Below are 57,671 nucleotides of genomic sequence, written 5' to 3'. Positions count from 1 at the left end.
GTCCGGTGTCACACGGTAAAAGGCTTTCTTCCTGATTTCATCAAGACCGCAACGGTCAAGGCACAAATCCTGATGTGCTTTATCATATAACTCTGAAGAAAGACATCCGTCCATCGTCAGTACGGCGAGAATCTGAACTTTACCCATAATCGTTTCCTTTCGTTAGGCAAGGGTAAAAAAGTAGCGTGCAATTCACACTACCTTCAAGCGATGGCTCTGGTAAAGCCTTTACGGAGAGTACGTGAATGCACGCTATGCGTAAGCATAGCATAAGCATCACGCAATCGTCTCCGTAGTTCCAATTTACCAGATTTTCGCTTGAAACGCCTTGCGGTCTTATCCTATATGTTGGCGGCGAAAAGCTCCTGCCAATCGCCGTTTTTCTCAAATGTTATGCAAAGATAGCCAAATTCAGTGAATTACGGGCTATGATTGCTTGAATTTATATTTAAGTCCATACTCTTCAAGTTTGCTGTATAGTGTTGTCCTGCCTATGCCGAGCAGTTCTGCGGCGACACTCCGGTTGCCGTTTGCCTGTTTCAACGCACGCAATATCCGCTCCTTATCCTCCGCGTCATTGCGCAAGGCGAAGCTGACAGTAGAGGTCGGTTTCGTCACGGCAAGTTCCAGATGCTCTTTCATGACAACACCTTCCTGCGCCTGCAATACAGCACCCATAACTTTCTGCCGAAGTTCCCGCACGTTGCCCGGCCATGCGTGTGTCAGCAACGCTTTACGTGCTTCGGAACTGAACCCGCTCACGCTACACTCCAGCTCTCTGTTTGCCATATCACGGAAGAACTCTGCCAGCGGCATAATGTCTTCTTGACAGTCACGCAACGGAGGAACGGTTATCCCGAAGTCGTGCAGGCGGTACAGAAGATCCTGCCGAAAACGCTTTTCATTCACCGATACCTCCAAATCTTCATTGGTAGCAGCGATGATGCGGACATTGAAATTCCGGTCTGCCTTGTCTCCGACCGGGCGATACCGCCTCTCCTGTATGGCACGGAGCAACATCTGTTGGGTTTCCAACGCGAGGTTTCCTACCTCGTCCAGAAACAACGTGCCGCCTTCCGCCTCATGGAAATATCCTTTCTTGGCATTGTCCGCACCTGTAAATGCACCTTTGACGTGTCCGAAGAAAGCCGACGGTGCAAGCTCTTTGGAGAGTGAACCGCAGTCCACCGCCACAAATGGCTTGCCTGCACGTTTGCTCTTGTCATGCAACAGGTGGGCAATATGCTCCTTGCCCGTGCCGTTCTCACCAAATATCATCACGCTCATATCGGTGGCGGCTACCAGCCTTATGCGGTGCATGATTTTCTGAAAGGCGGAACCTTCACGGGCGAATATAGGCATACGGCGTTGTCCTGCCTGACGTTCTTTCAGTATGGAACGGATCAGGGGGACAAGTTTATCCTCCACAAGCTGTTTGGGAATATAGTCTATCGAGCCGAGTTTCATGCTTTCCACGGCGGTATTAACTTCGGCGTAGTCGGTCATAATGATGAAGGGCTGCATCTTTCCCTCCTTTCGCATCCAGCACAAAAGGTCTATGCCACTGCCGTCAGGCAGACGCAGGTCGGCAACCACGATATCATTATCTGTTGCCTGTTGCAGATGTTTCTTCGCGGTTGAGAGGTGGTAAGCCTTCATATTGCGGTAGCCCTCCCGTGACAGCATATTGCAGACATATTCGCAATACACGATGTTGTCTTCCACCACAATTATTTTTGTCTTATTCATCTTCGTATTTTCTCCTTTCCTCTTCTGCCAACCGTATTATTTCCACTCCCTTATCCAGCACGGCAGTCACGGCATGGCTTAACGCTTCACCATCCGGGAGAGCATCGCCACGAAGCAATCCGTAAAGTACATTCAGCGGTTGGTCGGCACGGAGCACCTCCCACGAACTGCGCAGGTGGTGGATCAGGGAATCCAGCTTTTGCAGGTCTTTTTCTTTTGCTGCATCCCGTACCGCCTGCATTTCCTTTTCTGTTTCAGTTATCAACTTTTCCAGCATGACGGCTTCATTGCCATAGGACAATAAGGCGGAAAAGTCCGGTTTCCCGTCCGGTGTCGCTTTTATGGCACACCTGTCGGAAACCTCCATCAGTTCCGATATGGAGAACGGTTTGAACAGGCATCCGGCAAAGCCTTTTGCCAATAGTTCCCCTTTGTTACAACTGCCCGAAGCGGTTGCCACAACCACCGGGATTGTTGGTGAATTGCCCACGTTGGACGAACGCAACAGTTCCAGCAATTCGAAACCGTTTATATCGGGCATATTCAAGTCTGTCAGCAACAGGCTGTATTCTTTCTGGCGTATCATTTCCATCAGTGCCGCAGCATCGGTGCAAGTGTCGCAGTGTATTCCTTCTTGGGAATACATCTCTTTCAGCATCAGAAGTAATACCTCATCATTGTCAATGGCGACAACATCATGGAATTTATTGTTATGATAAACAGGTGTATTGCTTGTATATCCAAGCTGTTCTTCAGCTTCCTGCATAGAAATTTCAACTGTGAAACGACTGCCTTTCCCTTTCTTGCTGTCTAAACGGATTGTTCCGCCAAGCATCGACACAATATTACGCATTATGGCAAGCCCAAGCCCGAAACCCTCCTTTGCGGCGGCATTTGATAGACGTTCAAACGCACCGAACGCTTGTTTCTGTTCCTCTTCTGTCATGCCTGTACCTGTATCTTCAACGACCAGTGTCAGAACTCCATTATCATATTCAGTAATCAAAGAAACACCGCCTTCTTCTGTGAACTTGACAGCGTTTGACAGCAGGTTATTCCCGATTTGTATTATTCGCTCTTTGTCGGTCAATACAATGGCATCGTGTCCAGTCTTCACGGACAAGGACAGCCCTTTGTTCACGGCAACAGGCATGAACTCCGTTTCAAGTGTGTGCGTGATTGCTGAAATCCGGCAGGGTGACAGACGGGGCTGTTCCTTGCCGTTGTCCAGGCGGAAGAAGTCAAGCAAAGTGTTAAGCATATCCCGCATACGGTCGGAGGATTGCAGTATGTTTTGGATATACTGCCCGGACTTATCCTCACACTGTTCTTTCCGTATCAGTCCGGCATAGCCTGTTATTGCTGTCAGCGGTGTGCGCAGTTCATGGGTGATAGTATGTACCGCCTTCTTCCTTGACGTTATCAGTGCCTCGTTCCGTTGTACGGATTGTTCCAGTTGCCTTATCAAATCAGTTGTCTTGTGCTTGTATTGTTTAATGCTTTTTGCATCACGATGTATGATGATGTAGGAAATTAACAACAATAGAAGAACGAATCCCATTAAACCGCCTACTTGCATAAATGACTTTTCACGCATGGCAACTATTTCGTTTTCCCGGCTTTGCAGTTCGGTTTGTACCTTTTCTTCTATTTGGCAAATCAATTCTTGCAGTTGTCTGTTAAGTTCTGCATTACGAGCTGCAAGGCTGTCGGCTTGTTCCGACAATTGGCGATCCTGCACTTTCTGTTCGCTGATTACGTTTCTATTGACCGAATGAAGGATAGTGGTTGATACTGCTGGAGTTACTTCCTTTTTTTTGCCGAATATGCCTAAGAAACCTTTTCGTTTTGGCTTTTTGGACTGTTCCTGCACACTTTTCTGTACAATAACCGGAATTTGATTGGCTATCTTCTTGTTAATAGATTGTTGTTCATCCATTAACCGGACTATCTGGAACATCTGTCGTTCCTTATCCTCTAAAAGACTGCGCACACTATCGATGCGCTCTGCTGGATAGGTGGCCTTGAAACGGCAGAGCATACTGTCCATTGCCATACGCCGTGCATGGTAATGCTCGATATCTTTATCGTTCCATTCCAGTATTGTTTCACCCAATAGAGAAAATTTTATCATTTGAATATTGATATTGTTTATTTCTTTTCGGAGCTCGTCTATTTTTTTATTGCCAAGTTCTAATGCTTCTATCTCCTGCCATTCATAGAGCTATTATATGCCATACATCCGATAAGAATGGAGATAAGTATATATCCCAACCGTATTGCCTTATAGAAATTTCCTGACCGCTCCATTATTTTAATGACATTGATTTTTGGAACATGAATAAAAGTTTATCTTTTTCGTTCATGCGGATATTATCAGAATAACCGTCTTTTGTTATTTGATACCCACATGGCTTAACCATAAAAATGCCTAAGCCCTTAGTGTACGAACTTACTTCTGAGGCATAGTCTTTACTTGTATTTAATGGAACTTTCCCTTTAATATGACACCACTCATTATTACAACTGATGTCTTCAATCTCAGACATCAGTTTTTGCAAATCTGTAATAGCTTTGGAACTCGCTACTTGGGGTATCTGCAACTCAAAACAGAGCATCGGTTCGAGAATGTCCACACCTGACTGTTGCAAAGCCAGCCTGAAGACATAAGGGGTCAGCTGTCTGAAATCAGCAGGTGTACTTACCGGGCTATAATACTCGGCTTGAGTAAAAGTTACTTTCAGATCTGTCACTTCCCATCCATGTAAACCAGATTGGCAAGACATACGAATCCCTTCAAAAACGGCATTTTGAAAAGAATGGTTCAGATAACCATAGGAGATGTCACTTTCGATTTGCAACCCTGCCCCTAACGGTAAGGGTTCAAGAGTCAGCCCTATTGTGGCCCAGTAAGGGTTGGGTGGTACTTCGATCTGAATAATCTTATTGACCTTTTTTATAGGTCGTTCTTTGTAGATAGTCTTGATCTCATCAAAATGGACCTTTACGGAAAATCGTTCTTCCAGCAATGTCTGTATGATTTCCTTTTGGGTCAAACCATATAACGAGATTTCCAATTCATCACTATATGAGTTTATGGAAAAGGACAAAGACGGGTCTTCAATCCACAATGTATTCAGAGCGGATATCACCTTGCTTCTCTCTTCGGGCTTATTTGGCCGGACGGAGGATTTGAGAGCGGGATGCTGATGAGATAATCCTTGAATCAAACAAGGTTTAGCACCTAAATAATCTCCGATTCGAAAATCTTCTATATCTTCTACAATCGCGATATCATTGGCACCCACTTCATCAACATTTATCTCTCTGCCCTGATAAATAGTCTTTAGATTTTTAATCTTGATGAATTTTTCCGAATCGTTGATTCTTACAACGTCTCGAAGTCTCAGACTTCCGTCAATTATTTTAAGAAAACTTCTTTTATGCCCTTTGGGGTCATGCTCTATCTTATAGAGATAAGCTGAAAGTCTGTTTGAGACTGATGCCGGAGGAAGTATAAAAGAAGAAATGGCGTCCAACAACTCATTGATACCGATATTGAACATTGCTGATCCATGTAGCACCGGATAGACTTTGGCTTTTGCCACAAGAGCGATTATCGTATTCCAATAATCAGCCGGTGAAATTTCGCTATCCGCCAAATATCGTTCTAATATATCGTCGTCATGGTTGCATACAAATTCTTTGTATTCTTCCTTTATATATGTTTGGGAGCAAACCGGATAAACCGATCCATCGACAACAGTTTGCATAAACAGGACATCTTGCGACAGATTTGTTTTTATATCCATATACAAACGCTCCAAATTCACACCGGCACGGTCAATCTTATTGATAAATATAATTGTCGGGATTTGCAGCTTTTGTAAAGTACTGAACAGCAACTTTGTCTGCGCTTGTATGCCTTCCTTTGCGGATAAGATGAGGACTGCTCCATCAAGCATTTTGAATGTCCGCTCCACTTCCGCAATAAAATCCATGTGTCCCGGAGTGTCAATGATATTGCATTTCACTCCATTCCAGATAATAGATGTCGTAGAAGCCCGGACAGTAATTCCTCTACGTTTCTCTATATCCATAGAGTCCGTTATGGTGTCACCATTATCCACACGGCCGCACTTTTCCGTTGCTCCACTGGCAAACAGCAGATTCTCGGTTACGGAAGTTTTTCCTGCATCAATGTGAGCAAGAATTCCTAAATTTATAATATTCATTTGGATTAAGCAATAATATACTACAGTAGATGCATTGTCGAAACGCACCTTTTAATACCTCCTCGTAGCATATGAGAACTACAGGATTACTAACTCGTATTAATATGTATATTATTACTGCCGCATAACGATTACAAAATTACACAAAAAAATATATCTAACAAAAGTGGGAGGATTTTTTAACTTTTTACCATAGACATTTTATTAGGGAAGCGTAGGTTCAACTGGCAAGTACAAATAAGTAGAAATGTTTGAACAACACCGTTTTAGGAAGTTGAAAAATCAAGTTTCTCTCTCGGTATAGCGTTTATTTTGGCCAATATCTTCTTTAGTTTAGCATTTGTGTATTTCCCATTCGTGTTCTATTTAGCTCCTTATTATGAGTATGTAGCAAGTTACTTATCAAATTCAGCCTCTTTGAGGGTCAAATATGGTTTTGCAAATGGTGACTGACAAGACATAAACAAGGTCAGCAGGAATTTTTTACATAAATGGACATGAATGTATATAACCTAAAATAAGAATAAATTTTAATAAGGGCTGCCCAAAAAGAAAAAAATGCAGTTGCCATCCTATAGATACTTGCAGAAAGGATAAAATTTACTTTTAGACCTTTTGGGATAGCCCTTATTAATACTTCAGATAAAATTCCTTAGGTTATATTTTCAATCCTTTGGACCGGGTTTCCTCCTTGGCATACAGTCCCGGACGCCCGATTATGACATGGTTGGCAACGATACTATCCGCCGGACTGCGTATCTGCGGCGGTGCATTTTCGGGATATTGCGCCTGCCTGTTCCTCACATCTTCCGCTTCCGGCTTGAGCTGTTGCCCTTCATTCTCCTTTTCTGCGACTTCGGGCGTGGGTGGCGCAAGCTCCAGCTGAATTTTTCGGTCAAGGGCGGCAAGTTCGGACTTCAACTGCTTCAGCTCGTCCTCCTTCTTCCACACCTTACCCGCTATCTCCTGTAACTGCGGTATCTCCATCTCCAGCACCTCGTTCTTCGCCTTGTACTGGTCGATGATGGAGGGTATCCTCTCCATCGCGTTGAGGAAGTTGCGGGCGGCGGCCAACGGGTCAGCCATCGCCAGATGCCCGTTGTTGTAGGTGTACTTGTAGTTCCCCTCGACCACGAAGCGGTTGTCGGTGAACTCCAATCCCTCTTTGAGTATCCTTTCGCTCACCACCTTTATCGGAAAACCGTAAAGTTCACCGACCTGCGTGTACAACCCTCCGGTCGTGGCATTCTTGGCTATCTCCTGCAAACGCTTTCCGATGACCTTCTCATCGGCGGAATCCACTCCGTCCACCTTTATTATATTAAGGCGGTTGCCCTCCTTGTCGGTCTGCACCACCGACAGGAAGCGGTTCCAGTCCTCCGTCATGGCATCTATGAAAGCCGTGTTGTTGCGCAACTCGCCGGTCTTTGACTCCAGCTTGAACTCCGAATCACGCTTGCCCTTGTTGAACGACTTGCGTTCCCCTTCGAGCGATGCGATCCGCTTTTCCAGTTTCGCCTTGTCCAACAGGTCGGTATTGCCGGAGAGCAACGCCATGTATTCCGAGAAATTCATGCCCGATTTTTCGTCCATTGCCCCCTCGTCGATGGTACGCGCACCCATCGCACCGCTTTTGAGCTGGCTTATGAAAGTCTGCTTGCAGTGCAGGAGGTTGAACTTGTAGCTGTCCAGTGACTTCTCCACCGCGTAGATGATTACATCCACGTTGTTCCCGGCGAAATGTTTGGCAATCTCATTACCTGCCCTAACTCCGCGTCCGTCACGCTGTTGCAAGTCGGACGGTCGCCACGGCGTATCGAGATGATGGATAGCCACACACCGTTTCTGGGCGTTCACACCCGTTCCGAGCATAGAGGTAGAGCCGAACAGCACACGCACCGTCCGGCGTTCATGGCGTCTATCACCGCCTTCCGCGCCTTGTCGGTCTTGCACTCCTGAATGAAGCGCACCTCGCTTGGCGGTATACCGTAGTCCTCCGTCAGTTTGCGCTTGATTTCCGAATAGACGTTCCACCCGTCGCCCGGCTGGTATGTCCCCAAATCAGAGAAAACGAACTGCGTGCCTTTCTGGGCGTCGTATTTTTGATAATACTCCGCGATCATCTTGGCACAGTGACTCGCTTTGTTGTCGGGATGATCTTCGTAATTCGGGTCTATCATGCGCATGTCGAGTGCCATTTTCCGGGCATAGTCCGTGGCGATGAGCATCTTCGCCTTTTCTTCCGTTTCCGAAAGCGGCAGCCTGCCCAACAAGGTGGCATCGCCCGTCTTGGCGAACTGCATCAGTTTCTGTATGAAGTCCTCCTGTTCCGGCGTGGGCGGTATATGGTGCAGTATCTCGTTCTTGGCAGGACGGTCAACGCCCACATCCTCCGCCGTGCGGTAGTCCGTGATTTCATTATAGAAGGCGGCAAGCTCCGGCACTTTGATGAAGTAGCGGAAACGCTCCTTCTGGACCACATTGTTCGTCACGTTAAATTCAAAATCCGTCGTCTTCTTGGCAAATATCGCCGCCCAAGCGTCGAAACACCTTATGTCCTGCCGTTCCAGCTCCTTCGGGCGCAGGTACTTGAACAGCAGGTACAATTCAGTCAGTGAGTTGCTGATAGTCGTGCCGGAGAGGAAGGTCGCACCCAAGTCTTTTCCTGTGCGCTCCTGTATGGTGCGTATGGCAAAGAGCATGTTAAGTGCCTTCTGGCTTCCCTCGCTGTTTCCCAATCCCGCCACACGGTCGTGGCGCGTGTTGAAAGTCAGATTCTTGAACTGGTGGCTCTCATCTATGAAGATGTGGTCGATGCCCATCTGCTTGAAATCCACCACGTCGTCCGTGCGTGACTTTATGGCGTGTTCCACCTTCTCCAGCTTCGCTTCAAGGTTGTGCTTGCGCTTCTCCAATCCTTTCAGCATCGCCCGCGACACGTTCTTTCCCTGCTGCCGTAGCACTTCGAGGTTTTCCTCCACCGTGTCAAGCTCTGCTTGCAGGATGCGCTGCTGCAATTCCGGCGACTGCGGTATCTTGCCGAACTGGTCGTGCGACATGATGACGCAATCGTAGTCGTTGTTCTTTATATTATTGAAGAAGCGCACACGGTTGGCGGTCGAAAAGTCCTTCTCCGAAGCGTACAGAATACGTGCGTTGGGATATGCCGCCTGATAGGTGGCTGCAATCTCCGCAACGTTGGCTTTCAGCCCGATAATCATCGGCTTGTGTGCCAAATTCAGACGCTTCATCTCATGCGCGGCGATGCACATTATCAGCGTCTTACCGGTTCCCACCTCGTGGTCGCAAATTCCGCCGCCGTTCTGTTTCAACATCCAGACGCAATCCATCTGTGAGGGATAGACGCTCTTGATACCCCGGCTTGCCAGCCTTTCAGGTTGAGGTCGGGAAAGGTCTGATGGGAGCCGTCGTAGCGCGGGCGCACGAAACAGTTGAACTTGCGGTTATACATCGTCACAAGCCGCTCCTTGAACTGCGGCGACTGCTCTTCGAGCCATTCGGAGAAGCCGTTTCGTATCTCGTCAATCTTGGCGTTGGCGAGTTGTATTCCCTCGCTGTCGCGCATCTTGATGTCGTTGCCATGCTCGTCCTTGCCGATGGACTTCATCATGTCAGGGCAGGTGTTGTGCAGGGCGTGTTTTAGGAGGTGCATACCGTCATAGTTCCGGTAATACCCCTTCACCAGAAACTCGTCCGTGATTTTCATGGTGCGGTAGCCGCACACCACCGAAAACTCGTCCATGCTTGCGGAATAGGCGATTTTCACCTCCGTGTCGAACAGCCGGCTCATGTAGGCGGCATAGACACCCGTCGGAATCCAGCGTTCCCCGAAATTGAAGTCCAGATCCTCGAAGGCGATGCGCTGCGGCTCGGCATCTTTCAGAGCCTCCAACGCCTGCTTCACCTCCGGCATACGCTCATTTTCGGGATTGTCACCCATCCATGCCTCTATGCGTTCCGCTTTCTCTATGACATTTCCGGCGATGAAACGGTCTTTGATTTCGTAACCGGTCACGAGCGGATTGTAGTAGATGCGCCCTTGCAGGGCAGTGAGCAAATCCTCCGCCGTGCTGTCGGTTATCTCCCGCATATAGTCGAGATTGACCGTACCATATTTGTTGAGCGACGCAGACAGGGCTTCTTCGGGAGAGCCTACGTTGGCATGGCTCTCCACCGCGAAGGAAACAGGATGCTCGAAGATGTCCGCCTTGACGAACTTTCCGTTTTCCATCCGTTCCAGCGAAAGGATGTCGCGCCCGCCCGCATCCATCATCACTAACTTCACGTTCTGCTTGGCGTTGAGGTTGCCGTAGCGCATGACAAACTCATCGTAACAGGTATTCAGATGCTCTCGCCACGGAACATTTGCCTCGCGCCGGAGCGATTCATAACGGTACAGACGCTCGTAGGCGTCACGCAGCGACACATACAACAACGCCTTTTCCTTCTGGTATCCTTTCAGGTCGAGCGGCTGGAATGTCGCCCCGTATGGCGTGATGTCTTTCAGGTAGCCGATGTTATGACGCCCCCGGTCAGCCACCAGCGACCCTTCGCGCAGGTGCATCTCCGGCGTGCGGTGGTAGGCACGCGGAGAAAGGTCCACGACTTCCTCCTTCGGCTTTTCCGCTTCGATGTCGGGGAAAAGGAAAGTCCCCACCGCTTCCGATGGGGTATCTGTAACGGCAGGTGCGGCGACTGCCTCCGGCTGTGTTTCCTCCTGTCGTGGCTGCTCACGGGAAGTTTCCGGCACGGCTTTCACTTCCGTCTTTTCCGCCACTTGTTTCTCGTTATGCTGCCTTGCCAGTTCCCGAAGTTCTTTCCTACGCTCCGGCGTCAAACCCATCATCATTTCATAGAAACCGTTGATGGGAGGATTGGTATCCCAGTCCAGTGTGGCATAGATGTCGTCCGGGTCGGCAGGCTTGGCGGTGTTCTCCGCTTTCACCTCCTTATTCTCCATTGCGGGTTTTGCAGTTGGAGCTGTCGGTGTAACCGTGACTTTCGGTTTGGGCGGAGTGGACTTTGCCGTAACTGCCTTTTTCACCGTCTTTTTCTTTTTGGAGGTTTTCGGTTGGCTGACCTCTTCCGTCATCCCCCAGAGGTCAAGCAGGGTGAGCTGCACGCCTGCGGAATATTGCGGGCGCGGTTCTATCTCCGGCTTTTCATCTGCGGGTTGCGGCTTTTCTGTCGGAGTTTCCACCGTCTGCGCCGAGGATACTGTTTCCAATTTTATGGCAGGACGCTCTACTTTATTTTGAACGGCAACTTTTTCTTCCGTTCCTGCCTGCCGGATTGAACCCGAATACAAGCGCATGGCAAGCCTGTAATGGAAATCCTCGTCGAGCATACGGCGCAAATCCCCGGCGATGCCTGCTGCCTTGCCCTCGTGCAGATAAACCATAGCGGGCTTCCCGTAGGGTCTGTGTCAAGTTTCGCCATCGTATGCACGATGCGTTCCGGGTGGTGGATGAAATAGGCGTTGTCGGTCAGGGCGGTTTTCGTGTCCGTCTGTATCACGGTCATCAGCCGCTCGTCCTGCGACATTTCCTTCTTGCTGAGGTTCTTTTGCAGGACAATCAGGTCACTGCCCACCTCCGTGCCCGCGTTGTCCGTGAACAGGTTGTTGGGCAGGCGTATCGCGGATACCAGATTGGCCTGACTGAACAGCTCGTTACGCACGGAGGTCTTGGTGCTATTCAATACCCCTTGCGAGGTGATGAACGCCACGATACCGCCGTCACGCACGGCATCCAGTCCTTTGAGAAAGAAATAGTTGTGGATGGTTTTCTGGGCGGAGCGTCTGCCGAAAGAGTCGCTCCGCTGAAACTCCGCGTCGAACACGGCAATGTCACCGAACGGAATGTTGGACACCGCCAAGTCGAAATAATTGTTGAACGGTCTTTCGATTTTCTCAAAACCGCAGGTGCGCATTTTCTGGTCGGGATAGAGATGCCTCAAGATTGTACCCGTGAGCAGATCCTTCTCGAAAGCCATCACATCCGCATTGGGGCTGTGCCGCAGCATGGAATCCACGAACACGCCGACACCTGCCGACGGTTCGAGCATACGGGCGGGGCGGACGCTGTAATCTGCCAGCACGTCCGCGATGGTGTCGGTTATCTCTTTGGGGGTGTAGAAAGCGGTCAGCACGGACGCTTTCAGCGAATCCACAAACCGCTTGTACTCTGTTTCGTCCTTGCTGTTCTCACGGATAAGCCTGTGCAGCTCCACCGTCGGGGCGAACAGTTCGAGGTCGGATTTCGCCCACCGGACGGCATCCGTCAGTTCCTTTGCAGGGTTGAGGATACATTTCAGACCGCCGAAACCGCAGTACCTTTGAAGTATGGCACGCTCTTCGGTTGTCGCTGTCCTATTTTCCCTGTCAAGGATGAATGCCGTCCGTATCGCCTCGATGTTGTCCCGCAGTTTCTGTTTGCGGTTAAACGCCATATTCGTCTAAGTAAAGGACGGTTGCTCCCGTCAGCTCCGTGTAGAGCAGGTCGTAATCGGAAGACAGGGCGAAATTGTCATCCGAGAGGTCATAGACGGAGAACACGTTGCCGACAAGCGGCAGCAGTTTCAGGACAAAGGCTTCACGCTTCTCTTCCGGCACTTCATCGGCAAACTCGTTTTCCACGACTTCGCGGAGGATGGCGTAACGGGAATAATGCAGCCCGCGCAGCAGCGTGTCCATCGCCAGTTCCTGCGCACCATCGGCGGGATAGCCTTCAAGCCGTGCCCTCTCATACGTTTCGGCGGCACGGTCGGCCCGTTCCCGTATGAAAGCGGTGTCGTCAGCCTGTTCAAACTTGTTCGTGCGGAGATAGTCCAGCAGGTACAGACCGTAATAGGAAAAGTCGGTCTGACCCTCGTTTTTCTTCTTGTTGTTCATTACTTTGGATTTAGCGGATTGATAATTAACGGGATAATCGGTTGGAAAAAGGAAGAAAAAGGCACTCGGTATCCCTCCGAGTGCCACCACTAAATCCAAAGTATGAGTGTAATCCGGTATCGAAGAACAATTCATTACTCTGAACAAGTGGCAAAGTTAATACTATTTCTTCCGTCCTGAAAATTTCTTGTCCTTTTTAGCCTCCGGGAACACAAAAGTCGTGTTATATTCCCCGTCAAAGGCGACAACAGCATCGAAACTCTTGCCCTGTTTGCTCTTGAACCCTTTGAGCAGCTTGGTATGCCCTTCGGTGAGCAGGTCTTTGATTTCATCGTCGGACAGGGTGCGTCCCGCTTTCAGCCGGAACACGGGCAGTCCGCACTCCGTGTTGTCGCAGCGTACCACCTTGCCGTAGAACCGCATCCTGCCCGTGCCACACTTGGGACACGCGCAGCCGGAGTCACGGCTGCCGAAGAGCTTGTCGCACGAGATCAGTTCGGAGGTTATCTCACGTGTGTACGCCTCTATCTCCTTGCGGAAGGTGTCGTCGGACAGTTCCCCGCGCTCGATACGCGCCAGCTCCTTTTCCCATTCGCCCGTCATGGCAACATCGGCGATGCGCATCGTCTTGACGACGGAATTGAGGGCAAGTCCTTTTTCGGTGGGAACAAGCGACTTCTTGCAGCGTTCCATGTAACCGCGCTTGAAAAGCGTTTCGATGATGGAGGCGCGTGTGGCGGGAGTACCGATGCCACAGTCCTTCATCGCCTGCCGCAGTGCGTCGTCCTCAATTTCCTTGCCCGCCGTTTCCATTGCCGAGAGCAGGGTGGCTTCGGTATGCAGCGGCTTGGGTTTGGTCTTTCCTTCGGTAATGGACGAGCCTTTCGGTGTCAGCGTGTCGCCTTCCTGCCAGCCGGGATGGTAATTTCCTCTTTTTCCTCGCCATAGACGGCACGCCATCCGGTTTGCTTCACGACGCTGCCTTTTACGGTAAACTCCACTCCGGCACATTCCGCCGTGACAGTGGTCACATCCTTGACGCATTTCTCAGAGAATGCCTCGACCATGCGCCCGGCAATCATCTGATAGATGGTATTGTCCTCTTTGGAGAGGAAGAGCGGTTTCTCACCCGTGACGAGCAGGGCATGGTGGTCTGTCACCTTGCCGTCGTCCACGCTGCGGCGTGTCGGGGCGGCTTTTGCCCGCACCTTGTCTTTCCATTCGGGCTGTGTGCCGATGAAAGCGAGCAGTTTGGGAATTTCGGCAAACACGTCTTCGGGGATGTAGCGGCTTCCCGTTCTCGGATAGGTTATCAACTTCTTTTCGTAGAGTTTCTGCGCGATTTCAAGCGTCTGTTCCGCCGTGAAGCCGTGCTTGGCGTTGGCTTCTTTCTGGAGCGTGGTCAGGTCGTAGAGCAAGGGAGTTTCCTCCGTCTTCTCCTTGCGCTCGGCTTTCGTGACAGTGGCGCAACCTGCCGCCTTTACCTTATTATATAGTTCCATCGCCGGTTCTTTCTCTTTCCATTTCTCGGAGGATGAGAATTTCACGACTTCGCCGTCGCAACCGTCCGTTGCGATATGGAGCTGCCAGAATGCTTCGGACGTAAAGCGGCGGTTCTCCCAGTAGCGTTCACATACCATAGCCAACGTTGGTGTCTGCACCCGCCCCACGGAATACGTGCCGTGTCCGGCGGCGATGGATAACGCCTGTGTGCCGTTGATGCCCACGAGCCAGTCGGATTCGCTCCGCGCTTTGGCGGCGAGGTAGAGGTTGTCGTATTTGCTGCCGTCTTCGAGTTTCCGCAGTCCCTCGCGGATAGCTTTGTCGGTGAGAGAGCTGATCCACAGGCGCACGAAAGGAGTGGTGCAACCCGTATAGTGGTAGAGGTAGCGGAAGATAAGCTCTCCCTCGCGTCCGGCATCGGTCGCCACGATGATATGTTCGCTTGTGTCGAACAGTCTTTTGATGACTTTTATCTGCGACACCACGCCGCTGTCGGGCTTGTAACCTTTCTCCGTCCTGACCTGACGGGGGACGAGCGTGAATGTGTCGGGAATAATCGGGAGGTTGTCACGGACAAATCCGCGCACGCCGTAGCCGTCGGGCATGGCAAGCTGAACGAGGTGTCCGAATGCCCATGTCACGGCATAACCGCCTCCCTCGAAATATCCTTCCTCTCTCTTTGTCGCGCCCACGATGCGGGCGATTTCACGTGCCACGGAGGGCTTTTCTGCAATGATTGTCTTCATGTCTTCTTCTTTTTTGTTGATACTTTGGATTTTATTTTGGATTCAGTGGCGGACACGGGATTACATTTTCATGCCCTTGCCCGTTTTCTTCTGCGGCTTCTCCTGCTGCTGTTGCTGGCGGGCGTCCTTCGGGTTGGTCTGACCTTTCTGCAACGGCTCTCTCAGATTCTTTGTAGCCTCGTTGGTCTTGCCATCGTTGTTCACCGCCACCTGCGTGCGGCTCTCGTTGGACGGAGCAACCTGCTGTGCATTGTCAGGGTTCGTGTCGTAGCGGTACGGGCGTCCCTTCTCCGGGTTGAACTTGATATACATCGTGGCATGGAAGCCCTGCTTGTCGGTCACGTTCTCCAGCTTCACGGCTTTACCCGCCACATAGTCGGCTTTCTGCTGGTCGGTGAAGCTCACGCCGCTCCATTTGCTGATGGGGCGGATGCTGCCGTCCTCGTTCGTCCACGTGTTGCGGCGTTGCTCCTTCTTGGTCTGTGCGGCATTTTCCCCGCCCTGCGCCTGACTTTTCGATGTGTCGCCTTTGGTTTCCTGTGTCTGTGCGGTACGGGGCGACTTGCCGGTTCCCGGCACGAACTCCACGCCGCGCTGCTCCACGTTCACTTGCAGGGTGGTGACGAACTTTCTGCCGTCGTTGCGCTCGATGAGCTTGTCGCGTACGGGCAGTCCGGCGCGGAGCATGTCCCGCTCCTGCGTGGTGATTTCCGTCTTGCCGATGCGCTCCGGGATGCGCACCCTGCTTGCCGGAATGTCCGTGATTTCATTCGTCTTGCGGTCGATGCTGATGTAGGAGGGGATGATCTCGCCCGTTTCCCTGTCCACAATGTCCACGACCCTACCGAGATTGCCCGTTTCGCGGAGGTTCTTCCGGTCATTGTCGGAGAATTTGTGTTCCTTGTACTCATCCAGCTTCTGCTCCTTGCGGATGAAGTGCGGCACGAGGCTGATGTTTCCCTCACCGTCCTTCTTGAAGGAGAGGCGGGCGTCCAGCTCGAATGATTCGCCGCCGAAGGTCGGTTTGACCTTTACCAAGTCGGACTTGCCATAGTTGAGCATCTTCGTAAGGTCGCCGGACTTTTCAAGGTTGTCCCGCTTTACGCCCCATCTGTCCTCCAGCTCCTGCCAGTTGATTTTACTCTCGTCGATGGCTGGTAGCCACGTTTGCCCTGCATCTGTTCGGATTTGTCCTGTTGCTGTTCTTTCCGTTGTTCCATGTTCTCCTGTTTTTGAGGTTCTTGTTTCTCTGTCTGTTGTGCTGCCATCTCTTCCTGCACCTTCTTCTCATAGTCGGAGGTGTCCACCTTGTGAGGGGCGAGCAGCTCCTTGTTCGCTTCGGGGTCTTTCAGCAGTTGCTTCATCACCTCTAAGAGATTTTCAGCTTGGTCTGCCGCAATGCGGTAGAAACCGAAGCGGCTGGGTTCCTTGCACTGCCGGAAGAAGTTCTTGAAGAAGTTGTCCAGCACGTCGCCATGTCGGTCGAATTGCAGGAAACTCTGCGCGTTCTCCGCTTTTGCGGGGGTGCGCTTGGGTGTGCCGTCCGCGTTCAGCCCGGCTACCACGCTGATCTCGCCTGTCTTCTCGTCACGGACTACCAGCACGTCCTTTTCGTCTTTTTTCTTTGCCATCTGAAAAATGTTTTAATGGGTTATTTATGAAAGAAATTATGGATACGAGCCTTGTAGAAGGCTATATCTTCCTTTTTGAAGTCCTTGATATGGTTGGAAAGGAATGTCAGCACGTCCTCCTCGCTGTAATAGGTCTTCTTGCCCAGCGTCTTGTAGGGCAATGCGCCTACGCTGCGGTAGCGTTGGAGGGTGCGTTTGCTTATCTGGAGCAACATGCACAAATCCTGATTGTCGAAAAGGCGGATGCTTTCCGTGATAGTGGGCTGTTTCCCCTCAGCCTTCATCGCCAGCAGCAGTTCGTCCTGACGGTCGAGCCGTTCCATCAGCTTCTGCATCCAGCCCTCGAAGTTGTTTCGTGTGAGCAGTTCCATGACCTATGTCCTCCTTCCTTTTGGTTTGCCGCCCGTGCGCAGCGTGTGGTTGTGGAACAGGGTGTCTATTGTCCCTTCCTCGTTCCTTACTGTGTTGTCCTCCAATAGCCGCAGTATCTCGGAAAGGCGGTAGCGGCAGCTTCCGCGTACCACCACATACTCGATACGGTGGTCGGTGCGCATACGCTGCATGGTGCGCTTGCTCACGTTGAGCATCTTCGCCGCCTGTGCCGTGTCAAGCAGCTTGTCTTCGGTTTCCCGCTTCCGTTTCTTCTCGTCCCTTGCCTCGCGGATGTACCTGCGATGTTCGCAATCTGCGCCATCATCTCCTTGTAGGCGGAACTTTCCATTGTTATCACTTTCATGTTCAGTCCTTTCTTTTTGTTTCTGCGACAAAATTCGGCAATAAACAAAAGGGGCTTTAACAACTCACTACGTGACTCACGTAAGATTTTTGCGGAAGATGGCTCCGTAACCCGGTCAAACGGCGCAACAGGCAGCCTTTCAGCGGAAAACGATACGTCTTGTATGCCGTTTCGTTACCTTTGCGGCAAACTCTAAATGACATGAATATGGAAATAGTATCTATCGAGAAAAAGACTTTCGAGATGATGGTGGCGGCATTCGGCGCACTCTCGGAGAAGGTCGCCGCCCTGAGGCGCAAAAGCGACACGGGGCGCATGGAAAGATGGCTCACGGGCGAGGAGGTCTGCGGGCAGTTGAGAATAAGCCCGCGCACGTTGCAGACGCTGCGTGACAGGCGGCTTATCGGCTACTCGCAGATAAACCGCAGGTTCTATTACAAGCCAGAGGAGGTGAAGCGGCTGATACCGCTTGTCGGCACGCTCTATCCGCACGGCAGATGATTTGATTTATTCACCCACTGAATCCGAAGTTATGATGAACGAGAACAACGATGTTTTTACGATGGAAGACGAGCCGATAGCCTCTGTGGTGCAGGATATGCGCAAAGGCTCGAAATGGCTGTCCGCATTTCTGGAAAGCTACCGTCCTCCGCTGGACGGGGAACGTTACCTGACGGACGGCGAGGTGTCGGAACTGCTCCGTGTGAGCCGGCGCACCTTGCAGGAATACCGCAACAACCGCGTGTTGCCCTTCATACTTTTGGGAGGGAAGGTGCTTTACCCGGAAACGGGGCTGCGCGGGGTACTGGAAGCGAACTACCGCAAGCCGCTGGAGTGAGGCGGTTTCATGAAAAAGTAAACGGGTGACACCTTTTGTGGTGCTACCCGTTTACTTGTCTTATGGGGTATGTGCAATCAGCAATACCCGGCTTTTCCGTTCTGTATGAACATCACGTATGTCTGCCGTTTCTCTTGTGAGAGTGCCTTTCCCACCAGCCATGTGCGGAACAGGTGGGTGTTGTAGGTATTCACCCTGAAAGCGACCGGGATGATGATTTCAAGGGCGTACACGTCCGCGTGCAGCCCGTTTTCAAGCTGCATGTAGCGGCACACCTCGTAGTCGTTCAGCACGTCCGACTTGCGGACGGCTCTGATGGCGGCGTTCACTGCCGGGACGGTCGTATGGAACAATCCGGCTATTTCGGTGGCGGTCATCCACACGTCGTTACCGGTTACGCTGACTGCCTTGTCCTCGATGATGATTGTGTCACGTTTCATGGCTTTTCTTTTTAGATGGTGCAACCTGCAAATTCCTCGACGCCGTTCAATCTTGCGGCAAGGTTCTCCATGTCCTGATTGAGCTTCTCTTTGGTTATCTTTGCGTAAATCTGCGTCGTCTTTATGCTCTTGTGTCCGAGCATGGAGCTGACCGTTTCGATGGGAACACCGTTGGAGAGGAATATCGTCGTGGCTGCCGTGTGGCGGCTCTGATGCCACGTGATATGCTTGGTGATGCCGCAACGCTTGGCGACGGCACGGATACCGGCAAGGCACGTGTTATAATGCGGAACGGGAAATATCCTGCCGTCCCCGCACAGTCCCCGGTATTTGCCGATTATGCGGTTGGCGATGTCGAGCAGGCGGATGTTGGACACCACGCCCGTTTTCTGGCGGTTGATGTTTATCCACTCGTGTTCGTCGAAGTAGGTGCGGATATTCTCTTCCGTAAGGTTGCGCATATCCGCGAACGACAGCCCCGTGAAGGCGCAGAACAGGTAGAGGTCGCGGTACAATTCCTGTTTGGCGTTTTTCAGTTTCCCCTCCATCAGCAGGCGGATCTCATCTTTGGTCAGGAAACTGCGTGTTGTTTCCTCCTTCTTGATTTCATACTCGCGGAACGGGTCGCGCGTCAGCCACTCGTTGTTGATGGCGATGAATACCATCGTCCGTAACGGGCAGACGTACAGCCACACGGTATTGGTGCAGCAGTGCTTGTCCGTGCGCAGGAACATCTCGAAGTCGGAGATGAAAGCCGGGGTAAGCTCTTTTAGGGCGATGTCCTTCACATGGTAGCGGATGTCGAGGAACTCTTGCATGTGCTTGTAAACGGTGCGGTACTTCAGCAGCGTGCCTTTGGCTTTCATGCCTGCCTCCACCTGCTTCTCGTAGTCCTCGTTGTGCTGGCGGAACACCTGCATCAGCGTGTGGTAGCGGTGTTCCAGTCCGAGAAAGGCGTTCTTCACCTTCTCCGCCGTGACGAAGTTGTCACGCTCCATGATTTCCTGATAATGCCTGTTGATGCGTACCCGCATCTTGTCAAGCATACGGTTCGTTTCGAGTGCCGCCGTGCTTCTGCCCGTGACACGTCCACCTTTGGTGTCCCACAGTTTCGGATCGACAGTCAGTTTGCAGCTGAACTGTGTCTGGCTGCCGTCCACCGTGATGCGTCCCATGACGGGAACTGTCCCGTCCTTTTTCACTACCTGACGCTTGAGGTAGTAGATTACTGAAAATGTACTCTTCATTGTCCTTAATTTTTGGGTTTCAAAATTAGTTGGTGAAGAGTCCGGTGTTGGTACGCAAAACGGGGAGGAACGGCGCAATCTTTTTCCGTAACCTGATTTTTCGCATGAGTTATGGATAACTCACTATTCCTTAGAGCCTTGTTTCGCTATTCGTACCCGTTTGTCGCATTTTCGGGCATGGTTACGAACAAGTAACGTAGCGGCGTCAGGATTTGGCTTCGGCAGGGATTGTAATGGCTTCACGGATTATCGCCACTTCAACCAAAACCCTTGTAACTCAATTCTATCACTATATCTTTCCGCATTTCACTTTTTTGTAGTAACTTTGCGGCGAATATTTATAATATTTAAGCTTTAGACGTCTCACCTTTACCGCCTTAGGCAACACACTTCAAGATGGAAAACAAGAACTATACCATTAAAGACATTGCACGTATGGCCGGCGTCTCTGCCGGCACTGTAGACCGTGTACTGCACAACCGTGGAGACGTATCCGTTTCCAGTAGGGAAAAAGTCCGGAAAGTGCTCGATGAGATAGATTATCATCCCAATATGTTTGCCATCGGGCTGGCGGCTAAAAAGCGCTATCATATTGTCTGCATTATACCTTATTATATAGAACATGATTATTGGCATGCTGTAGCAGCGGGAATTGACCGTGCCGCACAAGAATTACGGTCGTTCAATGTTGGAGTTAGCTATCTGTACTATCGGCATGCGGACAAATCCTCCTATAAAGAAGCATGTGCTGTGCTCCGGGAGGAAAATGCCGACGCCGTACTTATTGCCCCGAATTTCCGAGAGGAGACCATAAAACTCACTACTTATTTGGAGGAAGCGGATATTCCCTATGCATTTATAGACTTCAATATCGAACAGACGCATGCCTTGTGTTATATCGGACAAGATTCCAAAACCAGCGGATATATTGCTGCCAAGATTCTGATGCGTAGCTATGAAAAAGGGCAGGAACTTGTGTTATTCCTGAACAATCAGAAAAACAATCCGGCAGAAATCCAGATGCAACGCCGCCTCGAGGGGTTTATGCAATACCTTTCCGAGGAACATAAAGATTTGGTTGTCCATGACATTGTGTTGCACAAGGAAGATGCTGACGGCAACAGACAAATGTTGGACACTTTCTTTAAAGGACATCCCCAAGCCGTACTGGGGGCTGTTTTTAATTCACGCGTTTATCAGGTGGCAAGCTATCTGCACGAAAAGGGGCAGAAGCTGGTGGGACTTGTGGGATATGACCTTTTACACAAAAACACAGAGTTCCTGAGAACCGGTGAAGTAAACTTTCTCATCGGTCAACGCCCAGGCCTGCAAGGCTATTGTGGCGTGAAAACTTTATGCAACCATGTGGTATTTAAAAGACCGGTCACTGCAGTGAAATACATGCCCATCGACATACTGATGAAGGAAAACATAGACTTTTACTTTGAGTTTGAATAATCAGAAAATTATATATCAACCATTTAAATCATTTTTAAAATGAAAGCATTAAACAAAGAAACTGCTCCCAAAGCACAACGTCCGGAACGCATTATCCAGTTTGGTGAAGGTAATTTCCTTCGCGCATTTGTAGATTGGATTATCTACAACATGAATCAAAAGACCGATTTCAACAGCAATGTGGTAGTGGTTCAACCCATTGATAAAGGTATGGTTGACATGCTGAATGCCCAGGATGACCTTTATCATGTAAATCTGCAAGGTCTGGATAAAGGAGAAACCGTGAACAGTCTGACTATGATAGATGTAATCAGCCGTGCCTTAAACCCCTATACTCAAAACGATGAGTTCATGAAATTGGCCGAACAACCGGAAATGCGTTTTGTCATTTCCAACACAACAGAAGCCGGTATAGCCTTTGACCCTGCTTGTAAGCTGACAGATGCACCGGCATCTTCTTATCCGGGCAAACTGACACAGCTGTTGTATCATCGCTTCAAGACATTCAACGGCGACAAAAGCAAAGGGCTGATTATTTTCCCCTGCGAACTCATCTTCCTGAATGGTCACAAGTTGAAGGAGACAATCTATCAATACATTGAGTTATGGCAGTTGGGTGATGAGTTCAGAACTTGGTTTGAGGAAGCCTGCGGTGTATATGCAACACTGGTGGACCGTATCGTTCCAGGATTCCCCCGCAAAGACATTGCCACTATAAAAGAAAAAATACAGTACGATGACAACCTGGTAGTACAGGCTGAAATTTTCCATTTATGGGTCATTGAGGCTCCGCAAGAAGTCGCCAAAGAATTCCCAGCCGACAAAGCCGGACTGAATGTATTGTTTGTTCCTTCCGAAGAACCTTACCACGAAAGAAAAGTAACCTTGCTGAATGGACCTCATACCGTACTGTCTCCGGTAGCCTATCTGTCGGGGGTAAATATTGTACGCGATGCCTGCCAGCATCCTATAATCGGACAATACATCCATAAAGTGATGTTTGACGAGCTGATGGAAACGTTGAATCTGCCGAAAGACGAATTGAAAAAGTTTGCAGAAGATGTATTGGAGCGCTTCAACAATCCCTTTGTTGACCATGCCGTAACCAGTATCATGCTGAACTCTTTCCCTAAATACCAAACCCGTGACCTTCCCGGTCTGAAAACCTACTTGAAACGTAAAGGAGAACTGCCGAAAGGTCTGGTATTGGGGCTGGCTGCCATCATCACGTACTACAAAGGAGGTACCCGAGCAGACGGCACAGAAATCATCCCAAATGATGCTCCCGAAATCATGCAGTTATTGAAAGACCTTTGGGCAACGGGGGATACCCGCAAAGTGGCAGAAGGCGTATTGGCAGCCAAAGACCTTATCTGGGGTGAACACGGAGACTTGAATAACGTTCCAGGATTGACAGACATGATTACCTGCTTCTTAAAATCCATCCAAGAAAAAGGTATGCAGGAAACTGTAAAAGGTATTCTTTGATTCCTATGACTTTAACAGGGGGTCAAAATTCACCACAGAGGACACAGAGTAGCACAGGAATGATTTTTAACTGTTGATTATCAACAAAAACTCTGAGATACTCTGTGTTACTCTGTGGTGAAAAGAGTTTTGACCCTCTTATTCATATCACATTTGATGGAAATAATCAAGCCGCAGTTCTCTTTTTTGTCTAAAGGCTTTCCTGCTCTGCCGCCCGCAATATGAAAGTAGTGGCACCAATGGTTACAATGGCTCCATCCTCAATGCGAATGCGGTCTTTGTCACCCAAAATTTCATTATTTAGGAAAGTTCCCGTCAGGCTAGGGGCATCGCGTAAGGTATAAATCAACACTCCCTGCTTATTGCGCTTTACATTAATGATACAGTGACGCCGATCCATACTCATATCCGAAGTCTCAATCGGTACATCGATAACATTTCCCACGCAACGCCGGCCTATGATATTGTCACCTTCCTGTAACGGAAGTACCTGCTTAAAACCAAACACGTTCTCAATGACCGTGATGCTGCCAAAAGCCTCTTTAAACTCCGCTTCATCCGGACGTTCTTCCTTTTGAGGGGCTTTCATCTTTGATTTGCCTAAACGAATACTGAACTGCTTCTTACACTGGTCACATACAAAGACCAGCGATTGGCCTTCGGTATACTTGGTTTCATCGAATGTCAGGTAATTCTCACATTTGGGACAACGGATACGCTTCATGATAGTTAAAAATTAAAGAATTAAAGAATTAAAAAATAAAGCAAGGGTAGATTACTTTCTACTTCTTTAATACCCAAGCGTTCTTATACGTTTCATTCTGGCGAACTCTGTTCAACGCCTGATATGCTTCTGTTTCTGTGCCACAAGACTCAATGCTGACACGCATTTTACCATCGCCAACAATTGCTTTTGCATGAGGGTAACCTTTTTCAATCAGTTGCTTTGCCATTGCTTCGGCATCCTTCTCAGTGCCTACACTGGCGATGATGATGTGGTATTTCTTTGCAGAGGCAAGTGACGGGGCGGTAGTCCCCGCTGTTGTCTTTTGAACTTCACTCTTCGTCGTTACAGATGTTGAAGAGGACACTTTTGCCGCCTGCCGCTTAGGCTGAGAAACAACCGGAACCACTTTTTTCTTTGCCTTCCGCCCCGTGTTTTTTTGAGCCGACGCTTTCGGAGTGTCGGCCTTCCGGCTGACAACAATCGGATTAATGGCAAGGGATTCCTTTTCTATCATCTCAAAAAGTTCATTCGGAAGTAATTGCGCATAATTTCCTTCAACCACTTCCGTATTCTCTATCGGTGTAGACAAAAAGAAAAACAAGGCAACCACTGCAATCATGGCAACTGCATTCGACAAATAGGAACGGTTGAATTTAAACTCAAACTTTCGCTTTTTGTCTTCGGGCACAACTGGAACAGAATAACGGATGGTCTTTTCCATGTACGGTTTCTTCAGTTCCGCCAGTTCCTGCATTTCAAAACTATCCAGCCCATATAAGTAAGGAGTGGTTATCTTGTGATCATAGGGAGCAAAGTCATAAGTACCATGAATGGAGTAACGCAATTCGCCAATATTGGGCAAATCCACCTTACCTTCTTCGTGGAGAGCAGTGAATATATAAGCTACTTCTTTTTCTACAATCCGCGTAGCATCAGAAAAATCGGTATCATAGACAGCCATATAGGATTGTACAAGTAAGCCGTCGTTCATCTTCAGTTGAGGGTTGAAACCGATAATACGGGTAGGGGGCAGAAAAACATTCTCTTCCGCTACTCTCATTGCCGGAGTATAATGGGCTACAAATCCTCCCAAACCGGGAACAATGACACAATCGTTCTCCAATAACAATACTTCTATGTGCTGTGCTAATTCAATCATGCTACAAAAGTAGCGGAAATATCGGATATACGCTAGTTTCAGGACTTTTTTCTTATCAACAAATTATAAACATTGCACATTGAAAATGTATTTGAAAAAGGTTTTTCGGCAAGAGAAGGGCTTTTTACCGGAAAAATTTCTACTTTTGTACCGTTTAATTATGCTCGTCAAGAATAGAAGGACAATTGCCCTCGCAAGAGTATACAAACCTAAACACTTAACAAAAGACTATTATGCGTATTATCTTCTGTCTGATGGTTTTCTTGTTCATAGAAAAGAACACGATGCTGGCACAGCAGCTGTCCTCATTCGTAGAATATGGAGCAGCCCTGCATACCGGTGACAATACCCCTCTTTGGCAGGTCAGCAACCAGCAAGGACTCACTTCGCTTGACAATAATACTTACATACGTGGAGGAGCAGCCTACAAACACCAAATTGGAAAATGGAAGTTTGAAGAAGCACTGGATTTGGTTGCAGCAGCCGGATTCAGTACTACCTCCTTCATTATACAGCAGGCTTACGTAGACATCCGCTACAAGTGGTTCGGATTCTTTGCCGGAAGCCGGGAACAGAATTCTCCATTGCTGAATCAAGAGCTGAGCAGTGGCGGCATGACCTGGTCGGGCAATGCGCGTCCCATACCACAAGTACAGATAGGCATCCCCGAGTATGTACAGTTGCTACCCCGTTTAGGCCTGAAAGGAGAAATCTCGTACGGATGGTTTACAGACAACAAATACCAGCGGGAACAAGTCGGAGAAAAATACTGGTACACCAAGAGTATCAAATACCATCATAAAGAAGGGTTCCTGCGTATCGGCATACCCAAAGGAAAATGGCAACTGGAACTCGGAATGACCCTCGACACCCAATTCGGAGGATACAAGATTGGAGGCTCCGAATCGGGAGACTTGGGCAACGGATGGAAGGATTACGTACGCGTATTTTTCCCCGGTCACGGGCGTGAGGATGGACCGGTAGGTGAACATCTGGCTTTCCAAGGCAATTTCCTGGGCAGCGAATATATCAAAATGACTTATCGTCCTAAGGAAGATTTCTCCATCAGCGCCTATCTGGACAATCATTTTGATGACTTCTCCGCCATGGCCAAGCTCAACGGTTGGGATGGCTTATGGGGTGTGGAATATAAATCCAACCATAAACAAGCCATCAACGGAATCGTTATCGAATATCTCCAAACTACCAATATGAGCGGTCCTCTGCACGGTTTGCAGAATTCTGTAGTAGGTAAGACCGGAGGAGCCGATAACTACTACAACAACGGTTACTACCCAGGATGGACACATTGGGGTATGGCGATAGCAATCCATTGATAGCATCGCCTATCTATAATAAGGATGGCGATATGAGTTTCAAGTACAATCGCGTCAAGGCCCTGCATCTGGGATGGAGCGGCGACATCAGCAGCGAGTGGAGATACGTGGCAAAATTGTCCCACAACAGAACTTGGGGAACTCCTCACCGTCCGATACCCGATATATTAGAAAATTTTTCTACTTTTGCATCGTTTTACTATACTCCCCGTAAATGGAAGGGCTGGTGCTTCAATGCGTCCCTTGCATTGGATATGGGAGAGATATATGGAGACAATTTTGGATTCCAACTGAAAGTACATAAAACATTTTAAGAAAATGAACTACATACAAACAGAGATTGACGGCGTATGGCTGATTGAGCCGAAAGTATTCCATGATGCCCGCGGATACTTTATGGAAGCATTTAAGGAAGAGGAGTTCCGTGCACATGTCGGAGACGTTCACTTCATCCAGGACAATGAGTCCAAGTCCTCTTTTGGCGTATTGCGCGGCCTTCACTACCAGAAGGGCGATTGCAGCCAGGCCAAACTGGTGCGTGTAATTAAAGGAAAAGTGCTGGACGTGGCTGTCGACTTAAGAAAATCTTCTCCCACCTTCGGAAAGCATGTCAGTGTGGAGCTAAGTGAAGAGAACAAGCGACAATTCTTCATTCCGCGTGGTTTTGCCCACGGTTTTCTGGTGCTGAGCGATGAAGCAGTCTTTACATACAAGGTAGACAACGTATACGCACCGCAGTCCGAGGCATCCATCCGTTTTGACGATGAAACCATCGGCATTGAATGGCCCGTTGCCACGGAGCAGCTTCTATTATCAGATAAAGACGGACATGCCGTATCGTTCAAGGATGCGGCCTATTATGAATAAAATATGAAAATAGCCATTGTCGGTACAGGATACGTCGGTTTGGTAACCGGAACCTGCTTTGCGGAAATCGGTGTCAACGTTATTTGCGTAGACACGAACAGTGAAAAGATAGAGTCGCTGAAAAAGGGTGTTATTCCTATCTATGAAAATGGACTGGAAGAAATGGTTGGCCGAAACGTGAAGGCGGGACGCCTGCAATTCACCACGTCTCTGGAGAGTTGTCTGAATGAGGTGGAAGTGGTGTTCAGTGCCGTAGGCACACCACCCGATGAGGATGGAAGTGCCGACTTGAGCTACGTGCTGGAAGTTGCCCGCACCATTGGACGCAATATGCAGAAATACGTGTTGGTGGTAACCAAAAGTACCGTTCCCGTAGGTACTGCCAGAAAAGTGCGGGCTGCCATTCAAGAAGAACTTGATAAGAGAGGGGTGAACATTGACTTCGATGTCGCTTCGAATCCCGAGTTTCTGAAAGAAGGTAATGCCATCAACGATTTTATGAGTCCCGACCGTGTAGTGGTGGGAGTAGAGTCCGAACGAGCCAAGAAGATAATGAGCAAGCTCTACAAACCATTCCTGCTGAACAACTTCCGTGTCATCTTTATGGACATCCCTTCTGCAGAAATGACAAAGTATGCAGCTAACTCCATGCTTGCCACCCGCATCAGCTTCATGAACGACATTGCCAATTTGTGCGAATTGGTGGGAGCGGATGTAAACATGGTGCGCAGCGGTATCGGTTCGGATACCCGTATCGGACGCAAGTTCCTCTATCCGGGGATAGGTTACGGCGGTTCATGCTTCCCTAAGGATGTAAAAGCACTGATTAAAACGGCTGAATTGAACGGCTACAAGATGCGTGTACTCCATGCAGTAGAGGAGGTGAACGAGAAACAGAAGAGCATCTTATTCGAAAAGCTGCAGAAGCATTTCAATAATGATTTGGAGGGAAAGACCATTGCCATTTGGGGGCTGGCCTTTAAACCCGAAACAGATGACATGCGTGAAGCCCCGGCTCTGGTATTAATTGACGAGTTGCTGAAGGCCGGCTGTAAAGTACGTGCCTACGACCCGGCTGCCATGAACGAATGCCGCCGCCGCATAGGAGAAAGTATTTATTATGCAACAGATATGTATGATGCTGCGCTGGATGCAGATGCACTGATGCTGGTGACCGAATGGAAAGAATTCCGCCTGCCTTCATGGGCAGTCATCAAGAAGACCATGGAGCAGCCGCTGGTATTGGACGGACGTAACATTTACGACAAGAAAGATATGGAAGAACAAGGTTTCACATATCATTGCATCGGAAAATAAAGTTGCAGAAAAAAGAAAAGAAATAAATAGGGACGTTATGACAATAAAAAGAAGTGCGATTCTCATTGTACTTGTTGTCTCATTGGCATCATGCAGCAACAGACAAAACGGGGAGGTTTCCGTCAAGGAAGACCTTACTGCAAAACAACTGTTGCAAGGCATCTGGGTGAACGATGAAACAGAAATGCCGTTGATGCGCATCGAAGGGGATACGGTATATTATGCCAACCCGCAAAGCGCTCCCGTACCTTTCAAGGTTGTTCACGATACAATCTACATATACAGCAATGAACCGGTGGCCTATAAGATAGACCGTCAAACGGAATACAGCTTCTGGTTCCACTCGCTGGCCGACGAAGTAATCAAACTGCATAAATCTGAAAATGCGGAAGATTCTTTGGTTTTCACCAGTCGAGAAGTGGAGGTCATTTCTACTACTCCGGAAGTGATAAAGAAAGACAGTATCGTAACATACAAGAATACAAGGTATAGGGGATATGTATATATCAACCCCTCAAAGATGAAGGTTTTCAAGACTTCCTATTCTGAAAATGGAATCAGTGTGGACAATGTGTATTATGATAATGTAATCCACATCTGTGTATACGAAGGGAAGAAGATGCTTTATGGCCAGGACATCACTAAAAAGATGTTTGCGGATATATTCCCTGCCGAAATGCTGGACCAGGCCATTCTTGCCGATATGAATTTCATGGGTGTGGATGGTAAGGGGTACCATTATCAGGCAACCCTCGGCATACCCGAAAGTTCCGTATACAATCTGGTAAATATGATTATTGGTTTTGACAATACAATGAACATAGAAAAAGCGGAATAAATCCGCTTTTTCTATTTCTTGTCTTCACCACAGTGCTTATTTCTTCTCGCCGCCATTCTGTGGACGTTTGGCTCTGGGCTTTCCACCTTTATTGTTGTTGCGACCGTTCTTGTTTCCTCCTGGCTTACGTCCGTTTCCATGGCCGCCCCGTCTTCCTCCGTCAAATGCTCTTGGCTTGTATTCGGGAGCTTCGCCCAGCTCTTCGGGAACCTGTATCTTATAGATGTCCCTATCCAGGAATTTTTCGATATTCTTGAAGTTGCCTTGCTCCTTTTCGGAAACGAAGGTGATGGCTACGCCGTCATTATTGGCACGCGCCGTACGCCCGATGCGGTGCACATAGTCTTCACTGTCGTGGGGGACGTCATAGTTTATCACCAGACGGATGTCGTCGATATCAATACCTCTCGCAACGATATCTGTAGCTACCAGGATATTGATACGTCCTGCCTTGAACTCGTACATCACTTTTTCGCGCTGTGCCTGCTCTAAATCGGAGTGCATTTCACCAACGTTCAGTTTCATCTGCTTCAAGGCTTTGGTCACTTCCTTCACTTTCAACTTGGAAGAAGCAAAGATGATGACGCGTTCCGGCGTCTCCTCGGCAAAGAGGCTACGAATGATGCCCAGCTTCTGATTCTCGTAGCAGACATAGGCTGCCTGCACAATCTTTTCCGCCGGTTTGGAAACCGCCAACTTTACTTCGGCGGGATTGTTCAGAATGTTGCCAGCCAACTGTTGTATCTTGGCAGGCATGGTAGCAGAGAACATAATGGTCTGCCGCTCTTTAGGGAGAAACTTGACAATCTGCATAATGTCATCATAGAATCCCATATCCAGCATCCGGTCTGCTTCATCCAAAATAAAATAAGAGACACGCGAAAGGTCTACATAGCCAAGGCTGAGGTGGGCTATCAGACGTCCCGGAGTGGCAATGACAACATCTGCACCCAATGTCAAACCTCTTTTCTGTTGTTCGAACAGAACTCCGTCATTACCGCCATACACAGCCACACTGGAAACCGGCATGAAGTAGGAGAAGCCCTCCATCTGCTGGTCTATCTGTTGTGCCAACTCACGGGTAGGAGCCATGACAATGCAGTTGATGGCATCGGCAGGGTGTCCACCTTCTGAAAGCTTGTTCAATATAGGCAACAAATATGCAGCAGTTTTTCCCGTTCCGGTTTGTGCCACCGCTATTAAATCTCGACCTTCAAGTATAACGGGAATTGATTCTTCTTGTATGGGGGTGCACTCTTCAAAGCGCATGGCATCCAGTGCCTCCAGCACATTGCCATTCAAATGTAGTTCTGAAAACTTCATGTATCTCTTTTAAATTTGGGCACAAAGATAGGACTTTTTTTTGAATGTACTAATGAGTTAATGGGTTAATGTGCACATTAACCCATTAGCACATTTAATGAATATCAATGTATGAATCCTTGAAACCTAAGAAGTAAAGTACCCCGTCCAAACCAATGGTGTTGATGGATTGCTTGGCATTGGCAACTACTTTGGGCTTTGCATGAAAAGCGATTCCAAGGCCGGCAATTCCCAGCATGGGCAGGTCGTTGGCACCGTCGCCCACAGCAATAGTCTGCGCAATATCCACTTTCTCCACCTGAGCTATCAAACGCAGTAACTCCGCCTTACGCTTACCGTCGACTACATCACCGAGATAGCGACCGGTCAGTTTGCCATCCTCTATTTCCAGCTCGTTGGCATACACATAGTCTATACCGTACTTCTTCTGGAGGTACTGCCCGAAGTAGGTAAACCCTCCCGAAAGAATAGCTATCTTGTAACCGTATTTCTTCAAAACATACATCAGGCGATCCACACCTTCCGTAATGGGAAGATTTTCTGCTATCTCCTGCATCACGGACTCATCCAATCCTTTCAATAAGGCCACTCGTTCGCGAAAGCTCTCAATGAAATCTATCTCACCGCGCATGGCACGTTCGGTAATGGCCTTCACCTGGTCACCCACACCTGCACGTATGGCCAATTCATCAATCACTTCTGTTTCAATCAGCGTAGAGTCCATATCGAAGCAAATGAGGCGGCGCATCCGGCGGTACATATTGTCCAACTGGAAAGAGAAATCCATTTCCAGTTCGGTTGCCAGTTTCATCAACTGTTCTTGCATGGCAATACGGTCTTTCGGAGTGCCACGAACGGAAAATTCGATGCAGGCGCGTGTACGCGATTCGCATTCGTCCAGCGGAATACGCCCTGTAAGGCGCTTGATGGCATCGATATTCATGCCTTGCTCTGCAAGAATACGGGTAACGGCGGATATTTGACGGGCAGACAACTTACGCCCCAATAAAGTAAGAATATAGCGGTTCTTTCCCTGCATATTCACCCAGTCCTCGTACTCTTTAGCAGTAATGGGGTAGAAACGGACAGTCACTCCCAGGGAGGAAGCCTTGAAAAGCAGTTCCTTCATAATGAACCCCGAGTGTTGTTCTTCCGTCTTGCACAAAATGCCCAACGAAAGAGTATTGTGAATATCTGCCTGGCCAATATCCAGAATGGTAGCATCATATTTAGCCAGAATTTCCGTTACGGAAGCTGTCAGTCCCGGACGGTCTTCACCCGTAATACGTATCAGGATGAGTTCAGTGTTCAATGGTTGCATAAGTCATCTTTTTGATAGAATAATAGGCTACAAAAGTAAGGAAAAATCTCGCCATTTATGCTAAATAACATAAAAATATGCCTCTAAAAAGTGAGAAAAATGCTTGTTTATTTGGAAGTTTGTTTAGGAATTACTTACCTTTGCACCCGATTTCAGAATTAAAAGCTTTGATTATCAGTATCTTTATCACTATTCAAGGCTTTGACAAGACGATGTTCCGGGAAGAAATCACTGTTGAAGGACAGTCCCGGATAGTATTAACCAAAACCGTGCCGCATGAAATATGCAAAATGGATTTTTGTTGTATTACTAATAAGTTCCTTGACTTCTTTTGTAGAAAAAGACAAACCTACCGGAGGTTTGAATGTGGGTGACATGGCCCCGGATTTCAAAATCCAAACTATGTCGGCAGAGCAATCCCAAACCGACCTTTCAGACTTGAAAGGAGAGTATGTATTGCTCAGCTTTTGGGCAAGTTACGACGCGCAGTCCCGGATGCAAAACGCAAGTTTGAGCAATGCGCTTCGCTCTACTGCCCGCAACAATGTGAAGATGGTTTCAGTTTCATTCGATGAGTATCAGTCAATCTTTGAAGAAACCATCCGTAAGGACCAAATAGTTACGCCCACTTGTTTCGTGGAAACTAAAGGCGAATATTCCGGCCTCTTTAAGAAATATCGCTTGGGCCGCGGATTCACTAACTATTTACTGGATGATAATGGTGTTATTATTGCCAAAAACATCTCTGCTGCAGAACTTTCCGCTTACTTGAATTAAGCTTGCCGATGCCCGGTGCATACAACAGCAACTTAAAGAACCTGTAAGACGAAAGTGAGGGTGTTCTCCGGAAAACCGGCATATCTTTCCGGCAAAAAGGGAACAGAACAAAAGAGGAAAATGAATACAACAAAAAGCCCCTCCCGCACTTGCACAACGCAAGAGTGGGAGGGGCTTCTTATTTTAATGGACTTCCGGAGACAAGCATCCTAAACCTCTACTTTAGCACGTCAAACCTCAACTTGAGCAGACTGAAGTAGAGGTTTAGAATGCTTATTTCGGTGCTTTCCTATATAGATAGAATGCAATGAAGGCATACATTATATTCGGTATCCACACAGCTATGACCGGAGGCATATTGCCGTTCACGGCAAATGTGGAAGCAATGGTCTGAAACAGAATATAAGAGAAACTCAATGCCAAGCCGATACCTAAATGCAATCCCATTCCACCTTTCGTTTTCTTGGAAGACAAAGATACTCCAATCAGCGTCAGGATAAAGGAGGCAAACGACATGGCAATGCGTTTGTGGTACTCTATCTCAAATTCCTTAATGTTGGCAAAGCCGCGTTGCCGCTGCCTGCTGATGTACTCGCTCAGCTGGGGGCTGGTCAACATTTCCTGCTGGTTTTTCATAATCAGGAAGTCGGCAGGCTCCATAAAAAGGGTAGTGTCTATGCGGTCACCCTTCGTGATACTCTCCTTCATGCCATCCATCTGGCGAATCATATAATCCTTGATTTTCCACTTATGCACGGCCGTCGTGTCGTAGGTAATGGAACGGGCCGTAAGGTGGGAGACCAGTTGCTTGTCATTGAACTTGTCCAAAGAAAAGCGATAACCGGTCTTGCTGTAGTCTTCAAAACGTTCGATATAGGCAATTACCCCCGAATCCACTTCCAGCTGGATGTTCCGTGCCGTATTCGCCTTACGGGGTTTGTAGTACTTGTCCTCAAAATTGATACGTGTCACACTGCCTTTGGGAATGACATAGGACCCGAGACAGAATGTTACTACCGCAATGATTGCTGCAGACACCATGTAAGGACGCAACATACGCTTGAAACTCATTCCCGTAGAAAACATGGCAATAATCTCCGAGTTCTCCGCCAGTTTGGAAGTAAAGAAGATTACGGCGATAAATACAAACAGCGGACTGAACAGATTGGCAAAGTAGGGGATGAAGTTCAGGTAATAATCAAAAACAATCGCATTCCACGGCGCTTCATGAGACATGAAGCGGTCCATCTTCTCGTTGAAGTCGAACACCACCGCAATGGAGATAATCAATGCAATGGCAAAGACATATGTACCCAGGAACTTCTTAATGATGTACCAGTCCAGCCGCTTCAGGAATTTACCTCTCGGCAGCTTTATATTCTTCCATATCCTCCAGTTCATTTTTCTCATAATCTTGTCGATACGCGTTTCACCATCATCGGTTTCCAGGTAGCAAAGTCGCCTGCAATGATATGCTTACGTGCTTCGCCCGCCAGCCACAGATAGAAAGCCAAGTTGTGGATAGATGCTATCTGCATGGCAAGCAGTTCTTGTGCATGAAACAGATGGCGCAAGTATGCCTTGCTGTACATGGTATCTACGTAGGAGGCACCGTCTGCTTCAATGGGAGAGAAATCCATTTCCCATTTTTTGTTGCGCATGTTCATGATGCCGTCCTTAGTAAACAACATGCCGTTGCGTCCGTTGCGGGTAGGCATCACACAGTCGAACATATCGACACCGCGTTCAATGCCCTCCAGGATGTTTACCGGAGTCCCGACTCCCATCAGATAGCGAGGCTTGTCTTTGGGAAGAATACCGTTCACCAGCTCAATCATCTCGTACATCTTGTCTACGGGCTCGCCCACAGCCAGACCGCCAATGGCATTACCGTCAGCACCTTTAGAGGCAACAAACTCTGCTGACTGCTCGCGGAGGTCGCGATAGACGCACCCCTGCACAATGGGAAATAAGGATTGCTGATAACCGTACTTCGGTTCTGTTTCGTTGAAACGCTTGATACAGCGGTCCAGCCAGCGATGTGTCAATCCCAGTGATTTTTTGGCATATTCGTAGTCCGAATCCCCCGGAGGACATTCATCAAAGGCCATCATGATGTCTGCACCGATAGTACGTTCTATATCCATCACCTTCTCCGGCGTAAAGATATGCTTGCTACCATCGATGTGTGAACGGAATTCCGCACCTTCTTCGCGCAACTTGCGGATACCGGACAACGAGAATACCTGGAAGCCGCCACTGTCTGTCAGCATAGGACGGTCAAAGCCGTTGAACTTATGCAGTCCACCGGCTTTTTCTATCACTTCCAGTCCCGGACGCAGATAAAGATGATAGGTATTACCCAATATAATCTGCGCCTTTATGTCCTCTTTCAGCTCAGGCAGATGCACGCCTTTCACTGTTCCCACTGTACCTACCGGCATAAAGATAGGTGTCTCAATCTGCCCGTGGTCAGTAGTAATCAGTCCGGCACGTGCATTGGTCTTGCTGTCTGTATATTGTAACTCGAATGTCATTCCTCTTTCTTTTCAGTCTTTTCTTTCTTTACGGACAAGTCGATGGCATCGGCTACTTTTTCATCAGTCAGCGCAATGGCAAACACTTCCTTGATATCTTTCACATAGTGGAAAGTCAGTCCTTTCAGATATATATCCTGTATCTCTTCTATATTCTTGCGGTTCTCGTCGCTCAAGATAATCTCCTTGATACCGGCACGCTTGGCAGCCAGTATCTTCTCCTTGATGCCTCCTACCGGAAGTACCTTACCGCGAAGTGTTATCTCTCCCGTCATGGCAAGATTGGCCTTCACCTTCTTCTGGGTGAGGGCAGAAGCGAGAGAGGTAGCCATCGTGATACCGGCAGACGGACCGTCTTTCGGAATGGCGCCTTCGGGCACATGGACATGGATGTTCCAGTTATCAAAAATCTCCTCGTCAAGATTCAGCAGGGAGGCATGCGCCTTGATGTATTCCAATGCCAGCATGGCCGACTCTTTCATTACATCACCCAAATTGCCGGTCAATGTCAAACGTCCGCCCTTGCCACGGCTCAGGCTGGTTTCCACGAAAAGTATTTCACCACCTACGGCAGTCCATGCCAGACCGGTCACTACCCCTGCATACTCATTACCCTGATACTTGTCACGGGTATATTCGGGTGCACCCAGGAATTCATACAAGTCTCCCGGTTTTATTTCGGTCTTCGCAAAATAACCGTCCGTAGCATATTGGCGCGCAGATTTACGGAGTATCTTTCCGATTTTCTTTTCCAGTTCGCGCACGCCGCTTTCACGGGTATAATTCTCTATAATGGCTTCCAGTGTGTTCTTCGGAAGCTTGATATCATTCTTTTTCATACCGTTTGCCTCCAATTCCTTCGGAACCAGATGGCGGCGGGCAATCTCAATTTTTTCTTCCGTGATATAGCCGCTTACCTCAATCAGCTCCATACGGTCCAGCAACGGCCCGGGGATGGTATTCAGATTATTGGCAGTAGCGATGAACATCACTTTGGACAAATCATAGTCCACATCCAGAAAGTTATCATGGAATGTAGTGTTCTGTTCCGGGTCGAGCACTTCGAGGAGGGCAGAGGAGGGGTCTCCCTGGCGGTCGGCACTCACCTTGTCTATCTCATCCAGAATAAATACCGGATTGGAGGAGCCTGCCTTTATCAGATTCTTGATAATCCGTCCCGGCATGGCACCGATATAGGTTTTACGATGACCGCGAATCTCAGCTTCATCATGCACGCCACCCAGCGACATACGGATATACTTACGTTTCAAGGCTGCAGCAATGGAACGTCCCAAAGAGGTTTTTCCCACACCCGGAGGCCATACAGACAGATGATGGGGGACTTCATATCGCCCTTCAGCTTCAATACGGCAAGATGTTCCAAGATGCGTTCCTTCACCTTCTCCAAACCATAATGGTCTTTGTTCAGTGTCTTTTCTGCATTGACAAGGCTCAGATTATCCGTCGTATAAATGCCCCACGGCAAACTAAGCATCGTCTGCAGATAGTTCAGCTGCACGCTATAGTCGGGAGACTGAGGATGGGTACGTTCCAACTTATCCACCTCTTTCAGGAACGTAGCCTTCACCTCATCACTCCATTTGATGGTCTCCGCCTTCTTACGCATTTCCTCTATTTCCTGCTCCTGACCGCCGCCACCCAGCTCATCCTGAATGGTTTTAATCTGCTGCTGCAGGAAATACTCACGCTGCTGCTGGTCTATATCCTCGCGTGCACGCATCTGGATAGACTCTTTGATTTCGGCAAGCTGAACTTCACGATTCAGAATCTCGAGCAGGCGGTAGGTACGCGCCCGCAAAGAGTCGATACGGAGCAATTCTATCTTTTCGTCTTTCTTGAGCGGCAGGTTCGTACAGATAAAGTCTACCAAAAACATTGGATTGGTAATGTTCTTGATGGCAAATGCCGAATCCTGCGGAAACATATCGGATGACTTGATGTAGCGTACTGTCAAGTCTTTACACGCCTCTACCAATGCATGGAATTCCTTGTCATTCTTCTCCGGAAGTTCTTCATTCAGCGTGGCTATCCGTCCCTTCAGATAAGGAGTCGTATCCGTAATCTCCTTCAGTTCCATACGTTTGGAGCCTTGCAGGATGACGGTAGTTGTCTGGTCCGGCATTTCAAGCACGCGTACAATCTTGGCAACTGTACCGATGGTATGTAAATCTTCAAACAGAGGTGTCTCTGTTTCAGCCACCTTCTGGCATAGAACAGCTATATAAGAATTTTTCTTTTCTGCTTCACGCACCAATTTGAGGGAAGATTTTCTTCCTACAGATACCGGCATAAACACCCCGGGAAACAATACCATATTTCGGAGAGGCAATATCGGTAAGACCTCTTCTACCTCTATGTCCATCAATTGTTCCTCATTCCCCTCAAAATCAGCAATTACAGAGAAAGCGTTTCCGCTTCTATCTTCGACATCACTCAGGTAATTTCTTTTCTTCATTTCTTTCTTTTTAGTTTATGTCATATTGGCAGGCCAATAAAGCGCCTGCAAAGTTAAGCTATTTCTTCATAAATAGACGTTCTCATCCTTTAAAAAGACAAAAACAGTGCCAATTTTATGACAAATCTGCAGGCTTTGATTATTTTTGAGCCCAATTAAAGAAGATAAACATGTCTAAATCATCTTTTAAGTTTAAACAATTTACCATATTTCATGATAAATGCGCCATGAAGGTCGGCACAGATGGTGTACTACTTGGGGCATGGGCCCCGGCAGACAAAGCGAAGCGTATACTGGACGTTGGAACCGGTACCGGATTAATAGCCTTACAGTTAGCGCAAAGGAATCCGCATGCCCGGATTACTGCAATCGAGATAGATGCGGCTGCAGCCGGACAAGCCACAGAAAATGTATCTCACTCTCCATGGGCCGGTAGAGTAGAGGTCATATGTCATGATTTCCGAGATTATCAGCCGGAAAACAGATTTGACCTCATCGTTTCCAATCCTCCCTACTTTATAGATGCGTTGAAATGTCCTGACGAACAAAGGTGCACAGCACGGCATACGGGCAATTTGAATTACGATTTACTGTTTCGTCGTTCGGCATCTTTGCTTGAAGAGCAAGGAGTCGTAAGCATCATTATTCCAGCGGAAGCTGAAAAAACGGTTGTGGATACAGCTTGGAACCATAAGTTGTTTCCATTGCATCGCGTGCAAGTCTTCACCAAGCCCGGAAAACCGTGCAGACGGGTATTGCTGAACTTTGGTTTTGAAGCAAAAGAGTGTAGAGAAGAGAAACTCTGTATTGAGGTGAATCACAATGAGTTTACCCCTGAATATGTAGCTTTAACGAAAGATTTCTATCTGAAAATGTAATTTTAATTGCATAAAACTTGCCTAAATGTTTGGTTGGTATCAGAATTGTTTTTACCTTTGCACTCGCTTTTCAGAAGTAAAGCATTCGGGGTGTAGCGCAGTCCGGTTAGCGCACCTGCTTTGGGAGCAGGGGGTCGTGGGTTCGAATCCCGCTACCCCGACAGAAATTAATAAGCTACTGATTTTCAGCAGCTTATTTTTGTATATATCACTTTTCTACTTATCCAAATAGCAACGTAAAGCAACTCCCTTTTCCCACAGCAGACTGCACCGTAATATTGCCGCCATGCCGGTTCATCACTTGTTTACATAAACTGAGCCCGATGCCCGAACCGGAAGGCTTGGTGGTGAAGAACGGTACAAAAATCTTATCCTGCACTTCCGGTAAGATGCCTTCACCATTGTCGCTGACGGTAATAAGGCATTGCCACGAGAGGGCGGGTAGCATCTTCACTTCTATCAGGGGATGTTCCTTCCTGCTACATGCTTCTTTGGCGTTTTTAATCAGATTAATCAGTACTTGTTCTATCTGTGTCCGGTCTATTTGGAGTATGCGGTCGGTCTCCGGAAGCTCTATCCGGATATACTCTTCCGAAAACAGCTTCTGCAAATCCTGCAACAGCTCACGGACGGCAACCGGACGACGAACGGGGGCGGGGAGCTTGTCAGCTTGCGGTAGTTCTCCACAAATTCCAGCAAGCCCTTGCTGCGGCGGTGGATGGTCTGCATTCCCTGCCGCATGACGGGGTAGTTCTTTTCCGACACTTCCCGTTCGCTCAAGGTCTCGGAGAGGGAGATGATAGGAGTAATCGAATTCATTATTTCGTGCGTCAGCACACGTATCAGCTTTTGCCACGCTTCCATCTCATTACGCTCCAGTACGCGGGTACGGAAATTCTTCATTGCTTCGGAAAGCTCGTCCACCATATCTTCCATAGAACGGTTCTTGTAGGGAGAACGGAAGGACAACATCATATCATCATAGCGCAGGCTCTCTGCCAGGTGACGCATCATGCGCACCTGCATCATCTGCAGACGGTACAGATGAACGGCAATCGCCAGTAATATCAAGAAAGCCATCAGTGCGCTGAACCACAATCCGGCATCTACCAGCAGATAAACGCCGACCGAAAACAAGGCTATGCCGATGATATGCAGTGCTACAACTAATGAATACCGTTTCATAAGCCTAACTTTTCAAGTTTCCGGTACAAGGCGAAGCGGGTAATGCCCAAGTATTCGGCTGCACGGGTCACATTTCCTTCACTGAGCCGCATGGCGCGTTCCACGGCCTGCCGTTCCAGCTGTTCCAGGTTGAGGACTTCCTCTTCCTTCTTCTGACGGGAAGCCGAAGCCTGGAGCATGAAGTTCTCCGGACGGAGCATGGAACCGTCTCCCAATATCACGGCACGTTCCATAGTATGCTGCAGCTCGCGTACATTGCCCGGCCAGGCATACTTCAATAGTTTGTTCTTTGCCTCGCGGGTCAGGCCGCGCATCTCCTTCTGATATTTGCGGGCATAGCGTTGCAGAAAATACTCTGCCAGCAGGAGGATGTCGTTTCCACGTTCCCGTAGCGGGGGGATATGGATTTCGATGGTGTTGATGCGATACAGCAGGTCCTGACGGAATTCTCCCTCGTCCACCAGACGACGGATGTCCGCATTGGTGGCACAGATGAGCCGCACATCAATGGCATAGCCTGCGTGCTTCCCAGGCGGCTGATGCATCGTTTCTCGATGGCAGTCAGTAGTTTGGCCTGCATGGGTAGGGAGAGATTACCTATCTCGTCCAGAAAAAGCGTGCCGCCGGTTGCCACTTCCATACGCCCGGCTTTCGCTTTCCGTGCATCGGTGAAGGCGCCCTTCTCGTAACCGAACAATTCACTTTCGAACAACTGCTCGGGGATACTGCCGAGGTCTATCGTGACAAACGGCTTTCCATAGCGGGGAGAATTGCGGTAAAGCAGGCGCGCTATCACATCCTTTCCGGTTCCATTCTCACCCAATATAAGTATGTTGGCGTCCGTGTCACGCAGCTTCTCCACGGTAGAGAAGACCTGCTGCATGATAAGAGAATCACCTATAACAACCTCTTCTGAACCTCCCGCTGTAGCATTGCTCAGTACTTCCACCTGCTCCTTCAGCAAATTCACCTCGGTCCGGGAACGGCGCAGCTTCATGCCCGAAGAAAGGGTGGCCAGCAACTTTTCCTTCTCCCACGCTTGGGAATAAAATCCGTAGCCCCCGCTTTGATGGCGCGTACCGCCTTATCCGTATCGGCATAGGCGGTCATGAAGATGACCACAGCTTGCGGGTCGATATTTAGAATCTGCTTCAAGCTGTCGAAACCCTCCTGCCCGCTAATGGCATCACGGCTGAAGTTCATATCCAACAGAATAATGTCCGGACGGAAAGTAGTCATAAAATGCTCTATGCGGTCGGGCGTCACCGCCACCTTTATCTTCTCGGCGTAGGGTTCGAGAAGCAGGTTCAGAGCAAAGAGGACATCCTCATTATCATCTACAATCAATATTTTACCTAACTGTTCCATATGTACAATTCATTGATGGCAAAGATAAGTATAATATCCATGTGTTGTGCGTGCATTATCGCACTATTTTTGTGCGTAACTGCACACATATAGAGCACTTGCAATCCATTCAATCATCTATAATACAGACTATTATATTTATGGCATAGAGTTTGAGCCTTTTAGAGCAAAGAAAACGACTATGCATCAGAATATATTTGTATTACTCATCACACTCTGTTTGGTATCGGGTGCCGCCGCCCAGGACCACATGCTGGAGCTGACTTTGGAAGAAGCCGTTGAGCAGGCCCGCCAGCAGTCTCCCGACGCCCAAAATGCCCGCCATAGCTTCCGTTCCGCTTATTGGAACTACAAATACTACTGCGCCAACTACCTGCCGACACTTAAGCTTACTTCCACCCCCTATCTGGACCGTGCCATCAACAAAGTGACTCAAAGTGACGGAAACGTCAAGTTCATAGAGCAAAACCTGCTGAGTACCGACCTGACACTGAGCCTGACACAAAACGTGCCGTGGACCGGAGGTACCGTCTTCATTGAAACGGCAGCGCAACGCCTCGACCTTTTCAGCAGCGACACCTACTCCTGGCAGACTTCACCCGTCAACATCGGATACAGCCAATCCTTGTTTGGCTATAACAGCCTGAAGTGGGACCGCCGCATCGAGCCCATCCGTTACCGCGAAGCTAAAAAGACGTATGTAGAAACCCTTGAACTTGTTGCCGCCAATGCCACAGAGAAATTCTTCAACCTGGCCAAAGCACAAAGTAATTTCGAGATAGCCAATGCCAACTATGCCAATGCCGACACCTTATATATATATGCGCAAGGACGATATAACATCGGCACCATCAGCGAGAACGAGATGCTGCAACTTGAGCTCAACAAACTGACCGAGGAAACCAACTGCATGAATGCCCGCATCGAAGTGGAAAACTGCATGCAGGAATTCCGTTCCTACCTCGGCATCCAGGAAGACCTCCATATAAAGGTAAGGGTAGACAACCGGGTGCCCGACCTGCACATCGACCTGGATGCCGCGCTGATGCTTGCCAACGAAAACAGTCCGGAGATACAGAACATGCTGCGCCGCAAGGTGGAGAGCGAGAGTGCCGTATCCCGTGCCAAAGCCAATGCCGGACTGAAAGCAGACATCTACCTGCGTTTTGGCTTGACACAAACTGCCGGCAAACTGAAAGATGCCTACCGGAAACCTCTGGACCAGCAATACGTCAGCCTGGGCATCACTCTCCCCATCCTGGACTGGGGGCGTGGAAGGGGACAAGTACGCGTGGCACGTTCCAACCGCGATCTTGTCTACACGCAGGTGGAGCAGGACAAGACGGATTTCGACCTGAACGTGCGGAAACTCGTAAAACAGTTTAACCTGCAAGCACAGCGGGTGAACATAGCCGCCCGCACAGACCATACGGCACAACGGCGTGCCGAAGTGGCCCGCAAACTCTACCTGCTTGGCAAGTCCTCGGTACTGGACCTCAACGCTTCTATTACAGAAAAAGATACAGCACGGAGGAATTATGTCACAGCTCTTTATAATTATTGGAGTTTGTATTATACACTGAGAAGCATCACACTATACGACTTTGAAAAAGAGGAGTCACTGGCAGAAGACTTGGAAAGAGTCATTGATGAAAAAAATATACAGTGATAAAATAACGGAATACGTTTTAGTAAAAGCAGACCGGAGATTTACTAAAACTCTGGTGACAATTTACTAAATCTCCGATAAAGTTTTAGTAAAACTCGGTTCCCATATTCAGAAGTACTTCTGAAGGGGGTATATCTAAAAAGAAAAAAGTACATAAAATATTACATTATGGATATAAAACTTGAAAAGAAACCCTGGTACATCCGTTACCGCTACTACCTGGCGGGAGGTGCTGCCTTCCTTGCCTTCCTGGTCTATGTAATCACCCTTTCGCTCGGTCCCAGCAAGCTGCGCATCGAGCAAGACAACATACAGATAGCCGAAGTAAAAAACGGCAAGTTCATGGAATATGTGGACGTGGAGGGACTGATTCAGCCCATTCTCACCATCAAGGTCAATGCACGCGAAGCCGGAAGCGTGGAGCGCATCATAGGAGAGGAGGGGAGCCTGCTACGGCAGGGAGACACCATCCTCGTCCTTGAGAACCCCGACCTGCTGCGCAGCATCGAGGACCAGCGCGACGACTGGGAAAAACAGCTCATCACCTACCACGAAAAAGAGATTGAAATGGAACAGCAAAGCCTGAACCTGCAACAGCAGGCCCTGCAGACCGACTATGACCTCAACCGCCTGCGCAAGAGCTTCACCCTCGACAAGGAGGAGTACCGCATGGGCATCAAGAGCAAAGCACAGCTTGAAGTGTCCGAGGACGAGTACAACTATAAAGTACAGAACGCCCGCCTGCAACGCGAAAGCCTTCGCCACGACTCCGCCGTTACCATCATCCGCAAAGACCTCATCAAAAACGACCGCGAACGCGAGCGGAAGAAATACGAACGTGCCTGCGAACGGCTCGGCAACCTGGTGGTGAAAGCTCCCGTCGCCGGTCAGCTCAGCTTTGTCAAAGTGACTCCGGGGCAACAAGTATCCTCCGGCGAAAGCATTGCCGAAATCAAGGTGCTGGACCAATACAAAGTACATACCGCCTTGAGCGAATACTACATCGACCGTATCACTACGGGGCTGCCTGCCACCATCAACTATCAGGGACGAAAATACCCGTTGCGCATCACCAAAGTAGTGCCCGAGGTCAAAGACCGTACGTTCGACGTAGACCTCGTCTTTACCGGCGACATGCCCGATAATGTACGTGTGGGCAAGAGCTTTCGTGTGCAGATAGAACTCGGACAGCCGGAAGAGGCGCTCGTCATCCCGCGCGGCAACTTCTACCAAAGTACCGGTGGGCAATGGATTTATAAACTGAACGCTGCAAAGACAAAAGCCGTACGCGTGCCGCTTGGCATCGGTCGCCAAAACCCGCAACAATACGAGATTACGGAAGGTTTGCAGCCCGGAGATTGGGTAATTACAACGGGATATGATACCTTTGGGGAGGCAGAAGAATTGATAATGAAATAAAACGACGCACAATGAGACAAATAATCTTAGCCATAAATGCATTGCTGAAATTCAAAGCATACACTCTTATCAATGTATTGGGACTGGCGTGCAGTTTGGCTTGCGTACTCACAGTAGCCCGATACATCCACCAAGAAAATACGGTGAACCAATGCTTTCCTGAATATAAACGTATTTGCCTGATAAAAGCCTCTACCAGCAATGGTGAGAACTTCTTGGGAGGATACCAGTCAGGATTGGAAAAGGATCCTGCCGTAGAACAATTTACGGTGATTTATCAAATATCGGATATGCCCGTTCTGTTCGGGGAACAAGAAATTGCAACGAACGCTTTTTCTGTAGACAGCACCTTCTTCAAAATCTTTCCATATAGGGTGATTGCCGGAACCGGAAGAATAGTCCACCCGAGGGATGTTGTCATTACCCGTTCTTTTTGGATGAAGAAGCTGGGAGGAAAGAATGCCATAGGCGCTACTTTCAAAAACACAAAAGGGTATAAATTCACTATTATAGGAGTGGTGGACGACCCCGATACCAAGACATCGTGGATGCCGGATATATTCATGTCGGATGAACTGGACGAATTCCTTTTTTTCGACCCTATATACGCCATGCTGATGGCACCGGATACAGACATCGCACTGCTGAATAAAAAGTATTCAAAAGAACACCCCCGCAGCAAATGGAGCACTTATGAGACAGTACGCTATCAGTATTTGCCTTTGAAAGATTTATATTACGATAAAGACCACGGAAAAGAAAACAAGAACTATCAATATGGCAGCAAAAGCTATGTCCGGGTATTGATGGTAGTAGCCTTCCTGGTAGGTATCATAGGGTTGCTGAACTTCATCAACATCTACACTGTCATCATGTCCAAGCGGTCAAGAGAGTTCGGGGTGAAAAAAGTGTTCGGTGCAGGCAGGACGGACATTTTCCTGCAAATATATGCCGAGAATATCTTATTGACGGGACTGGCATTACTCTTCTGCTGGGCTTTAATAGAAATAACCAAGTTTTTCTTTTTCCATGAGCTTTATATACCTACCACAACAGACTCCGGCTTTGACCGGAAGGTCTCTGCCACCGTACTTTTAGGATTGCCATTGCTGACTACTGTTTATCCGTTCTTGAAATACACATGCAGCAAGCCCGTCAACTCCATACGCGAGCTGGCATCTTCACGCTTTTCCACACGGTCACGCATGATATTACTGTGTTTTCAATATGTCGTAACTATCTTTATAATAACCGTTTCCCTATTTTTTGTACGGCAGTTGGAGTATATGCTCTGTGCCGACCTCGGTTTCCGCTCGCACGATGTGATAACCTGCCGGATGTATGTCGATAAATTGGCTTATATAAAACAAATAAGGAAGAGGGACTGGATGAAGGGAAAAGACAATACATAAGCAATGCTTTGGTCAATAAACGAATGAGTGAAAGCACTCTGTTTGAGCATTGGAGCAGAGGAAACAACTTGCTGTTCACAGACTTCCGTTTTGACAGTTTTGCGCTCAACAGAGCCGAAAACGGTTTCCATCCGGCATTGCGCGCACATTTAACGAGCCATTCCATGGCAATATACGATTTTCAACTTGTAGAGGGGCGCCTATGGAACGACTCCATAGATGAAGCGTTCAGCAAAAACAGTTTCAAGGTAATTATCAACGAAACCGCTAAAAAAGTCTATGGAATAAAAGACATCACCAAAGACAAGCTGCAACCTGAAGAACCACACTACGCCTCAAGCAGCTTACCGGATTTCTACAATCCACCTTGTGAGATAGTAGGGGTCATAAAGGATTTCAATGTTCGGCACCTTTCACAATCCACCCAACCGGTTGTCATCTATTATCACGATGCAAGCATAGGCGGAATTTATACTGTTACAGCCTCGTATAAGCACGAGAATAAAGCCAAAGTCATTGATTTCCTGCGCCGATTATACGAAGAATCTACGGGAAGAACCGACTTTGAATATACGCTGATAGAAGATGAACTCCAAAAGATGTATCGTGAAGACCGTCAAGTGGTGAACATTTATACGCTCTTTGCCGGAATAGCTATTTTCATCTCTTCATTGGGATTATTGTCAATATCCTTGTTCGATATTCGGCAACGTTACCGCGAGATAGGCTTACGCAAAGTGAACGGTGCGCAAGCAAAGGATATTTATCCCTTGCTCATCAAAAAGTATCTTTCGGTCATGGGAGTCGCCACTTTGCTATCCATACCCTTGTCATGGATTGCCATTACCCTCTATTTGCAGGATTTTGCCCACAAAGCCCCTTTGACATTCAACTTGTTTGCCGTAGCAGTAGCCATAACAACTGCCATCTCCTTGTTGACTATTATTGGGCAAATCCGCAAGGCTGCCAACATCAATCCGGCAAGCATTATGAAAAACGAATAAAAGATACATAGAAATTATAAATTTGACATATAATGAAAATACTAAAATATGCTTGGCGCTTCCTGATGCGCTCCAAATCATATACGATTATCAATCTGCTGGGACTGGCTTTCAGCCTTGCCTGCTGCATCATACTGATGCGATATATTCATAGGGAAATGACAGTGGACACACATTGCATAGACCGGGAGCATGTCTATGGAGTGGTGCAAGACATGGAAGGAAACCGGCATCTGGGATATGTTTCGCATGTAAAAGACAGTATCTATATAGACAAACGCAACATTGACAAGCAGACTTCAATCATCTTATTGGAAAAAGATTATGTAGTTTACGATTATAATCGCTATTCTGCCCGAGTATTGGTGGCAGACAGTTGTTTCTTCCAATTATTTCCTTATCAAGTAGTTCGAGGAAGTGCTTCGCTCAATGCTCCCGAGTCGGCTTTGTTGACAGATTCTTACGCCAAAAAGCTCTTTGGAAAAGAAAATCCGATAGGGAAGGTGCTGCGCTATACAAATGGAATGGATGTCACAATATCGGGCGTGCTGGCTGTTCCGCACAACAAAACATCCCTGCAGTTCGATGTCGTTCTTTCCTCTTCTTTGACCCGGCGTTGGGAACGCCTCCCTATAGAGTTCGTCAAATTCATGCCGGGAGTCAGCATCGACCTAATGAATGAAATAGGCAGCCATCCCCGGTGGGTAAATCCCAATTATAGGGAATATGACAACAGGCAATATACATTTTCTTTTATCCCCGTGGGCGACATCTATTGGAACGATGCAATCGTAGAATCAGCAGAATGCCCTATGATGTTATCTTCCGGCAACTCTTCCCATATTTATATCCTTTCGGGTGTCTGTGCGCTTTTGTTATTGGTAGGAATTATCAATTTTGTAAACATCTACCTGATATTCATGATGATGCGCAGCAAAGAATATGGCATCAAGAAAGTCTTTGGCCTGAGCAGAGGCACACTGTTTCTCCAGATATGGACAGAGAATTTCCTGATAGCCTGCCTTGCATTATTGATAGCTTGGTTTATTATAGAAATCACATCCATACCTATTGCAAAGTTGCTCAACGCTCCTTTCCCATACACATCTTTCGATGTATGGCTGTCATTGACAATAGTAATGATGTTACCGCTGTTGACTTCGCTCTTTCCGTTTATAAAGTATAGTTGCACACCGCCTACGGTTTCTATCCGCAATATCAGTACAAGTTTTCGTTCTGTACGAATCCGCATGATATTCTTATCTGTACAGTATATACTTACTTTTTTATTGATAACACTTTCGTTATACTTCAACAAGCAACTGTCCGTATTGCTCCATACCAATCCGGGATTTCGCACAGAAAATATACTGATAGCCAAATTGATATATGAATCCAGCGATATGAATACTTACAGAGGCATGGATGCCCGCAAAGCACAGCGCAAACGCAGGCAAGAAATCGGAAGCGCCTTGTCCCAATGTCCTTTCATAGAATGCTGGTATTCCAATTACGAAAATATACTTTCGCCTTCCTTCAATGTCACCTACCAAAACAGCAAAGGAGAAAAGGCGACATTGAAACACGAGTACGTTTCGCCAGATTTCTTTAAACTATACGGCATCAAGGTCGTGGAAGGGGATATGCCGGAATATGAAAGTAATGAGAATGATAGAAAAAAAACAATTGCTGTCAATCGTTCGGCACTAAAGGCATTGCACTATGACAATTTAGATGGTGCCATGATTATAGAGGACTACAAGGAAAGGAATAGCACGGATGCGGCCATGATTCCTATCTCAGCCATAGTGGAAGATTATTACAACGGACATCTCTGTTCCGGCATACAGCCTACCATCTTTGAAATCTATCCGATTCAAAGCGGTGATCTTTTTCAGATAAGTTACACTCCGGGACGGTTAAACGATTTACTGAAGTTTCTTCGCGACTTGGAATACAGAATTTATGGTAGTGATACATTCGAATATTCGTTGCTAGAAGACAACGTGAAAGCGATTTATCAAAAAGACAAACAAGTGGCCACTATCTATTCCATATTTTCCTGCACAACCATTGCCATCTCCTGCCTCGGGCTGTTTGGCATTTCATTGTTTGACATCAGACAACGCTATCGAGAAATCAGCATTCGTAAGATTAATGGTGCACAACTAAGTGACCTTTACCCTTTACTTTTCCGAAAATATATAATAGCATTGGGCATTGCTTTCCTTTTAGCTGTTCCTCTTGCTTATTATATCATAAATGAGTATACAAAAGAGTTTACAGTAAAAGCGTCTCTATCTATCGGAATATTTGCTATCGGTCTGGCTGTCGTTACATTCATTTCGTTGGGTACACTGTTTTGGCAAATCCGTAAGGCAGCAAATATCAATCCGGCACAAATCATGAAAACCGAATAATAAACACATACATTATGTTACAACATTATCTAAAAATAGCAATCAGAAATCTGCTGAAATACAAGACACAGAGTTTTATCAGTATCATTGGGCTTGCAATCGGCTTTACTTGCTTCGCGTTGTCAGCAATGTGGATTCGTTATGAAATGACATACGATAATTATCATAAGGATGCAGATAGATTATATTTACTTTATAACAATAATGCTCTTAATGATATGGCTATTCAGTCGGAATGCCTTATCCAACATCCAATCTTTTGAAAAAAAACTTTCCGGAAGTAGAAGATGCTTGTGCATACATGATATGGAATGATAATGAACTAAGACTTGAAGGTAGTCCTACTATAAAAACACCTATGCTACTGGCTGATTCATGTTTTATAAAAATGTTTGGAATCACTCTTCTTGCAGGAAACATGGACTTTTTACATAACGATTCACAGATAGCTTTAACAAAAGACATTGCAATGAAGCTCTTCGGAAATATTGATGTATTAGGCAAAGAATTGACTATTGCAGACAATATTGTAACCATTGGAGCCATATTAGAAGGACTAAAACATAGCAATCTTACTTTCGGTTGTTGGGGGCAAGGGGCTTACTTCCATCAATGGCTGGATAGTTGGGATTATGGAAGTTTTCAAATTTGTACAAAACTGAAAAAAGGTAGTTCAGTCGAAAACTTCCAAGTAAAACTTAATGCCAGCGAGTACAAAAAAGATTCACGCGACCCTCATTACCTTTTTGAAGATGTCAGACTAATACCTCTCACCAAATATCATTATTCTGAAATTAATGAGACGAAGTCCATCAAATTCCAATATCTGATATTTTTCTCCATCATAGGTGGATTGGTCATTACATGTTCTCTTTTCAATTATCTTTCTTTGTTTATAACCCGTATAAATATTCGTAATAAAGAACTGGAATTAAGACGAATATGCGGTTCATCTATCGGAGGAATTTTTACACTTCTCATAGTTGAGTATAGTACCATGATTTTGCTTGCAGGAATAATAGGCATGGTATTGATAGAGATTAGTTTACCTACATTCAGAGAAATGTCCGGCATTATAGGCAATATCTATTATGAATCACTGCTATATTTTATTAGCCTTTTATTATTGTTACTTATTCTATTACTTCCCTTTACACTACGTCGTACAATAAAACAGAAAAGAGACAAACGTTTCTTTATTTATCGATGTAGTATACTGTTTCAGATATTTATAAGTATACTCTTTCTCTTTTGTATGAGTGTTCTGTTGAAACAGATGTATCACCTCACTCATACAGATTTAGGATGGGAGCGTCATAATATTGCAGCTTTTTCTTTTATTTATCCTCATGACAACTATGACGAAATATCAGAAAAGGTAGCTCAAATCTCTTGTACCTATGAAGTTCTGAAAGGACATCACGGGCTCCTTCCACGCACAATCGGTTTAAGTTTGCATATCAACGATTGGGATGGCAAAATTGAAGGAGCAGAAGGAATTGATATACAAAGTATAATCGAAGGAAAAGAAATTATAGATTTTTACAATCTTAATCTTATTAAGGGAGAAGTTATGAAAGAAGAGGAGACGGATAAAGTAATATTAAATGAAGCTGCTGTAAAGCAGTTAGGTATGTCTGATCCCATCGGAAAAAAACTTTATTTAAGTGAAGGAAATACTAAAACAATTATTGGTATCGTAAAAGACTTTCATACAACAGCTCCTACTATACCCGTAAAGCCAATAATGTTGATTGGGAAACACGGATTTTCTCAGAATTTTTGGGGTGGAAAAGGGGACATATTAGTGAAGTTCCATGAGGGCAAATGGAAAGAATTAAAACATGAGATAGAGAATTTATTCAGTCAATTCTACCCCAATACAAGATATAAATTCGTAAATGTAGAAGAGGTATATGAAGAATATCTAAAATCAGAAAAAGTATTAATAAAATTACTCCTTTTCGTATCAATAGTATGTATTCTAATTACCCTATTCGGCATTTTCTCTTTAGTCACCCTGAGTTGTGAACGCCGACGTAAAGAGATTGCTGTACGTAAAGTAAATGGTGCAACAGTTAAAGACATCCTGACAATGTTTATCAAAGAATATATGTCATTATTGATATTTGCTTCTATTATAGCATTTCCAATGGGGTATATACTGATGAAACGATGGTTGGAAAATTATGTCGAACAAACTGTTATCAGCAGCTGGATTTATATGACCATTTTCATAGGTATTGCCATCATCATAGCATTATGCATTGGCTGGCGAGTATGGCAGGTCGCAAAACAGAATCCGGCAGAAGTAATCAAAAGTGAATAACACATAATAAATAATATGATAAAGCATTACATTAAAATAGCAATCAGGAATCTGCTGAAATACAAGGCACAGAACATCATCTCCATTGTCGGTCTGTCTGTAGGTATACTTTGTTTCAGTATCTGTCTCTATTGCAGCCGTTATATAAATTCTACCGACAAGTGCTTTACCCACTGGGAACGGATTGCAGATATAAACATGCACAATTCAGAAGGAGAACTATGGTCCGGAACTCCCGCCACACTGATAGAAACTTTGCGCCAACAGCAGTTTAATGAGGTAGAAGCATTTACTTTTATTACCTATCCCCGTTCACGCAGCTATAATGTGGAAACTATTGACGGGAAAGAGCTGCCTTATGAGACTTATATGTCATGGAAGTAGATACAGCTTACCATAGCGTGTTTACTCCGAAAGTGCTACAAGGTTCATGGAGCGTAGCTTCGCAAACTCCCAATGCCGTGATACTGACACACTCTCTGGCACAAAAGATATTTGGTAGCAGAGAGAACCCGATAGGAAAGCGGATGACTCTAATACAACGGCTTTTTTCTTCGCCTGATACCACACCACGAACAGGAGGTACTGTTTATACCATACAAGCAGTAGTAGAGGATATTCCATTGAATACCAGCCATAGCTTTCTCCAAAAAATTGATATGTTAACCTTGAACGACAGTGAAGGACTCATGCGATTTAATAGACGAGACAGTATGACCGGTGGACTGACTTTCGCCCTTCTCCGTCCTGGCAAGACAGCTATCCAACTTGAAGCTGGTTTTCGTACAATAGACTTGAAGCATATGTTATTTGGTAAAGAGAATGCTGTGTCAGCCTCGCATTTTGGAAAACTCTTTCGGGAGAAATCCGTTGCTCCTTATTTTGCCGGAATTACCCTTATTGTCGGTTTCTTGATTCTGCTGACCGGCCTACTCAACTTTTTCCAGTTCCTGACGGGGAGTTACCTGAACCGCTCACATGAATTCGGCATTCGCAAAGTGACTGGAAGTAATGGCAATCAACTGTTTTGGTTGCTTTTCACCCAATCCATTATCATTTCGCTCATAGCTTTCCTATTGACCTTCTGTCTGATAGAGATATTTAATCCTCACCTTTCATTCTCTTTATTCAATTTCACATTAATCATTGAGCGGGACTTGTTATTGATACAAACGACGGAATATATGGCAGGCATTATTTTGCTATGCCTATTACTCTGCCTATTTACAGTATGGAGGATGAGACATGTTTCCATTCAGTCGAACATCTACATGAGTAAATCCAAACAGTACAAACTGAAGATACGAAATTGTTTTTTAGGCATCCAGTTTCTCATCTGCTGGTTATTCATTGTCTTTACAGTAGCTTTATATTTGCAGGCTGACAAGACCGGCTCCACACTGTTCAACACACTGACAGAAAAAGAAAAGTCTGAAATCATCAGTATTCCTTTGGATTACCGTTTCATGAAAAATGACGAAAAACTTGCTCTTGTAGAGCATATCAGCCAACATCCGGGCGTAAAAGACAAAATGCTGACAGATATAAATTATCTGGAAGGTATTTCGGGAACAAGTATGCAGACAGAGAAAGATAATAGGGAAAGTAACCTTGAAGTCAATATCATGAACGTTCCAAATAACTTTTTCGAGTTTATGAATATTCCTATTCTTGTCGGCCATACGCTGAAGACAGATAGAGACATGATAGCAGACCATAAATTGGCTGTACGTATAAAGAAGGAATTATTGGGAACCACTTTGTATAATTACCAAGATAGCTACACGGTATGCGGCATTTGTTCCGATTTCATAGCTGACACTTACAATCAGAGCCAGGGATTCGTCTTTCTACCTTGTGATTTCAAATATTATGTAGGTCATTGCTATTTAAAGTGTGTACCCGGAAAAGTAGAAGAAGTAAAAGCCTCCATAAAAAAAATGTTGGAAGAATATCTTCCAACAAGCATACAATTGCATGTTTCGACCTTGCTGGAAGATATTCACCAAGCACAAGCCATAGAAAACAATATGAAAGGAATCATTTTATTCTTCTCTCTTGTTAGTTTGATTATTACTTTATTAGGAGTCTATTCGGCAATCACGCTGGATACGGAGCGCAGACAAAAGGAAGTGGCAATCCGTAAGGTAAACGGTGCGGGATTAAAACAAATCATCATATTGTTTGCCCGTATGTATATTTATCAGCTTGTACTCTCGGCAGCGATAGCATTTCCTTTATGTTATGCCATACTGCAGTTATGGAAAAGTATGTATATCGTATTCTTTAATGACGGCCCGCTATTTTGGATTTCAATCTTCATAATCGTAGCTGCCATTACTACTCTGACTATTATTTTCCGTATTCTGAAAATAGCAAGGACAAATCCGGCAGAAGTAATCAAAAACGAATAAGAGAATATATTATATTTATCCCTCAATTATGACCATACTTGCAATCCTGAAAATAATCACCCGCAGTTGGTGGAGAAACAAAGTATTCTTCTTCATCTCTATTGTCAGCCTGGCTATCGGACTGGCATGTACCAATCTGCTATTCACCTATTTTGTGCATGATTATAATATAGAGAGTAGCAATCGGGATAAACACCGTATTTTCTGTCTGCGTCAGGATAATCCGATGCAGGACGGAAACAAGGTTGCCTATGCCGGAGCCAATATTCCCCCCATGCTGAAAGAAAAGTATGCAGAAGTGGAAGACTACCTGCGCATCAATTCTATGGCCCCGCAATACTGTAAATATGGAGAAAAGATTTACCACGACATAATCTTTATATCTGCTGACACCACTTTGCAACATTTCTTCCACTATCATTCTATTGCAGGCAGTTTAAGGCAAGTACTGGAACAACCGGGCAAGGTAGCACTCAGTGAAGCCTTTGCACATAAGCTGTTTGGAGATAAAAATCCATTGAGAGAATTGCTGGAAGTAAAAACCATGACTGACACCCAAAACTATGAAGTGGCAGCCATATTGAAATCACGGTCACAATCATTGCTCCAATTCGATATGATTACCGGGAACGGCAAAGACTTCTGGGGTGGAGTGACGCTTTTGAAACTGACTTCCAATACCGATTCCCAACAATTCGCTGAAAAAATCAATCATGACAAGGTTCCTACCTTGCTTCCGGAAAAGACACAATATTACGTCGACCCTCTATCCGACATCTACTTTACTACACCGGACAGCAATACACAGCAACCTCTGCCGTATATCCAGCAAAGTAACGTACAGTTATTGTATATCAGCCTTGCTGCCGCCTTATTGGTACTAATCATAGCCTGCTGCAACTATACCAACATGGGGCTGAGCCGGGTACTGCAACAGCTCAAAATGATACATGTGGAGAAACTGATGGGAAGCAGCCTGAAAGATATCCGCATCCAACTGTTTGGTGATGCATTCCTCACAGTATTACTGGCATTCGGATTATCTTTACTTATCATCAACGACTGTCTGTCTTTTTTCAATGGATTATTTGCATCCCATTTAAGTGTACATTTCTTTTTCAGCTTGCAGATGCTACCCTTGTTGGTGCTCTTTGTACTGGTTATGGCCATTGTACCCGCCTGGTATATCAGCCATAAACTTTCACAACTCTCATTCAGTGAATACAAGACACTTTATGGAGGTAAAAAGAAACAACGTTTCGTTGCACTGCTGGTCGTTCTTCAGTTCTCTATTTCCATAGGCTGATATTCGCAACTCTCGTTGCCAATGAACAAATCAATCTCATCAAGGAACAAGCCTGCTGTTACGAAAACCGGATTGAAATAGGAGATATCAATGCCACACCGGCTGCGATACTTAAAGAAGAGCTGGAGAAACATGTACAAGGAATAGAGTCCATCGCTCTGTCACAAGGCTCCATATTGAACTCATGGATACGTGAACTATCCATCAAACAAACCGACGGTACGGAGAAAAGCTCCTATCTATTAATGCTATATAGTGATGCCAATCTGGTAGAAACGATGGGATTCAAGCTATTGTCCGGCAATGTTCCCGAACAGCTGCAAAAGCAATATGCCTATCCTGCATTGGTCAATGAAAGCTATATCAGAACGCTGATTCCTGCAGGGGCTAACGCTATCGGAAGACCTTTGAAAGAATTTGACCAGTCTGCCGATTCTTTATACATCATTGCTGGAATATTGGAAGATTTTCCATTCAACTCGTTGGAAAATGAAATCACCCCGGCCATACTTTACCTTCCACCCGCTGAGAACATGTCGGGTGCCAACTATCTGCAGATCAAACTGAATGAAAGCAACAGACAAGAGACACTGCGCAAAATAGCCCAAGTATGGGAAAAGATGAATGAAGGGGGAGTATTTCAATACACAGACATGCACCAAGACTTTATGAAACGCAATGATAAAGTATTGTCTCTCTCCAAACTTCTTATCGCCTATTCTCTGATAGGCCTGGCTTTGACCAGCTTCGGCCTATTCGGTATTTCATGGTATGCCACCCGCCAACGTATCCGCGAAATCAGCATTCGCAAGATTCATGGAGCAACATCCAGACAAATCGTGCTGTTACTGAATAAACCATTCTGCCTGCAAATTTTACTTGCATATATTCTTGTTGTCCCCATTGTCTATTGGCTCATGCACCATTGGCGTGAACAGTTTGCCTATAAAGCTCCCCTCACCGTCATGGACTTTCTATTACCACTATGCATTGTCTGGATAATATCTGCTGTCACTGTCTGTCTTCAAAGCTATTTGCTGAACAAGGCAAATCCGATTGACTGCATCAAATCCGAATAAGAAATGAAATATTTATAAACCATAAAAACCAAGCATTATGATTAAGACCGTAAACTTACAGAAGATTTTCAAAACCGAAGAAGTACAGACTTTGGCTTTGAACGACGTAAACATTGAAGTGAAAGAGGGTGAGTTTGTCGCCATCATGGGACCTTCGGGCTGTGGAAAATCCACTTTATTGAATATCCTCGGCCTGCTGGACAACCCTACATCCGGAGAATATTATCTGAACGGAACCGAAGTTTCCAAATATTCCGAAGCCCAACGCACCAACCTGCGAAAAGGAGTCATCGGCTTTGTATTCCAAAGCTTCAACCTGATTGACGAACTGAATGTGTACGAGAACATAGAACTGCCGCTACTCTACATGGGCATCCCTGCCGCCGAACGCAAGCGCCGGGTGGAAACCGCTATGGAGCGTATGGCAATCATGCACCGCAGCAAGCACTTCCCGCAACAACTGTCCGGTGGACAACAGCAACGCGTGGCAATCGCCCGTGCAGTCGTATCAAACCCTAAACTGATACTTGCCGATGAGCCTACCGGTAACCTCGATTCAAAGAACGGAAAAGAGGTAATGGAACTACTGAATGAACTGAATAAGGAAGGCACTACGATTGTCATGGTGACACACTCACAACATGATGCCGGATTTGCCGGACGCATCATCAATCTATTTGACGGCCAGGTGGTGACGGAAGCAAACTTATAGCTTATTTCATCCGAGCCGCAATAGCCAGCAATACCCCAAGCACCACACCTAATATCGCTGCAAACAGCACCCGCATTTCTCCCGGCAGGAGGAATGTGATGGTGTGTGCCGGATACCAGAAGAAAGGAATTGTTTTCTTGAAGACAAAATTCCATTGTGCATCCCAATTCAGATGCGTAATGATGCGGGTCATCGGGATAGGAGTGAGGAGGCTGCGAGGCGAACCTCCACAATTCAGGATATGCGTATCCGTAATCTTATGGAATGTCATGAATACCGGAGCGAAAATGGTATTCATGGCAACTGAAATGGCGAGGGCTATCCATAATTTGTCCAGGCAGAATTCTCCGTTTATAATGGCGGCGGCATTTGCCATTCCCATATATTCCATGAATTGCGGCACACCCTTGGAGAAGATTATCATGGCCGCATTGATACCCATTCCCAGCAGTCCCCACACTACGGCACGCGGCAGTACGCCAAATCCTTTTCGGTTATAGACTCCGGCACTGATGCGAAGTCCCAGCATCTCACCCAGTGTAGCAAGAATTCCAAATTTAATGAAACTCATCACCATGCCATGTGCAGCGTTGAAAGACTTATACCAATCGTAAATGGGTTCACTCACAAAGAATGGCAGGAATATTATCACCAGAACAAAAATAAAGAGGAAGTCTTGCTTTTTCATACAAAAGTCATGTTTTTCATAAATAATGCGGCAAAAATACTAAAATTATTCTGATTTAAAAGCAAATAAGCAAATAAAAGGTGTTTTGCTAAACAGAACAAAGTGTTTCCCTTAACCGAACTGTA

General features: G+C 46.8%; 31 protein-coding genes, 1 tRNA gene and 12 pseudogenes (1 of these 44 running past the window's edge). 20 read left to right on the top strand and 24 right to left on the bottom strand.

Features of this window, described 5'->3' with window-relative positions:
- From JCM16496_RS14225 to JCM16496_RS14170, 10 genes and pseudogenes are all read right to left on the bottom strand, one after another.
- Nucleotides 1-147, bottom strand: the start of a protein-coding gene (locus JCM16496_RS14225; RefSeq protein ID WP_004291474.1) for a dihydrofolate reductase family protein. Its footprint begins 276 nt before the window's first position; only the first 147 of its 423 coding nucleotides appear in the window; the start codon lies at nucleotides 145-147; its stop codon lies off the left edge, out of view.
- 279 nt (nucleotides 148-426) lie between these two features.
- Nucleotides 427-1,749, bottom strand: a complete 1,323-nt coding sequence (locus JCM16496_RS14220; protein WP_004291471.1) for a sigma-54-dependent transcriptional regulator — start codon at nucleotides 1,747-1,749, stop codon at nucleotides 427-429.
- Nucleotides 1,742-4,059 (bottom strand): annotated as a pseudogene (locus JCM16496_RS14215) (hybrid sensor histidine kinase/response regulator). Before JCM16496_RS14215 ends, JCM16496_RS14220 begins: the two are co-directional and overlap by 8 nt.
- Nucleotides 4,059-5,984, bottom strand: a complete 1,926-nt coding sequence (gene tet(Q) / locus JCM16496_RS14210; RefSeq protein WP_004291466.1) for a tetracycline resistance ribosomal protection protein Tet(Q) — start codon at nucleotides 5,982-5,984, stop codon at nucleotides 4,059-4,061. The pseudogene JCM16496_RS14215 and the gene tet(Q) overlap by 1 nt, the downstream one beginning before the upstream one ends.
- Before the next feature lie 657 nt (nucleotides 5,985-6,641).
- Nucleotides 6,642-12,455: pseudogene (locus tag JCM16496_RS23080) on the bottom strand (helicase-like domain-containing protein).
- Nucleotides 12,445-12,897 (bottom strand): DUF1896 domain-containing protein, encoded by a 453-nt coding sequence (locus JCM16496_RS14190; RefSeq protein WP_004304266.1) that lies wholly within the window; start codon nucleotides 12,895-12,897, stop codon nucleotides 12,445-12,447. The pseudogene JCM16496_RS23080 and the gene JCM16496_RS14190 overlap by 11 nt, the downstream one beginning before the upstream one ends.
- Before the next feature lie 162 nt (nucleotides 12,898-13,059).
- A pseudogene (locus JCM16496_RS14185) lies at nucleotides 13,060-15,146 on the bottom strand (type IA DNA topoisomerase).
- A gap of 60 nt (nucleotides 15,147-15,206) precedes the next feature.
- Nucleotides 15,207-16,777: pseudogene (locus JCM16496_RS14180) on the bottom strand (DUF3945 domain-containing protein).
- 20 nt (nucleotides 16,778-16,797) lie between these two features.
- Nucleotides 16,798-17,148 (bottom strand): helix-turn-helix domain-containing protein, encoded by a 351-nt coding sequence (locus tag JCM16496_RS14175; protein ID WP_004291454.1) that lies wholly within the window; start codon nucleotides 17,146-17,148, stop codon nucleotides 16,798-16,800.
- Between the two features lie 3 nt (nucleotides 17,149-17,151).
- Nucleotides 17,152-17,576, bottom strand: a pseudogene (locus JCM16496_RS14170) (helix-turn-helix domain-containing protein).
- 138 nt (nucleotides 17,577-17,714) lie between these two features.
- Here JCM16496_RS14170 and JCM16496_RS14165 point away from each other — a divergent pair.
- Together JCM16496_RS14165 and JCM16496_RS14160 are read left to right on the top strand one after the other, a co-directional pair.
- Complete coding sequence (locus JCM16496_RS14165) at nucleotides 17,715-18,014, top strand: helix-turn-helix domain-containing protein (RefSeq protein WP_004291426.1); 300 nt, start codon at nucleotides 17,715-17,717, stop codon at nucleotides 18,012-18,014.
- 31 nt (nucleotides 18,015-18,045) lie between these two features.
- A complete protein-coding gene (locus JCM16496_RS14160) occupies nucleotides 18,046-18,351 on the top strand; it encodes a helix-turn-helix domain-containing protein (RefSeq protein WP_004291424.1) in 306 nt (101 codons plus the stop codon).
- A gap of 77 nt (nucleotides 18,352-18,428) precedes the next feature.
- Here the strand turns inward: JCM16496_RS14160 and JCM16496_RS14155 are convergent, their stop codons facing one another.
- Together JCM16496_RS14155 and JCM16496_RS14150 are read right to left on the bottom strand one after the other, a co-directional pair.
- Nucleotides 18,429-18,791, bottom strand: coding sequence for a hypothetical protein (locus tag JCM16496_RS14155; protein ID WP_004291423.1), 363 nt, complete (start codon nucleotides 18,789-18,791; stop codon nucleotides 18,429-18,431).
- An 11-nt stretch (nucleotides 18,792-18,802) separates the two neighbouring features.
- Nucleotides 18,803-20,038 (bottom strand): site-specific integrase, encoded by a 1,236-nt coding sequence (locus JCM16496_RS14150; RefSeq protein WP_004291422.1) that lies wholly within the window; start codon nucleotides 20,036-20,038, stop codon nucleotides 18,803-18,805.
- Between the two features lie 396 nt (nucleotides 20,039-20,434).
- On the opposite strand from JCM16496_RS14150, the gene JCM16496_RS14145 reads away from it, so the two are divergent.
- Together JCM16496_RS14145 and JCM16496_RS14140 are read left to right on the top strand one after the other, a co-directional pair.
- The gene (locus JCM16496_RS14145) at nucleotides 20,435-21,496 is read left to right on the top strand and encodes a LacI family DNA-binding transcriptional regulator (protein ID WP_025835093.1); all 1,062 of its coding nucleotides are present in this window, start codon (nucleotides 20,435-20,437) and stop codon (nucleotides 21,494-21,496) included.
- Nucleotides 21,497-21,535: 39 nt separating this feature from the next.
- Entirely contained in the window at nucleotides 21,536-22,984 is a 1,449-nt protein-coding gene (locus tag JCM16496_RS14140; protein WP_025835091.1) for a tagaturonate reductase, read from the top strand.
- Between the two features lie 190 nt (nucleotides 22,985-23,174).
- Here JCM16496_RS14140 and JCM16496_RS14135 read toward each other — a convergent pair whose 3' ends face one another.
- Both JCM16496_RS14135 and JCM16496_RS14130 read right to left on the bottom strand, forming a co-directional pair.
- Nucleotides 23,175-23,708 (bottom strand): FHA domain-containing protein, encoded by a 534-nt coding sequence (locus tag JCM16496_RS14135; RefSeq protein WP_005825486.1) that lies wholly within the window; start codon nucleotides 23,706-23,708, stop codon nucleotides 23,175-23,177.
- Between the two features lie 58 nt (nucleotides 23,709-23,766).
- Entirely contained in the window at nucleotides 23,767-24,870 is a 1,104-nt protein-coding gene (locus tag JCM16496_RS14130; protein WP_025835090.1) for an HU domain-containing protein, read from the bottom strand.
- Nucleotides 24,871-25,103: 233 nt separating this feature from the next.
- Here JCM16496_RS14130 and JCM16496_RS14125 point away from each other — a divergent pair.
- The 4 genes and pseudogenes from JCM16496_RS14125 to JCM16496_RS14110 all read left to right on the top strand — a co-directional run bounded on the left by JCM16496_RS14125 (nucleotide 25,104) and on the right by JCM16496_RS14110 (nucleotide 29,229).
- Nucleotides 25,104-26,521, top strand: a pseudogene (locus JCM16496_RS14125) (capsule assembly Wzi family protein).
- Nucleotides 26,522-26,525: 4 nt separating this feature from the next.
- Complete coding sequence (rfbC, locus tag JCM16496_RS14120; RefSeq protein ID WP_025835088.1) at nucleotides 26,526-27,074, top strand: dTDP-4-dehydrorhamnose 3,5-epimerase; 549 nt, start codon at nucleotides 26,526-26,528, stop codon at nucleotides 27,072-27,074.
- Nucleotides 27,075-27,077: 3 nt separating this feature from the next.
- Complete coding sequence (locus JCM16496_RS14115; RefSeq protein WP_025835086.1) at nucleotides 27,078-28,391, top strand: UDP-glucose dehydrogenase family protein; 1,314 nt, start codon at nucleotides 27,078-27,080, stop codon at nucleotides 28,389-28,391.
- A 37-nt stretch (nucleotides 28,392-28,428) separates the two neighbouring features.
- Nucleotides 28,429-29,229, top strand: a complete 801-nt coding sequence (locus JCM16496_RS14110) for a DUF4738 domain-containing protein (protein ID WP_025835084.1) — start codon at nucleotides 28,429-28,431, stop codon at nucleotides 29,227-29,229.
- A 36-nt stretch (nucleotides 29,230-29,265) separates the two neighbouring features.
- Here JCM16496_RS14110 and JCM16496_RS14105 read toward each other — a convergent pair whose 3' ends face one another.
- Both JCM16496_RS14105 and serB read right to left on the bottom strand, forming a co-directional pair.
- Nucleotides 29,266-30,552, bottom strand: a complete 1,287-nt coding sequence (locus JCM16496_RS14105; RefSeq protein WP_025835081.1) for a DEAD/DEAH box helicase — start codon at nucleotides 30,550-30,552, stop codon at nucleotides 29,266-29,268.
- Between the two features lie 94 nt (nucleotides 30,553-30,646).
- Nucleotides 30,647-31,873 carry a phosphoserine phosphatase SerB gene (serB, locus tag JCM16496_RS14100; RefSeq protein ID WP_025835079.1) on the bottom strand — a complete coding sequence of 409 codons (1,227 nt, stop codon included), beginning with the start codon at nucleotides 31,871-31,873 and terminating at the stop codon, nucleotides 30,647-30,649.
- Between the two features lie 276 nt (nucleotides 31,874-32,149).
- Here serB and JCM16496_RS14095 point away from each other — a divergent pair, with 276 nt between their 5' ends.
- Entirely contained in the window at nucleotides 32,150-32,650 is a 501-nt protein-coding gene (locus tag JCM16496_RS14095) for a redoxin domain-containing protein (RefSeq protein WP_025835078.1), read from the top strand.
- A 273-nt stretch (nucleotides 32,651-32,923) separates the two neighbouring features.
- On the opposite strand, the gene JCM16496_RS14090 is transcribed toward JCM16496_RS14095, so the two are convergent.
- The 3 genes and pseudogenes from JCM16496_RS14090 to lon form a co-directional block, all read right to left on the bottom strand.
- A complete protein-coding gene (locus JCM16496_RS14090; protein ID WP_009038416.1) occupies nucleotides 32,924-34,060 on the bottom strand; it encodes an LptF/LptG family permease in 1,137 nt (378 codons plus the stop codon).
- On the bottom strand, nucleotides 34,057-35,187 hold the full coding sequence (gene tgt / locus JCM16496_RS14085) for a tRNA guanosine(34) transglycosylase Tgt (protein WP_005825470.1): 1,131 nt from the start codon (nucleotides 35,185-35,187) through the stop codon (nucleotides 34,057-34,059). The genes JCM16496_RS14090 and tgt overlap by 4 nt, the downstream gene beginning before the upstream one ends.
- Nucleotides 35,184-37,663 (bottom strand): annotated as a pseudogene (lon, locus tag JCM16496_RS14080) (endopeptidase La). The gene tgt and the pseudogene lon overlap by 4 nt, the downstream one beginning before the upstream one ends.
- 170 nt (nucleotides 37,664-37,833) lie before the next feature.
- On the opposite strand from lon, the gene JCM16496_RS14075 reads away from it, so the two are divergent.
- Nucleotides 37,834-38,541: a tRNA1(Val) (adenine(37)-N6)-methyltransferase gene (locus JCM16496_RS14075; RefSeq protein ID WP_025835072.1), complete on the top strand. Its 708-nt coding sequence runs from the start codon at nucleotides 37,834-37,836 to the stop codon at nucleotides 38,539-38,541.
- 86 nt (nucleotides 38,542-38,627) lie between these two features.
- Nucleotides 38,628-38,702, top strand: a tRNA-Pro gene (locus JCM16496_RS14070).
- 59 nt (nucleotides 38,703-38,761) lie between these two features.
- Here the strand turns inward: JCM16496_RS14070 and JCM16496_RS14065 are convergent.
- The 4 genes and pseudogenes from JCM16496_RS14065 to JCM16496_RS24970 form a co-directional block, all read right to left on the bottom strand.
- Nucleotides 38,762-39,726: pseudogene (locus tag JCM16496_RS14065) on the bottom strand (sensor histidine kinase).
- Nucleotides 39,723-39,818 (bottom strand): helix-turn-helix domain-containing protein, encoded by a 96-nt coding sequence (locus JCM16496_RS25410; protein ID WP_500778597.1) that lies wholly within the window; start codon nucleotides 39,816-39,818, stop codon nucleotides 39,723-39,725. Before JCM16496_RS25410 ends, JCM16496_RS14065 begins: the two are co-directional and overlap by 4 nt.
- Nucleotides 39,819-39,926: 108 nt before the next feature.
- Nucleotides 39,927-40,609 (bottom strand): annotated as a pseudogene (locus JCM16496_RS25405) (sigma 54-interacting transcriptional regulator); the annotation flags it as partial.
- A gap of 110 nt (nucleotides 40,610-40,719) precedes the next feature.
- Nucleotides 40,720-41,094 (bottom strand): response regulator, encoded by a 375-nt coding sequence (locus tag JCM16496_RS24970; protein WP_369346669.1) that lies wholly within the window; start codon nucleotides 41,092-41,094, stop codon nucleotides 40,720-40,722.
- Between the two features lie 181 nt (nucleotides 41,095-41,275).
- Between JCM16496_RS24970 and JCM16496_RS14055 the strand changes: the two genes are divergently transcribed.
- The 9 genes and pseudogenes from JCM16496_RS14055 to JCM16496_RS14020 all read left to right on the top strand — a co-directional run bounded on the left by JCM16496_RS14055 (nucleotide 41,276) and on the right by JCM16496_RS14020 (nucleotide 56,858).
- Entirely contained in the window at nucleotides 41,276-42,763 is a 1,488-nt protein-coding gene (locus JCM16496_RS14055; protein WP_025835071.1) for a TolC family protein, read from the top strand.
- Between the two features lie 168 nt (nucleotides 42,764-42,931).
- Nucleotides 42,932-44,182, top strand: a complete 1,251-nt coding sequence (locus JCM16496_RS14050; protein WP_025835069.1) for an efflux RND transporter periplasmic adaptor subunit — start codon at nucleotides 42,932-42,934, stop codon at nucleotides 44,180-44,182.
- An 11-nt stretch (nucleotides 44,183-44,193) separates the two neighbouring features.
- On the top strand, nucleotides 44,194-45,594 hold the full coding sequence (locus JCM16496_RS23960; protein ID WP_244440391.1) for an ABC transporter permease: 1,401 nt from the start codon (nucleotides 44,194-44,196) through the stop codon (nucleotides 45,592-45,594).
- A 23-nt stretch (nucleotides 45,595-45,617) separates the two neighbouring features.
- Entirely contained in the window at nucleotides 45,618-46,598 is a 981-nt protein-coding gene (locus tag JCM16496_RS23955; RefSeq protein WP_244440390.1) for an ABC transporter permease, read from the top strand.
- Between the two features lie 32 nt (nucleotides 46,599-46,630).
- Nucleotides 46,631-49,018, top strand: coding sequence for an ABC transporter permease (locus tag JCM16496_RS14040; protein WP_025835067.1), 2,388 nt, complete (start codon nucleotides 46,631-46,633; stop codon nucleotides 49,016-49,018).
- Nucleotides 49,019-49,032: 14 nt separating this feature from the next.
- Nucleotides 49,033-51,347: pseudogene (locus JCM16496_RS14035) on the top strand (ABC transporter permease).
- Between the two features lie 15 nt (nucleotides 51,348-51,362).
- Nucleotides 51,363-53,761, top strand: a pseudogene (locus JCM16496_RS14030) (ABC transporter permease).
- A gap of 28 nt (nucleotides 53,762-53,789) precedes the next feature.
- Nucleotides 53,790-56,146, top strand: a pseudogene (locus JCM16496_RS25300) (ABC transporter permease).
- 37 nt (nucleotides 56,147-56,183) lie between these two features.
- Entirely contained in the window at nucleotides 56,184-56,858 is a 675-nt protein-coding gene (locus JCM16496_RS14020; RefSeq protein WP_025835066.1) for an ABC transporter ATP-binding protein, read from the top strand.
- Nucleotide 56,859: 1 nt separating this feature from the next.
- Here the strand turns inward: JCM16496_RS14020 and JCM16496_RS14015 are convergent, their stop codons facing one another.
- Nucleotides 56,860-57,546, bottom strand: a complete 687-nt coding sequence (locus tag JCM16496_RS14015; protein ID WP_025835065.1) for a hypothetical protein — start codon at nucleotides 57,544-57,546, stop codon at nucleotides 56,860-56,862.
- Nucleotides 57,547-57,671: the final 125 nt, after the last annotated feature.

This window comes from Bacteroides rodentium JCM 16496 (assembly GCF_000614125.1).
Lineage (GTDB): Bacteria > Bacteroidota > Bacteroidia > Bacteroidales > Bacteroidaceae > Bacteroides > Bacteroides rodentium.
Note: the sequence above shows the minus strand (reverse complement) of the source record. Positions and strands in the feature narration are given on the sequence as shown.

Coding starts and splice junctions, on each gene's coding strand:
- JCM16496_RS14220 (WP_004291471.1), bottom strand. CDS start 1,749: ATGAATAAGACAAAAATAATTGTGGTGGAAGACAACATCGTGTATTGC.
- JCM16496_RS14190 (WP_004304266.1), bottom strand. CDS start 12,897: ATGAACAACAAGAAGAAAAACGAGGGTCAGACCGACTTTTCCTATTAC.
- JCM16496_RS14175 (WP_004291454.1), bottom strand. CDS start 17,148: ATGGAACTGCTCACACGAAACAACTTCGAGGGCTGGATGCAGAAGCTG.
- JCM16496_RS14165 (WP_004291426.1), top strand. CDS start 17,715: ATGAATATGGAAATAGTATCTATCGAGAAAAAGACTTTCGAGATGATG.
- JCM16496_RS14160 (WP_004291424.1), top strand. CDS start 18,046: ATGATGAACGAGAACAACGATGTTTTTACGATGGAAGACGAGCCGATA.
- JCM16496_RS14155 (WP_004291423.1), bottom strand. CDS start 18,791: ATGAAACGTGACACAATCATCATCGAGGACAAGGCAGTCAGCGTAACC.
- JCM16496_RS14150 (WP_004291422.1), bottom strand. CDS start 20,038: ATGAAGAGTACATTTTCAGTAATCTACTACCTCAAGCGTCAGGTAGTG.
- JCM16496_RS14145 (WP_025835093.1), top strand. CDS start 20,435: ATGGAAAACAAGAACTATACCATTAAAGACATTGCACGTATGGCCGGC.
- JCM16496_RS14140 (WP_025835091.1), top strand. CDS start 21,536: ATGAAAGCATTAAACAAAGAAACTGCTCCCAAAGCACAACGTCCGGAA.
- JCM16496_RS14135 (WP_005825486.1), bottom strand. CDS start 23,708: ATGAAGCGTATCCGTTGTCCCAAATGTGAGAATTACCTGACATTCGAT.
- JCM16496_RS14130 (WP_025835090.1), bottom strand. CDS start 24,870: ATGATTGAATTAGCACAGCACATAGAAGTATTGTTATTGGAGAACGAT.
- rfbC (WP_025835088.1), top strand. CDS start 26,526: ATGAACTACATACAAACAGAGATTGACGGCGTATGGCTGATTGAGCCG.
- JCM16496_RS14115 (WP_025835086.1), top strand. CDS start 27,078: ATGAAAATAGCCATTGTCGGTACAGGATACGTCGGTTTGGTAACCGGA.
- JCM16496_RS14110 (WP_025835084.1), top strand. CDS start 28,429: ATGACAATAAAAAGAAGTGCGATTCTCATTGTACTTGTTGTCTCATTG.
- JCM16496_RS14105 (WP_025835081.1), bottom strand. CDS start 30,552: ATGAAGTTTTCAGAACTACATTTGAATGGCAATGTGCTGGAGGCACTG.
- serB (WP_025835079.1), bottom strand. CDS start 31,873: ATGCAACCATTGAACACTGAACTCATCCTGATACGTATTACGGGTGAA.
- JCM16496_RS14095 (WP_025835078.1), top strand. CDS start 32,150: ATGAAATATGCAAAATGGATTTTTGTTGTATTACTAATAAGTTCCTTG.
- JCM16496_RS14090 (WP_009038416.1), bottom strand. CDS start 34,060: ATGAGAAAAATGAACTGGAGGATATGGAAGAATATAAAGCTGCCGAGA.
- tgt (WP_005825470.1), bottom strand. CDS start 35,187: ATGACATTCGAGTTACAATATACAGACAGCAAGACCAATGCACGTGCC.
- JCM16496_RS14075 (WP_025835072.1), top strand. CDS start 37,834: ATGTCTAAATCATCTTTTAAGTTTAAACAATTTACCATATTTCATGAT.
- JCM16496_RS25410 (WP_500778597.1), bottom strand. CDS start 39,818: ATGCGGCTCAGTGAAGGAAATGTGACCCGTGCAGCCGAATACTTGGGC.
- JCM16496_RS24970 (WP_369346669.1), bottom strand. CDS start 41,094: ATGGAACAGTTAGGTAAAATATTGATTGTAGATGATAATGAGGATGTC.
- JCM16496_RS14055 (WP_025835071.1), top strand. CDS start 41,276: ATGCATCAGAATATATTTGTATTACTCATCACACTCTGTTTGGTATCG.
- JCM16496_RS14050 (WP_025835069.1), top strand. CDS start 42,932: ATGGATATAAAACTTGAAAAGAAACCCTGGTACATCCGTTACCGCTAC.
- JCM16496_RS23960 (WP_244440391.1), top strand. CDS start 44,194: ATGAGACAAATAATCTTAGCCATAAATGCATTGCTGAAATTCAAAGCA.
- JCM16496_RS23955 (WP_244440390.1), top strand. CDS start 45,618: ATGAGTGAAAGCACTCTGTTTGAGCATTGGAGCAGAGGAAACAACTTG.
- JCM16496_RS14040 (WP_025835067.1), top strand. CDS start 46,631: ATGAAAATACTAAAATATGCTTGGCGCTTCCTGATGCGCTCCAAATCA.
- JCM16496_RS14020 (WP_025835066.1), top strand. CDS start 56,184: ATGATTAAGACCGTAAACTTACAGAAGATTTTCAAAACCGAAGAAGTA.
- JCM16496_RS14015 (WP_025835065.1), bottom strand. CDS start 57,546: ATGAAAAAGCAAGACTTCCTCTTTATTTTTGTTCTGGTGATAATATTC.